Source organism: Escherichia sp. KTE159, from assembly GCF_000408805.1.
GTDB classification, from domain to species: domain Bacteria; phylum Pseudomonadota; class Gammaproteobacteria; order Enterobacterales; family Enterobacteriaceae; genus Escherichia; species Escherichia marmotae.
Map to the genome: position 1 here is coordinate 2329634 of NZ_KE137292.1, position 57671 is coordinate 2387304.

The 57671-nt window shown below is 51.5% G+C and carries 48 protein-coding genes and 1 pseudogene (1 of these 49 cut by a window edge); 19 read left to right on the forward strand and 30 right to left on the reverse strand.

The window, feature by feature from the left end; genetic code table 11:
• The 11 genes from eutG to maeB all read right to left on the reverse strand — a co-directional run.
• Positions 1-1177: ethanolamine utilization ethanol dehydrogenase EutG (gene eutG, locus A31E_RS10495; protein WP_016249050.1), on the reverse strand; the 1177-nt coding region annotated here is incomplete at its 3' end.
• On the reverse strand, positions 1167-2003 hold the full coding sequence (eutJ, locus tag A31E_RS10490) for an ethanolamine utilization protein EutJ (RefSeq protein ID WP_016249051.1): 837 nt from the start codon (positions 2001-2003) through the stop codon (positions 1167-1169). The genes eutG and eutJ, both read right to left, overlap by 11 nt.
• 10 nt (positions 2004-2013) lie before the next feature.
• Positions 2014-3417 carry an aldehyde dehydrogenase family protein gene (locus A31E_RS10485; protein WP_016249052.1) on the reverse strand — a complete coding sequence of 468 codons (1404 nt, stop codon included), beginning with the start codon at positions 3415-3417 and terminating at the stop codon, positions 2014-2016.
• Between the two features lie 11 nt (positions 3418-3428).
• On the reverse strand, positions 3429-3716 hold the full coding sequence (gene eutN, locus A31E_RS10480) for an ethanolamine utilization microcompartment protein EutN (RefSeq protein WP_000762196.1): 288 nt from the start codon (positions 3714-3716) through the stop codon (positions 3429-3431).
• A 106-nt stretch (positions 3717-3822) separates the two neighbouring features.
• Entirely contained in the window at positions 3823-4116 is a 294-nt protein-coding gene (gene eutM / locus A31E_RS10475; RefSeq protein ID WP_000387719.1) for an ethanolamine utilization microcompartment protein EutM, read from the reverse strand.
• A 38-nt stretch (positions 4117-4154) separates the two neighbouring features.
• Positions 4155-5171, reverse strand: coding sequence for a phosphate acetyltransferase (pta, locus tag A31E_RS10470; protein ID WP_000583002.1), 1017 nt, complete (start codon positions 5169-5171; stop codon positions 4155-4157).
• Positions 5168-5971, reverse strand: a complete 804-nt coding sequence (eutT, locus tag A31E_RS10465) for an ethanolamine utilization cob(I)yrinic acid a,c-diamide adenosyltransferase EutT (RefSeq protein ID WP_000651314.1) — start codon at positions 5969-5971, stop codon at positions 5168-5170. The genes pta and eutT overlap by 4 nt, the downstream gene beginning before the upstream one ends.
• Entirely contained in the window at positions 5968-6669 is a 702-nt protein-coding gene (gene eutQ, locus A31E_RS10460; protein WP_000733938.1) for an ethanolamine utilization acetate kinase EutQ, read from the reverse strand. The genes eutT and eutQ overlap by 4 nt, the downstream gene beginning before the upstream one ends.
• Positions 6644-7123 carry an ethanolamine utilization acetate kinase EutP gene (gene eutP, locus A31E_RS10455; RefSeq protein WP_016249053.1) on the reverse strand — a complete coding sequence of 160 codons (480 nt, stop codon included), beginning with the start codon at positions 7121-7123 and terminating at the stop codon, positions 6644-6646. Before eutP ends, eutQ begins: the two co-directional genes overlap by 26 nt.
• A 12-nt stretch (positions 7124-7135) precedes the next feature.
• A complete protein-coding gene (gene eutS, locus A31E_RS10450; protein WP_000356954.1) occupies positions 7136-7471 on the reverse strand; it encodes an ethanolamine utilization microcompartment protein EutS in 336 nt (111 codons plus the stop codon).
• A gap of 291 nt (positions 7472-7762) precedes the next feature.
• The gene (gene maeB, locus A31E_RS10445; RefSeq protein WP_000342663.1) at positions 7763-10042 is read right to left on the reverse strand and encodes an NADP-dependent oxaloacetate-decarboxylating malate dehydrogenase; all 2280 of its coding nucleotides are present in this window, start codon (positions 10040-10042) and stop codon (positions 7763-7765) included.
• Between the two features lie 285 nt (positions 10043-10327).
• On the opposite strand from maeB, the gene tal reads away from it, so the two are divergent.
• Both tal and tkt read left to right on the forward strand, forming a co-directional pair.
• The gene (tal, locus tag A31E_RS10440; protein WP_016249054.1) at positions 10328-11278 is read left to right on the forward strand and encodes a transaldolase; all 951 of its coding nucleotides are present in this window, start codon (positions 10328-10330) and stop codon (positions 11276-11278) included.
• A 19-nt stretch (positions 11279-11297) separates the two neighbouring features.
• Positions 11298-13301, forward strand: a complete 2004-nt coding sequence (gene tkt, locus A31E_RS10435) for a transketolase (RefSeq protein ID WP_016249055.1) — start codon at positions 11298-11300, stop codon at positions 13299-13301.
• Between the two features lie 133 nt (positions 13302-13434).
• Here tkt and A31E_RS10430 read toward each other — a convergent pair whose 3' ends face one another.
• The 3 genes from A31E_RS10430 to aegA form a co-directional block, all read right to left on the reverse strand.
• Positions 13435-14478, reverse strand: coding sequence for a DUF1176 domain-containing protein (locus A31E_RS10430; RefSeq protein WP_016249056.1), 1044 nt, complete (start codon positions 14476-14478; stop codon positions 13435-13437).
• A gap of 125 nt (positions 14479-14603) precedes the next feature.
• Positions 14604-15179: a GDP-mannose pyrophosphatase NudK gene (nudK, locus tag A31E_RS10425; protein WP_000193712.1), complete on the reverse strand. Its 576-nt coding sequence runs from the start codon at positions 15177-15179 to the stop codon at positions 14604-14606.
• Positions 15180-15246: 67 nt separating this feature from the next.
• Entirely contained in the window at positions 15247-17226 is a 1980-nt protein-coding gene (gene aegA, locus A31E_RS10420; protein WP_016249057.1) for a formate-dependent uric acid utilization protein AegA, read from the reverse strand.
• A gap of 205 nt (positions 17227-17431) precedes the next feature.
• Between aegA and narQ the strand changes: the two genes are divergently transcribed.
• Positions 17432-19132 (forward strand): nitrate/nitrite two-component system sensor histidine kinase NarQ, encoded by a 1701-nt coding sequence (gene narQ, locus A31E_RS10415; protein WP_016249058.1) that lies wholly within the window; start codon positions 17432-17434, stop codon positions 19130-19132.
• A gap of 108 nt (positions 19133-19240) precedes the next feature.
• Here the strand turns inward: narQ and A31E_RS26800 are convergent.
• Positions 19241-22717: pseudogene (locus A31E_RS26800) on the reverse strand (autotransporter outer membrane beta-barrel domain-containing protein); the annotation flags it as partial.
• A gap of 1404 nt (positions 22718-24121) precedes the next feature.
• Here A31E_RS26800 and acrD point away from each other — a divergent pair.
• A complete protein-coding gene (gene acrD, locus A31E_RS10410) occupies positions 24122-27235 on the forward strand; it encodes a multidrug efflux RND transporter permease AcrD (RefSeq protein WP_016249061.1) in 3114 nt (1037 codons plus the stop codon).
• 98 nt (positions 27236-27333) lie between these two features.
• On the opposite strand, the gene ypfM is transcribed toward acrD, so the two are convergent.
• Entirely contained in the window at positions 27334-27393 is a 60-nt protein-coding gene (gene ypfM, locus A31E_RS25370; RefSeq protein WP_001386977.1) for a protein YpfM, read from the reverse strand.
• A gap of 378 nt (positions 27394-27771) precedes the next feature.
• Between ypfM and A31E_RS10405 the strand changes: the two genes are divergently transcribed.
• The 3 genes from A31E_RS10405 to A31E_RS10395 are packed head-to-tail and all read left to right on the forward strand — an operon-like array spanning position 27772 to position 29487.
• The gene (locus tag A31E_RS10405) at positions 27772-28128 is read left to right on the forward strand and encodes an ArsC family reductase (RefSeq protein ID WP_016249062.1); all 357 of its coding nucleotides are present in this window, start codon (positions 27772-27774) and stop codon (positions 28126-28128) included.
• 3 nt (positions 28129-28131) lie between these two features.
• A complete protein-coding gene (gene dapE / locus A31E_RS10400; RefSeq protein ID WP_001277783.1) occupies positions 28132-29259 on the forward strand; it encodes a succinyl-diaminopimelate desuccinylase in 1128 nt (375 codons plus the stop codon).
• A gap of 27 nt (positions 29260-29286) precedes the next feature.
• Positions 29287-29487: a YpfN family protein gene (locus A31E_RS10395; protein ID WP_000383836.1), complete on the forward strand. Its 201-nt coding sequence runs from the start codon at positions 29287-29289 to the stop codon at positions 29485-29487.
• A 128-nt stretch (positions 29488-29615) separates the two neighbouring features.
• Here the strand turns inward: A31E_RS10395 and ypfH are convergent, their stop codons facing one another.
• From ypfH to dapA, 6 genes are all read right to left on the reverse strand, one after another.
• On the reverse strand, positions 29616-30314 hold the full coding sequence (ypfH, locus tag A31E_RS10390) for an esterase (RefSeq protein ID WP_000679835.1): 699 nt from the start codon (positions 30312-30314) through the stop codon (positions 29616-29618).
• Between the two features lie 73 nt (positions 30315-30387).
• The gene (gene tmcA, locus A31E_RS10385; RefSeq protein WP_016249063.1) at positions 30388-32403 is read right to left on the reverse strand and encodes a tRNA cytosine(34) acetyltransferase TmcA; all 2016 of its coding nucleotides are present in this window, start codon (positions 32401-32403) and stop codon (positions 30388-30390) included.
• A gap of 14 nt (positions 32404-32417) precedes the next feature.
• Positions 32418-33281, reverse strand: a complete 864-nt coding sequence (locus A31E_RS10380; RefSeq protein WP_001267513.1) for a KPN_02809 family neutral zinc metallopeptidase — start codon at positions 33279-33281, stop codon at positions 32418-32420.
• Between the two features lie 167 nt (positions 33282-33448).
• Positions 33449-34162 carry a phosphoribosylaminoimidazolesuccinocarboxamide synthase gene (purC, locus tag A31E_RS10375; RefSeq protein ID WP_016249064.1) on the reverse strand — a complete coding sequence of 238 codons (714 nt, stop codon included), beginning with the start codon at positions 34160-34162 and terminating at the stop codon, positions 33449-33451.
• A gap of 212 nt (positions 34163-34374) precedes the next feature.
• Positions 34375-35409 (reverse strand): outer membrane protein assembly factor BamC, encoded by a 1035-nt coding sequence (bamC, locus tag A31E_RS10370; RefSeq protein WP_001516862.1) that lies wholly within the window; start codon positions 35407-35409, stop codon positions 34375-34377.
• A 16-nt stretch (positions 35410-35425) separates the two neighbouring features.
• Positions 35426-36304 (reverse strand): 4-hydroxy-tetrahydrodipicolinate synthase, encoded by an 879-nt coding sequence (dapA, locus tag A31E_RS10365; protein ID WP_001516863.1) that lies wholly within the window; start codon positions 36302-36304, stop codon positions 35426-35428.
• Between the two features lie 146 nt (positions 36305-36450).
• On the opposite strand from dapA, the gene A31E_RS10360 reads away from it, so the two are divergent.
• The gene (locus tag A31E_RS10360; RefSeq protein WP_010378971.1) at positions 36451-37023 is read left to right on the forward strand and encodes a glycine cleavage system transcriptional repressor; all 573 of its coding nucleotides are present in this window, start codon (positions 36451-36453) and stop codon (positions 37021-37023) included.
• Entirely contained in the window at positions 37023-37493 is a 471-nt protein-coding gene (gene bcp / locus A31E_RS10355) for a thioredoxin-dependent thiol peroxidase (RefSeq protein ID WP_001068673.1), read from the forward strand. The genes A31E_RS10360 and bcp overlap by 1 nt, the downstream gene beginning before the upstream one ends.
• A gap of 65 nt (positions 37494-37558) precedes the next feature.
• Here bcp and A31E_RS10350 read toward each other — a convergent pair whose 3' ends face one another.
• Positions 37559-38620, reverse strand: coding sequence for an AI-2E family transporter (locus A31E_RS10350; RefSeq protein WP_000892035.1), 1062 nt, complete (start codon positions 38618-38620; stop codon positions 37559-37561).
• A 213-nt stretch (positions 38621-38833) separates the two neighbouring features.
• Between A31E_RS10350 and bepA the strand changes: the two genes are divergently transcribed.
• A complete protein-coding gene (gene bepA, locus A31E_RS10345; RefSeq protein ID WP_000489687.1) occupies positions 38834-40297 on the forward strand; it encodes a beta-barrel assembly-enhancing protease in 1464 nt (487 codons plus the stop codon).
• 20 nt (positions 40298-40317) lie between these two features.
• Positions 40318-40677 carry an arsenate reductase (glutaredoxin) gene (arsC, locus tag A31E_RS10340; RefSeq protein WP_000166463.1) on the forward strand — a complete coding sequence of 120 codons (360 nt, stop codon included), beginning with the start codon at positions 40318-40320 and terminating at the stop codon, positions 40675-40677.
• 137 nt (positions 40678-40814) lie between these two features.
• Here the strand turns inward: arsC and A31E_RS10335 are convergent, their stop codons facing one another.
• From A31E_RS10335 to upp, 3 genes are all read right to left on the reverse strand, one after another.
• Positions 40815-41516 carry a DnaA inactivator Hda gene (locus tag A31E_RS10335; protein WP_001307333.1) on the reverse strand — a complete coding sequence of 234 codons (702 nt, stop codon included), beginning with the start codon at positions 41514-41516 and terminating at the stop codon, positions 40815-40817.
• 95 nt (positions 41517-41611) lie between these two features.
• Positions 41612-42901: a uracil permease gene (gene uraA / locus A31E_RS10330; protein WP_016249065.1), complete on the reverse strand. Its 1290-nt coding sequence runs from the start codon at positions 42899-42901 to the stop codon at positions 41612-41614.
• 85 nt (positions 42902-42986) lie between these two features.
• A complete protein-coding gene (gene upp / locus A31E_RS10325) occupies positions 42987-43613 on the reverse strand; it encodes a uracil phosphoribosyltransferase (protein WP_001295473.1) in 627 nt (208 codons plus the stop codon).
• Positions 43614-43937: 324 nt separating this feature from the next.
• On the opposite strand from upp, the gene purM reads away from it, so the two are divergent.
• The 4 genes from purM to ppx all read left to right on the forward strand — a co-directional run bounded on the left by purM (position 43938) and on the right by ppx (position 49397).
• Positions 43938-44975, forward strand: coding sequence for a phosphoribosylformylglycinamidine cyclo-ligase (gene purM, locus A31E_RS10320; protein WP_001516867.1), 1038 nt, complete (start codon positions 43938-43940; stop codon positions 44973-44975).
• The gene (gene purN / locus A31E_RS10315) at positions 44975-45613 is read left to right on the forward strand and encodes a phosphoribosylglycinamide formyltransferase (RefSeq protein WP_001028606.1); all 639 of its coding nucleotides are present in this window, start codon (positions 44975-44977) and stop codon (positions 45611-45613) included. The genes purM and purN overlap by 1 nt, the downstream gene beginning before the upstream one ends.
• Before the next feature lie 171 nt (positions 45614-45784).
• Positions 45785-47851 (forward strand): polyphosphate kinase 1, encoded by a 2067-nt coding sequence (gene ppk1 / locus A31E_RS10310; protein WP_001516868.1) that lies wholly within the window; start codon positions 45785-45787, stop codon positions 47849-47851.
• A 4-nt stretch (positions 47852-47855) separates the two neighbouring features.
• On the forward strand, positions 47856-49397 hold the full coding sequence (ppx, locus tag A31E_RS10305; RefSeq protein ID WP_016249066.1) for an exopolyphosphatase: 1542 nt from the start codon (positions 47856-47858) through the stop codon (positions 49395-49397).
• Between the two features lie 44 nt (positions 49398-49441).
• Here ppx and A31E_RS10300 read toward each other — a convergent pair whose 3' ends face one another.
• Both A31E_RS10300 and A31E_RS26100 read right to left on the reverse strand, forming a co-directional pair.
• A complete protein-coding gene (locus A31E_RS10300; protein WP_016249067.1) occupies positions 49442-51685 on the reverse strand; it encodes a bifunctional diguanylate cyclase/phosphodiesterase in 2244 nt (747 codons plus the stop codon).
• Positions 51686-51865: 180 nt separating this feature from the next.
• On the reverse strand, positions 51866-52018 hold the full coding sequence (locus A31E_RS26100; protein ID WP_000019728.1) for a hypothetical protein: 153 nt from the start codon (positions 52016-52018) through the stop codon (positions 51866-51868).
• A 17-nt stretch (positions 52019-52035) separates the two neighbouring features.
• On the opposite strand from A31E_RS26100, the gene A31E_RS0122850 reads away from it, so the two are divergent.
• The 3 genes from A31E_RS0122850 (at position 52036) to A31E_RS10290 (ending at position 53614) form a co-directional block, all read left to right on the forward strand.
• The gene (locus tag A31E_RS0122850) at positions 52036-52227 is read left to right on the forward strand and encodes a YfgG family protein (protein ID WP_000076002.1); all 192 of its coding nucleotides are present in this window, start codon (positions 52036-52038) and stop codon (positions 52225-52227) included.
• Between the two features lie 310 nt (positions 52228-52537).
• Positions 52538-53056, forward strand: a complete 519-nt coding sequence (locus tag A31E_RS10295) for an outer membrane lipoprotein (RefSeq protein ID WP_010378956.1) — start codon at positions 52538-52540, stop codon at positions 53054-53056.
• A 15-nt stretch (positions 53057-53071) separates the two neighbouring features.
• A complete protein-coding gene (locus tag A31E_RS10290; protein WP_000755156.1) occupies positions 53072-53614 on the forward strand; it encodes a DUF5384 family protein in 543 nt (180 codons plus the stop codon).
• A gap of 150 nt (positions 53615-53764) precedes the next feature.
• Here A31E_RS10290 and guaA read toward each other — a convergent pair whose 3' ends face one another.
• Positions 53765-55342, reverse strand: coding sequence for a glutamine-hydrolyzing GMP synthase (guaA, locus tag A31E_RS10285; protein WP_016249068.1), 1578 nt, complete (start codon positions 55340-55342; stop codon positions 53765-53767).
• A 68-nt stretch (positions 55343-55410) separates the two neighbouring features.
• Positions 55411-56877 carry an IMP dehydrogenase gene (gene guaB, locus A31E_RS10280; protein WP_001516870.1) on the reverse strand — a complete coding sequence of 489 codons (1467 nt, stop codon included), beginning with the start codon at positions 56875-56877 and terminating at the stop codon, positions 55411-55413.
• Between the two features lie 161 nt (positions 56878-57038).
• On the opposite strand from guaB, the gene xseA reads away from it, so the two are divergent.
• Positions 57039-57671: the beginning of an exodeoxyribonuclease VII large subunit gene (gene xseA / locus A31E_RS10275; RefSeq protein WP_016249069.1), read on the forward strand. It continues 744 nt past the right edge of the window; 633 of the gene's 1377 nt are visible here — the first part of the coding sequence; the start codon lies at positions 57039-57041; its stop codon lies beyond the right edge, outside the window.

Here is a 57671-nt window from a genome sequence, read left to right on the forward strand (position 1 = left end):
CTGCGTACAGGCTGACAATCTGCTCCAGGCTGGCGGTACGCGGGTTGCTACGCAGACAAATATCTTCCTGCGCGGCCTGCGCCCATGCATCGTAATGCGCAGATGTCGCACCAACATCGCCCAGCCGTTTACCAATCCCAACTTCCACAATCAGCTCACTTACCGCGTTAATAGCGTCACGATCGTCCGATTTTTTAGTTCGCAGCGCCCGACCAACCTGGCTAAAGCGTTCACGACAAACCATTCGGTTAAACTCCATCACCGTTGGCAGCAACATGGCGTTCGCCAGACCGTGCGGAATATGCAGCGCCGCACCCGACTGATGCGCCATCGCGTGACACAACCCAAGCCCCGCGCTGGAAAACGCCATTCCGGCCATACATGAAGCCAGCAACATGCTCTCGCGCGCAGCAAGGTCATGCCCGTAGCCCACCGCTTTCGGCAACGATTTACCGATCATCGCGATTGCGCCAATCGCCAGACTGTCGGTAAACGGTGTGGAGTTCAGCGCGCTGTACGCTTCAATGGCATGAGTTAACGCGTCGATACCGGTCATCGCCGTGACATGCGACGGCACGCCTTCGGTCAGCGCGGCGTCGAGAATGGCAACATCCGGCATCAGCGAAGCATGTGCTAATACCTGCTTGCGCCCGCTCACTGCGTCGATAATCACCGTCACGTTAGTGGTTTCAGAGCCGGTTCCGGCAGTCGTTGGAATGGCAATCAGCGGCAGGCGTGATTGCAGAACGCTGTTTTCTGACATCCCGGCCAGTGTGCTATCGGGGTTCGTCACCAGCAACGCAACGGCTTTCGCCGCATCCAGCACCGACCCACCGCCAAACGCGATCACCCCATCGCAACCCGATTCACGCAGTTGCGCCACAGCCGCACAAACGTCAGTAATACACGGTTCGCCCACCGGACACGGCCAGAGCGTGATGGCAATTCCTTTGACGGCCAGACTACGCATAAGGCCAGCGGTCATCCCCGCCTGATGTAAAAAGCTGTCTGCCATTACAAACAGATGTTTCAGGCCACGGGTTTGCGCTTGTTGTCCACAACCGCTCACCGCGCCCAGACCGCTGAGCGTCACTGGCGGAACGCTAAATGTTTTTACCCGTTGCAGATTCAGGGTATCGAATGCCTGAAAGAGCGCCGTTTGCAATTCATTTTGCATAGATCCCCTCCGCTTTCTCTCGCCCGCTACTGGCTATCGCCAGCGGGGTCATAAACAAACTGTGCTGCGGTAAATGCACCTGTAATGCCGGGAATTGTTTGCGAAACAGTTCCGCCACGCCCGGTTGCATACAGGAACCACCCGCCAGCCATAAATCAGTAATGCCCTGCCCTGCGATATGTCGGGCGACAATGTCCGCCATTTTTTCGTATACCGGCTTCACCGCAGGCCAAATTTCTTTGCCGTGACCGCGCTTGTAATGCTCCGCCTCTTCCAGCGGAATGCGACGATTTCCGGCGAGGGTCAGAGAGATATGATGTCCGCCAGTCGCTTCATCTGCCGAGTAAGTCACTTTGCCCTGTTTCACAATGGCAATACCGGTGGTGCCACCGCCGATATCCACTACGCCAGCGTTGTCCAGTTGCAGCAGGTCTGCCACCGCCGTTGGCTCATCCAGCACATGACTCACTTCCAGTCCGGCAGATTCCAGCACGTTGATGGAAATACGCGCATCCGTCCCCGGGGGAAATGACGTCGCCGCATGACTAAAACGGCGACCCAATTGCTGCTCAAGGGTGTCAAGATGGCGACGAACAATGGTGACTGCGCCGAAGAAATCCCAGACGATGCCGTCGCGGACCACATCGGCCCAGTCGAGGCATACCGCCACCGGCTGACCGTCGCGGTCGACGACCATTGACACCACATCGCAGGTGCCCAGATCCACCCCCAACCACAGCGGAGATTCCGTCGCCGCTGGCGTCTGGTTACACAACGTTGCTGCTGTTTGCAGACGTGGGGTGAGCCATTGTTCGTCGTGCGCCATCTGTTACTCCTTAAACAATGCGAAACGCATCGACTAATACACAGCGGCGCAGACGAACAAACGTCCGCGCGCTGGTTACCCCTTCACCGGTTGGCGTGGTGATGGTCATCGTGGTCCAGCCTTCTCCGCCCAGCCCCAGCCCGGCAATGCACGACCCGTTCTTGACGAAAATGCTGGTATCAATGGCGTTTGCCATCTGGTTCATGTTGTCGATATTGCGCGAGTGCATTGCCGCCGTGTGGTGGCAACCACCTTCCAGTTTCACCGCCAGCGCAATGGCATCCGCCACGTTGGTGACGCGCACGACAGGCAACACCGGCATCATCAGCTCGGTAACGGCAAAGGGATGTTCTGCTGTGGTTTCCACAAACAGCAAACGCGTTTCTTGCGGGACGTTCAGGCCAATTGCTGCCGCGATTTTCGCCGCGTCACGACCTACCCAGTCACGGCTGACGGTGCCTTTTCCGCGCTCGTCGATATTTTTCAGCAACACAGATTGCAGTTGCTGTGCCTGCTCTGCGGTCAGTTTCACCGCGTGCTGGCCTTCCATCAGGCGCATCAGTTCATCGGCTACGCTATCAACGACAATCAGTACCTTTTCATCGGCACAAATGATGTTGTTATCGAAAGAAGCGCCTTTGACGATGGACTGCGCGGCACGGGCGAGGTCGGCGGTTTCATCCACCACCACCGGCGGATTACCGGCACCTGCGGCAATCAGGCGTTTATTGGTGTGTTTGCGCGCCGCTTCCACTACCGCTTCGCCACCTGTCACCACCAAAAGGCCAATGCCCGGAAACCTGAACAAGCGTTGCGCGGTTTCGATATCCGGATTTGCCACGGTAACCAGTAAATTTTCTGGTCCGCCTGCGGCGACAATCGCCTGGTTGAGTAACGTAATCGCCCGCTGAGAGACTTTTTTCGCCGCCGGATGTGGGGCGAAAATGACGCTGTTGCCCGCGGCGATCAGGCTGATGGCGTTATTAATTACAGTTGCCGCCGGATTGGTTGACGGTGTCACCGAAGCCACCACGCCCCAGGGTGCGTTTTCAATCAAGGTCAGGCCGTTATCACCGGTCAGCACCTGCGGAGAAAGGCATTCAACACCCGGCGTACCGCGCGCCTGAGCGACGTTTTTGGCAAATTTATCTTCAACGCGACCCATGCCGGTTTCACTAACGGCAAGTTCCGCTAAATCTCTGGCGTGCTTTTCGCCTGCTTCACGAATAGCAGCAATGGCTAACTGGCGCATCGCCACACTTTTTAACCCTTGCTGGGCAATTTTGGCTGCCGCAACGGCGTCATCCAGGGAAGCAAAAACGCCCATCTCATGAACGGCGGCGGGCGGTGTATCACTGCTTTGCATTTTCAGCAGCACCGCTTTCACCACCTGTTCAATATCCTGTTGATTCATGATGTTCTGCCTTATTTGTGGAAAATGACCTGACCGCCAGACACCACCTCATCGACAATGCCAATCACGCACAAGTCGACCGGCGATGTTTCGCTTTTATGCGCCTGGCGGGCGGAACTGCCACTCACCAGCAACACCCACTCTCCGGTTCCTGCGCCAATATTGTCGATAGCGACGGCACACTGCCCATCGGGATTTCCCTGTGGATCAATCATTTCCACCATCAGCAATTTGTCATGCGCCAGTCCGTGGTGGCGCACGGTGCAAACAATTTGCCCAGTGACGACAGCCAGTTTCATACCCGCCTCCGTGGCGTATTTCAGGTAAAAGCTCCCCCTACCCTCCGCAGAAGGTAAAATGAACAAGGAGAGAGCGTGACGCCCGAATCGACGTCACACAGGGTGATTACAGGTTGCTGCTGTCGCCTTTCAGGCCGATCGGGAAGACTTCTTCCAGGTCGCCGTGCGGACGCGGGATAACGTGTACGGATACCAGCTCGCCAATACGCTGTGCCGCTGCGGCACCGGCATCGGTCGCGGCTTTACAGGCAGCAACATCACCGCGAACCATTGCAGTCACCAGACCGCCACCAATCTGCTTAACACCAACCAGTTTGACGCGCGCGGCTTTCACCATCGCATCAGAAGCCTCAATCAGTGCAACCAGGCCCCGGGTTTCGATCATTCCTAATGCTTCCATTGTGTTTTCCTCTTTATAGGGGTCCAGAACGGGACCGTTCATTCAACCAGTGTGGGTAAACTGCTTTCGCGGTTCACTTTTGTCTGACGCGGTACGGCGGCCACCAGCGCCAGCTCGATAATTTCCTGCACGCTACAACCACGCGAGAGATCGTGCATCGGCGCGGCAAGTCCTTGTATCAATGGCCCGACGGCACGATATCCGCCAAGTCGTTGTGCGATTTTGTAGCCAATATTTCCCGCCTCTAGCGACGGAAAAACCATCACATTGGCGTTGCCCTGAAGCGGGCTGGCAGGCGCTTTTTGCGCTGCCACTTCCGGCACAAAGGCGGCGTCAAACTGCAACTCGCCATCCACTACCAGTTGTGGCGCGCGTTCACGGATTATTTCTGTCGCCTGCTGAACGTTAGCAACGCAGGGGTGGCGGGCGCTGCCGTTGCTGGAAAATGACAGCATCGCCACGCGCGGCTCTTCTCCGGTGATAGCCCGCCATGTTTCGGCGCTGGCAAGCGCGATATCAGCCAGTTGCGCCGCCGTTGGTTGCGGCACTACGCTGCAATCGGCAAAACCCAACGCCGGGCCGCTGTACTGCGGCAACATCAGGAAAATGGAGGAGAGCGTTTTACAGTCAGGTTGCAAACCAATAATGCGTAATCCGGCACGCAACACATTCGCCGTGGAAGAGAGATTGCCCGCGATACAGACATCCGCTTTACCGGCGCTAACCATCGCGGCGGCGAACATCAACGGGTCGGTGAGTTTTTCCAGCGCATCCGGCGGCGTTTTTTCTCCCGCACGGGTCAGCCAGCGCTGGGCAAATTCTTCCCGCATTGCGAGGTTGCCATGCGGATCAATGGCCTGTAGTCCATCCATCGCCACACCATGAGTGAACGCAAACTGGCGAAGTTCAAACGGACTGGCGACCAGAATGGGCGTCGCCAGGCCTTGCTGATGCAGATATTGCGCAGCTTTCAGCACACGCTGGTCTAACGCATCCGGAAAAACCACTCTGGCGGGCGCTCGCAACGCCAGTTCACGACAACGTTCAATAATCATTGCGTTTCCCCCAGTCGTTGTTGGATCTGTTTCACCGTTAGCGGCTGCTTCGTTACGCTCAAAATCATCATCACGTAAACCGTGCTGGAAAGGCGGTTCAGCGCCTGCAAGATGTCCGGACGCAGTACGTTAAAACTGCGGGTAATAAACACCTGCGCCGCGACGGTTTCGGTTTCCCGCACTTTGGTTCGCAGCAGGTTCAGCAACGCCGCATCGCGTCCGTGGCTGGCTTCCGGCACCAGATGATCGTGGTCGAGATAACGCAGCGGCTGGTGAGAAAGCCGATGCAGCTCTTCGTCAGAAAACCCGACAATCGCCTGATCGGCCAGCGGTTCCCCCAACGCATCGGCACGCATAATGTTGCCAAGACGCGAACGGATATCCGCCAGCCACGGCTGCCACGGTTCCGCCAGTTCAATTTGCAGCCAAACTGTCAGCGCAATGGTGCTGTCGAGGACAGCGCGAAAACCCAGGCGCGGATCGCTTTTAGCGACCATTTTTTCCGCCGACAGGTGAGTCAGCGTGTCAGGCTTTTTTGCCACCGGCTGGCGACACAGTTCGCAGCACGCTTGCGGATATTCATCGCTACTGGTCAACCCGTGAACACGCTGCGGCTGCTGCAGTTCATCGTCAACAAACAAACTCCCCTGCTCATCAATAAACTTGATGCGCAGATGGCGGCTTTCCAGCAACTCCCGGGCAGAGGGCGTCAGGCGACTGTCCGCAGGGAGATGGATCTCTGCGCCTTCGCTGAGCGTATGGTTTGCTCTTAGCCATGCTTCGGTGATGAAATCTTTCATAGGGATTGCCAGTTCGCCGGCCAGGCGACATACAGGAACTTCACGCTGGATGTCGTACCAAATTCGATGCTGGAACCTTTCGGGATAAACATCACATCGCCCGCTTTGGCGATCATGGTTTCGCCTTCGTGGCGAACATGCAGTTCCCCTTCCAGTACCATGTCGATTTCGTCGTAGTTCAGGGTCCACGGGAAGAAGGCGTTCTCCCACTGCATAAAACCGGCGGCCATGCTGCTGCCGTCGTCTCCGGTCACGAGATCAGTCAAGCCCACGCAGTGCGGTTGTGCGCCATCGAAACGACCAAATTTCACGCTGCCGCCATCAATCACTTTGATGCCGCCTTTGCCGGTCACCGATTTAAAGCTCGGCTGCATTGCGCCCTGCTCCAGCGACTGTTTTTCCTTCATCACTTTTTCCATCAGTTGCGCGACCAGGCTTTCGGTAAACTGGCCTTCCGGTAACTGGGCGATGATGGTTTCGCGGATGCGCTGGTTTTCGGTTTTATCGGCTGGCGCGCTGGCGGGAACGGATGCCGTTACCGGCGTCGATTCATCGCACTCGATGATGGTAACCCCCAGCAGGGCCGCCACTTCTCGCGCTTCCGGGGTAATAATGCTGGCACGCAGAACCACGGACATTGCCTGTTCGCCGCGTGAATGTGCTTCACGAATATCATTCGCTGTGATGAGTTTTTTCACCTGCTTCCTCCTGTTCGGTGAGAGATGCCAGATAATCCACCAGTTGCTGCACGCTTTGCGGGTCGTGGCTGTTTAGCGCGAAAATCGGTTCTTCGAAGCCCGTCTCAAGCAATAGCTGTCGCGTAGCGGCGATGTCAGCATCTGGCATGTCCGTTTTACTGATGACGGCGATTTGCCGTTTAATAACGCCAATATCCAGCAACCCGGCAGGTAATCGGCTTTCCTGGTCATTCGCGCCGTGGACATAGATCAGCATGTCCACATCCTGTAGCGTGGTAATTAAGGCGTGATACAGGCGGGGATGGCTAAAATATTCACCTGGAGTATCAATATCACCCTTATCATTAAATTCCACAGCCTGCGTTTTTCTGGCGAGAGCGTAATTCCCCTGCAAAGCATTAAAAAGCGTTGTTTTTCCTGCCCCGACGGCCCCCACAAACGCGATTCGTTTCATGAATGCCTCGTATTAACTTTTCGTCATTTCACACAGCGTATAATTTAATAAGCGCCCTAAACCGCTAACGGTTTGTAATAAAGCTTCTTCCACTGCGCCCACCGAGCCATAAATCACCAGAGCACCACTGAAGCGGTCGAGAAAACCAATGTGTACGTCGGCGGCTTTCAATGCTAAATCACCGGCAATCATCGCCGTTTCTCCGGGAGTTAGCGTCATAATGCCGATTGCACCTGCATCCGGAACACCGATTTTCTTCGCCAGTTCCTCGCCAGGGTGCGCAATGAGATGTGCCAGCGTGACCTGTTTCCCGGGCACAAATTCCTGAATGATGCGTTCTTTATCCATGAGTCGCCGCCTGTGAAAAACTTGCGGCTATCGTGACAATTTTTCGTCAGAGTAAATAACAAAATTCGGCAAGCGAGTTTGAAAGGTGAGGTAGATCACTAAGAATGGGGAGATATTTTATGTAATGCATAAATTTTCACGTGCAGCACATGAATATAATTAAATTGATATTGATTTATTTTTATATGGCGTACTTTATTATTCGAAAAACCAGTAATAATCCCTTCTGATATATTGCGGTAAATCGCTTACCCCGAATAATTCAGGGTAAGCGTGATTTAACATTAAGAATTACAGCGGTTGAGTTTGCGCTTCAACCACGGCCAGCGCCACCATGTTAACGATACGACGCACTGACGCGATTGGCGTTAATACGTGAACCGGTTTTGCCACGCCCATCAGCACCGGGCCGACCGTCACACCTTCCGAGCTGGAAACGCGCAACAAGTTGTAACTAATGCGGGCGGCTTCCATGTTCGGCATCACCAGAATATTGGCGGAACCTTTCAAAGGGCTGTCCGGCATACGGTCGTTGCGAATCGCTTCTACCAGCGCCGCGTCACCATGCATTTCACCATCAATCATCAGTTCAGGAGCACGTTCTCTCACCAGCTCCAGCGCTTTACGCATCTTGCTTGACGACGGGCAGTCAGAAGAGCCGAAGTTGGAATGCGACAGCAGAGCAACGCGCGGCTCAATACCGAAACGACGGACCGTTTCTGCCGCCATCAAGGTGATCTCCGCCAGCTCTTCTGCATCTGGCTCATTATTGACGTAAGTATCAGCAATAAAGGTGTTACCACTCGGCAGCAGCAGCGCGTTCATTGCGCCAGCGGTGTGAACACCATCGCGATAGCCAAACACATTTTTCACCACGCTGAAGTGTTCGTGATATTCGCCCACCGTACCGCAGATCATTGCATCGGCTTCGCCACGCTGAACCATGATCGCGCCGATCACAGTCGGGTTGCTGATCAGAGCACGCTGCGCCTGTTCCTGAGTTACACCACGACGCTTCATGATCTGGAAGTATTCGCTCCAGTACTCTTTAAAGCGCGGATCGGATTCGTTATTGACGATCTCAAAATCAACGCCCGCTTTGATCTGCAAACCCAGTTTCTGAATGCGCATTTCGATCACATTTGGACGACCAATAAGAATTGGTTTTGCCAGTCCCAGCGTTACCAGTTCCTGAGTCGCGTGCAGAACGCGCGCCTCTTCCCCTTCAGGCAGGACAACGCGCTTCGGCGCTTTGCGAGCCTGGGAGAAAATCGGCTTCATAAACAGGTTGGTTTTGTAAACGAACTCGGTCAACTTGTCGATGTAGGCGTCAAAGTCGGCAATCGGGCGCGTCGCCACACCGGACTCCATTGCCGCTTTTGCCACCGCTGGCGCGATCTTGACGATCAGACGTGGATCGAACGGTTTAGGAATAATGTATTCCGGGCCAAAGCTCAGATCCTGATCGCCATAGGCAGAAGCAACCACTTCGCTCTGTTCCGCATGAGCCAGTTCAGCAATTGCGCGTACCGCTGCCAGTTTCATCTCTTCGTTGATGGCCGTTGCGCCAACGTCCAGCGCGCCACGGAAGATGAACGGGAAGCAAAGCACGTTGTTGACCTGGTTCGGATAGTCGGAACGACCGGTACAGATGATGGCGTCCGGACGCACTTCTTTCGCCAGCGGCGGCAGAATTTCCGGTTCCGGGTTCGCCAGCGCCAGAATCATCGGCGCGCGAGCCATTTTCTTCACCATCTCCTGGGTCAGCACTTTCGGGCCGGAACAGCCGAGGAAAATATCCGCGCCTTCAATCACATCGTCGAGGGTACGTTTGCCGTCATCCACAACTGCATATGCCGCTTTGGTTTCCGCCATGTTCGGCTCGCGCCCCTGATAGATAACGCCTTTTGAGTCGCAAACTACGATGTTGTGTTTTTGCAGACCCAGCGCCACCAGCAGGTTCATACAGGCGATTGCCGCTGCACCTGCGCCAGAAACCACCATCCTTACGTCGGAGATATTTTTCTCCACCACGCGCAAGCCGTTGAGGATGGCGGCGGTGCTGATGATTGCCGTACCGTGCTGGTCGTCATGGAATACCGGAATGTTCATTCGCTGGCGCAGTTTCTGCTCAATGTAGAAACATTCTGGCGCTTTAATGTCTTCAAGGTTGATACCACCGAACGTCGGTTCGAGTGCGGCGACCACTTCAATAAATTTATCCGGGTCCAGCTCATCAACTTCGATGTCAAACACATCTATCCCGGCGAATTTCTTAAACAGAACGCCCTTGCCTTCCATTACCGGTTTGCCTGCCAGTGCTCCAATGTTACCGAGCCCCAGCACTGCCGTACCGTTAGAGATCACCGCCACCAGGTTACCGCGCGCTGTATATTTGTAGGCTTTTAACGGATCTTTTTCGATTTCAAGACAAGGCGCGGCGACGCCAGGCGAATAGGCCAGCGCCAGATCGCGCTGCGTTGCCAGAGGTTTGGTCGGAGAAACCTGGATTTTCCCTGGGACTGGAAATTCATGGAAATCAAGTGCACTTTGTTTTAACTGGTCATCCATTTGGTTGTTCCTTTCACGTAACGTTCACAAAAATGTGTGGGTTGCTGCCTTCGCCCACAACGTGGCGCACATTATCACCTTGCCGGAGCTTTCAGACTTTGAGCAAGTCCAAACTCTCCACATCAAAATAATGTTTCGGTAATAATCCTATAACACTGATGTTACCTGCTTAATCCAGCAATACCATGCCTGTCTGCTATGCTTTTTTGATGCGTTTCGCGAAATTTGTCAGAAGTGTGAATTAACGCACTCATCTAACACTTTACTTTTCAAGGAGTATTTCCTATGAACGAGTTAGACGGCATCAAACAGTTCACCACGGTCGTGGCAGACAGTGGCGATATTGAGTCCATTCGTCACTACCATCCTCAGGATGCCACCACCAATCCTTCGCTGTTACTCAAGGCTGCCGGATTATCACAATATGAGCATTTAATAGACGATGCTATTGCCTGGGGTAAAAAAAACGGTCAAACCCAGGAACAACAAGTCGTCGCGGCCTGTGACAAACTGGCGGTCAATTTCGGTACAGAAATTCTCCAAATCGTACCCGGTCGTGTGTCGACAGAAGTTGATGCACGCCTCTCTTTTGATAAAGAAAAGAGTATTGAGAAAGCGCGCCATCTGGTGGATTTGTACCAGCAGCAGGGCGTTGAGAAGTCACGCATTCTGATCAAGTTGGCTTCGACATGGGAAGGAATTCGCGCGGCAGAAGAGCTGGAAAAAGAAGGTATTAATTGCAATCTGACGCTGCTGTTTTCCTTTGCTCAGGCACGAGCCTGCGCAGAAGCAGGCGTTTTTCTGATTTCACCGTTTGTGGGCCGTATTTATGACTGGTATCAGGCGCGCAAACCAATGGACCCATATGTGGTAGAAGAAGATCCGGGCGTCAAATCAGTACGCAATATCTACGACTACTATAAACAGCACCGTTACGAAACCATCGTGATGGGCGCAAGTTTCCGCCGTACCGAGCAAATCCTCGCTTTAACCGGTTGTGACTGTCTGACCATCGCGCCGAACTTGCTGAAAGAGTTGCAGGAAAAAGTCTCGCCGGTGGTACGTAAATTAATCCCGCCTTCTCAGCATTTCCCGCGCCCTACCCCTATGAGCGAAGCGGAATTTCGTTGGGAACACAATCAGGATGCGATGGCGGTAGAAAAACTGTCTGAAGGCATCCGCCTGTTCGCTGTCGATCAACGCAAACTGGAAGATCTTCTTGCCGCCAAACTGTAAACCAGCCACGGAGTGTTCTATGTCCCGAAAAGACCTTGCCAATGCGATTCGCGCGCTCAGTATGGATGCGGTGCAAAAAGCCAATTCTGGTCATCCCGGCACGCCGATGGGCATGGCCGATATTGCCGAAGTGTTGTGGAACGATTTTCTTAAACATAACCCCACCGACCCGACCTGGTATGATCGCGACCGCTTTATTCTCTCTAACGGTCACGCATCGATGCTGCTCTACAGTTTGCTGCATCTGACCGGTTATGACCTGCCGCTGGAAGAGCTGAAGAACTTCCGTCAGCTACATTCAAAAACACCAGGTCACCCGGAGATTGGCTATACGCCGGGTGTGGAAACCACCACGGGGCCGCTGGGTCAGGGGCTGGCGAACGCAGTCGGACTGGCGATAGCAGAACGCACGCTGGCGGCGCAGTTTAACCAGCCGGATCATGAGATTGTCGATCACTTCACTTATGTGTTTATGGGTGATGGTTGCCTGATGGAAGGTATCTCCCATGAGGTCTGTTCACTGGCGGGAACGCTGGGACTCGGTAAGCTGATTGGTTTTTACGATCACAACGGGATTTCGATTGATGGTGAAACTGAAGGCTGGTTTACCGACGATACGGCAAAACGCTTTGAAGCCTATCACTGGCATGTTGTCCACGAAATCGACGGTCACGATCCGCAAGCGGTGAAGGAAGCTATTCTCGAAGCACAAAGCGTGAAAGATAAGCCGTCGCTGATTATCTGCCGCACGGTGATTGGCTTTGGCTCGCCTAATAAAGCGGGTAAAGAAGAGGCGCACGGCGCCCCACTGGGTGAAGAAGAAGTGGCGCTGGCACGGCAAAAACTGGGCTGGCATCATCCACCCTTTGAGATCCCCAAAGAGATTTACCACGCCTGGGATGGCCGCGAAAAAGGCGAAAAAGCGCAGCAGAGCTGGAATGAGAAGTTTGCCGCGTATAAAAAAGCCCATCCACAACTGGCAGAAGAGTTTACCCGCCGGATGAGTGGCGGTTTGCCGAAAGACTGGGAGAAAACGACTCAGAAATATATCAATGAGTTGCAGGCGAATCCGGCGAAAATCGCGACCCGCAAAGCCTCGCAAAATACGCTTAACGCTTACGGCCCAATGCTGCCGGAGCTGCTTGGCGGTTCAGCGGATCTGGCTCCCAGCAACCTCACCATCTGGAAAGGTTCTGTGTCGCTGAAGGAAGATCCGGCAGGGAATTATATTCACTACGGGGTGCGTGAATTTGGTATGACCGCTATCGCCAACGGCATCGCGCACCACGGTGGATTTGTACCGTATACCGCAACGTTCCTGATGTTTGTTGAATATGCCCGCAACGCCGCGCGTATGGCGGCACTGATGAAAGCGCGGCAGATTATGGTTTATACCCATGACTCGATTGGTCTGGGGGAAGATGGCCCGACGCACCAGGCGGTTGAGCAACTGGCCAGTTTGCGCTTAACGCCGAATTTCAGCACTTGGCGACCGTGCGATCAGGTAGAAGCGGCGGTGGGCTGGAAACTGGCGGTTGAGCGCCATAACGGACCGACGGCGCTGATCCTCTCCAGACAAAATCTGGCCCAGGTGGAACGCACTCCGGAGCAGGTGAAAGAGATTGCTCGTGGCGGTTATGTGTTGAAAGACAGCGGCGGCAAGCCGGATATTATCTTGATTGCTACCGGTTCAGAGATGGAGATTACCCTGCAAGCGGCAGAGAAACTGGCGGGCGAAGGACGCAATGTGCGCGTGGTTTCCTTACCCTCGACGGATATTTTTGACGCCCAGGATGAGGAATATCGTGAGTCGGTGCTGCCCTCAAACGTTTCTGCCCGCGTAGCGGTAGAAGCAGGTATTGCCGATTACTGGTACAAATATGTCGGTCTGAAAGGGGCGATTGTCGGAATGACGGGTTATGGCGAATCTGCTCCGGCGGATAAACTGTTCCCGTTCTTTGGCTTTACTGCCGAGAATATTGTGGCAAAAGCGCATAAGGTGCTTGGGGTAAAAGGCGTCTGATGCTGATTGCCAAATGCTAATTGCCGGATGCGACGCTGACGCGTCTTATCCGGCCTACCGCGTCTTATCCGGCCTGGCGCGTCTTATCCGGCCTGGCGCGTCTTATCAGGCTTACATGTCCCCGCCATGATGTTTAACGGGTGATCCACAACGTGGGCCAGGCGTCTGGTCCATGCCAGTTATCGCAGGTTGGCTCTGCGGCGTAACGCACCAGACGAAAGCGCTGGCCGTCAAAACGCCAGCGAGTCTGGATACCACAATCGCTTAACCCACGCCCTTTCGCTAACGTCACCAGTTCACGCGACTTTTCATCAAATGTCGCGTTCATCAACTCCAGTTCATTCGTCTCCTGACCGTTGTTGAACGGTAAGCGCAACCTTACCGGGCGCGATGCCAGCGGTTTTTTACGCGAAACGATCCACGCCAGATCAATGGTGTTATACGCGCCAGCCTCACAGCCAATCATCATTAATGCCTTGTCGTCGGTCAGCGCCGTGACGCTCACTTCACGACGCAACGGGTCAAGCGAACAACGCAGCCCCTTCATCCGCCAGTTACCGTAATCCAGCAAATCGTTACGTTCTTCAAGTGAGAGTGGCGTTGGCGTTGGATTCACTACTGCGACCTCTTTCAGTGCAGGCGCAGGCGGCACGCTAAGCGGCGGCTCATCCCCTTTCTTGATCCACGCGGTTTCACTACCAACGCGCTTTTGTTGGGCATCAATAAATATCAACGCCGCTTTTAAACCGCTCAAAGAAATGGTCTGCTCGCCGTCACGTAAGGTGATTGCCTTCCCATCCTGAACCCTCTTTAAAAACGCGGTGATGGTCGCCGTATCATCGGTCACTAATAACCACGGCGAAATTCGCCACTTATCTCCTATTAATGCCAGCGGCTTGCCATCTAATAGTAGTCGTGGCGCTATCTCCTCTTCCAACGCATCCGGTGATTTCAAACCACCACGCTCAATACGTAAAACGGCGTCGGTATGCGCCCCGGCACTGCGGCTAAGAGTCATCACCAACCCATTGTGATCGCCTGTGTTGCGCGCTACGCAGAAATTTTGATTATTACAAGTGACCTGCCAGTCGGAAAACGTCCGTTGCGCTGGTGCTGCCCACGCTAAAGACGTCGGCAACAAAGCGATAAACATGAGAAGGAAAATGCGATAGCGCATGGACGGTACGACCCCAGAAGTTCAAACAAACAGCACAAGTCGTATCTTCGTTGCGCAGATAGCGCGGCTCAATCGGATTTATCGGATTGAGCCAATAATAATCAGCGAAATATTATTGTTACTTTTCAGTCCATTAAATGTGACGCTTGCAAATAGTTAAGCAATAACACCGTCTTACCGTCACGTATCTCGCCAGTTTTGATCATCTCCAGCGCCTGGCTGAACGGCAGCTCGAGCACTTCAATATCTTCATCTTCTACGCCGCCACCCGCGTTAGCGCGCTGACTGTCACTGTATTCCGCGATAAAAAAGTGGATTAACTCGGTTACACCGCCAGGCGACATATACAGTTCAAATAATTTGCGTACTTCGCCAACTTCATAACCCGTCTCTTCAATCGCTTCTTTGCGAATACAGACTTCCGGTTCATCGTTATCCAGCAGCCCGGCGCAGGTTTCAATCAACTGCCCACTTTCATTGCCATTAACCCAGGTGGCAACGCGGAACTGACGAATCAGCACCACGGTCTTTTTCTTCGCGTTGTACAGAAGGATCGTCGCGCCATTACCGCGATCATAAACCTCACGTTTATGGCGGATCACTTCGCCATCTTTGCGCGTAAGATCATAAGTAATGTTGTGCAGGGTGAAATAGTTATCGGAGAGAATTTTGTCTTTGATGAGGGTGATTTGTTGCGTCATACCGACTCCACAGCGCGAAATGAACTGTTATCTTACGCTGTGAAGTCGGGTTTGTCTGTGTATGAAATTAGTGAGATTTGACTGATTTTACCCCCAGCCAGTCAATAATTCCCTGCGCCGCATGACGCCCTTCCGCCATTGCGGTAACCACCAGATCCGCACCACGCACGGCGTCGCCACCGGCGAAGATTTTCGGGTTCGTCGTCTGGTAACGGTACTGGCTTTCAACGTCCGCCACAATACGGCCCCATTTATCCACATTGACACCGTGCGACTCCAGCCACGGCATCCCGTGCGGGTTAAAACCAAACGCCATAATCACCGCGTCGGCTGGCATGACAAATTCACTGCCTTCAACCGGCACCGGACGTCGACGTCCTTGTGCATCCGCTTCACCAAGACGCGTGCGCAGGAAACGAATTCCGCAAACGTGACCTTGTTCATTCAGCTCAAGCGCCACCGGCTGGACGTTAAATTCGAAGTTCGCTCCCTCTTCGCGGGCGTTTTTCACCTCTTTTTTCGAGCCAGGCATGTTAGCTTCGTCACGACGATAGGCACAGGTGACGTTACTCGCGCCGTGACGCAACGCGGTGCGCACACAGTCCATTGCGGTGTCGCCACCGCCCAGTACCACGACATTTAGTCCGGCGGTATTGATAAACGGCTCTTCCGGTAATTCTTCAAGCCCCATCACCTGTTTGGTGTTAGCAATGAGGAACGGCAGAGCGTCATAAACGCCCGGCGCATCTTCATTGGGTAAGCCCGCTTTCATGGAACGGTAAGTACCTACGCCAACGAAGACCGCATCATACTGTTCCAGCAACGCATCCAAAGAGACATCTTTGCCCACTTCACAATTGAGTTCGAAGTGAATTCCCATCGCGCTGAAGATTTCCCGACGACGCGCCAGCAGAGATTTATCCAGTTTAAAAGAAGGAATGCCAAAGGTGAGCAGGCCGCCGATTTCCGGATGGCGATCGTACACCGTCACCTCAACACCGTTACGCGTCAGGACATCCGCACAAGCCAGCCCCGCCGGCCCCGCGCCGATAATCGCCACCTGCTTGTCGACTTTGGTGACGTGGCTTAAGTCAGGCCGCCAGCCTTTCGCCAGCGCCTGATCCGAAATGTAGCGTTCAATGTTGCCGATGGTTACCGCGCCATGTTCATCGCGAATGGTGCAGGCACCTTCACACAGGCGGTCTTGCGGGCAGACACGCCCGGTAATTTCTGGCAGGGTGTTGGTCTGGTGAGAAAGCTCGACCGCTGCGTCGATGTTTCCGGCTTTCACCAGTTCAATCCACTGTGGAATATGGTTATGCAGCGGGCAAGTCCATTCACAGACGCTGTGTTCACCGCACTTCAGGCAGCGCGAGGCTTCTCGCTGCGCCTGATCGGCACGAAACGGTAGATAAATCTCATCAAAGCCAGTTTTACGCGCTTCAATTGCCAGTTTATCCGGCTCGCCGCGCGCGGGCGTTGCCTGCATTTGCTCAACTTTACTCATCACCGGCATTTCTTGTGCCGTTGTACTGGCATGCCAGGGTTGATGTTCCTGACGAGCGGTGCGTAAGCGGCGGGATTTCGCCATGCCGGATAATGTGGAGTCGGTGACCAGTTGCAACGCATCCGCCGGGCAGTTTTCGACACAGGCGGGGCCGTTTTCTCGCCCTGCGCACAGGTCGCATTTATGCGCTGTAGCTTTCACTTTACCCGCAGCGACGGGGGTCAGGACGATTTGCATGGTGCCAAACGGACAGGCCACCACGCAGGATTTACAGCCAATGCACTTTTGTTGATTGACCTGAATACTGTCATCAACATGGCTGATCGCGCCATTGGGGCAGCTACGGGCACAGGGCGCATCTTCGCAGTGATGGCAGGTTACCGCACTACGCTGTTGCTGATGTTTAATAACCGTAATTCGGGGGTGAAAATGGTGTTGGCTCAAGACATGTTGTTCATCATTGTGAGCCATGACACAGGCGATTTCACAAGCATGACAACCCAGACATTGCTGACTGTTGGCCATAATAAAACGATTCATAACGACCTTCTTTTTTGGTTGTAAAAACCTTATTCTTTATATGAGTGTTGTTATTACCCGACTTACAGGGGAATCGGCAATATTCATTTGCCCAGGGCAAGTAACTATTTCGCTATAAACTGTGGCAGATCAAATAATCTCATCGCTTATTAAATTGCGTTTCAGCGACCTGAAACATTAATTATTTTATGTGGAGAAGACGCGTGTGATTGTCAAACGACCCGTCTCGGCCAGTCTGGCCCGGGCCTTTTTTTACATTGTGCTGCTGTCGATCCTTTCCACTGGTATTGCTCTGCTAACTTTGGCGAGCAGTTTGCGCGATGCCGAAGCGATCAATATTGCCGGATCGCTACGTATGCAAAGTTATCGTTTGGGTTACGATCTGCAACGCGGCAGCCCGCAGCTCAATGCGCATCGCCAACTGTTCCAGCAGGCACTGCATTCACCGGTATTAACCAATCTCAACGTCTGGTATGTGCCAGAAGCGGTAAAAACTCGCTATGCGCATTTAAATGCCAACTGGCTGGAGATGAATAACCGGCTCATTAACGGCGATTTGCCGTGGTATCAGGCTAATATCAATAGTTATGTCAATCAGATAGACCTGTTCGTGCTGGCTTTGCAGCACTACGCTGAACGCAAAATGCTGCTGGTGGTGGCGATTTCTCTGGCTGGCGGCATCGGTATTTTCACGCTGGTCTTTTTTACTCTGCGCCGCATACGCCATCAGGTGGTTGCTCCGCTGAATCATCTGGTGACCGCCAGTCAGCGTATTGAACACGGGCAGTTCGACTCACCGCCACTGGATACCAGCCTGCCGAATGAACTGGGGCTGCTTGCAAAAACCTTTAACCAGATGTCGAGCGAGCTGCATAAGTTGTACCGCTCGCTGGAGGCGTCAGTAGAAGAAAAAACCCGCGATCTCCACGAAGCGAAGCGCCGTCTGGAAGTGCTGTACCAATGCTCGCAGGCGCTAAATACCAGCCAGATTGATGTACATTGTTTCCGTCATATTTTGCAGATTGTTCGCGACAATGAAGCGGCTGATTACCTGGAGCTTAACGTTGGTGAAAACTGGCGGATTAGCGAAGGAAAGCCAAACCCTGAACTGCCGATGCAAATTTTGCCGGTGACCATGCAAGAGACAGTGTATGGCGAACTACACTGGCAAAATAGTAACGTGTCAGCGTCAGAACCGCTGCTTAACAGCGTTTCGTCGATGCTGGGCCGTGGTTTGTACTTTAATCAGGCGCAGAAGCATTTTCAGCAGTTGCTGTTGATGGAAGAACGCGCAACCATCGCCCGCGAGTTGCACGACTCGCTGGCACAGGTGCTTTCTTACTTACGTATCCAGTTGACATTACTGAAGCGTTCGATACCGGAAGATAACGCCACCGCACAAAGTATCATGGCCGATTTTTCCCAGGCGTTGAATGATGCTTATCGGCAGTTGCGCGAGCTGTTGACCACTTTCCGTCTGACACTCCAGCAGGCGGATCTCCCCTCTGCGCTGCGTGAAATGCTGGATGCGTTGCAAAACCAAACCAGTGCCAGACTGACGCTCGACTGCCGTCTGCCAACCCTGGCGCTGGATGCACAAATGCAAGTGCATTTGTTGCAAATTATTCGCGAGGCGGTGCTGAATGCGATGAAGCACGCCAACGCCAGCGAAATTGCCGTCAGTTGCGTCACCGCGCCGGACGGCAATCACACGGTCTATATCCGTGATAACGGTATCGGCATCGGTGAACCGAAAGAACCCGAAGGTCATTATGGTCTGAATATCATGCGCGAGCGTGCAGAACGGCTGGGTGGTACGCTGACTTTTTCGCAACCTTCTGGCGGTGGCACGTTAGTGAGTATTAGCTTTCGCTCTGCGGAGGGTGAGGAAAGCCAGATTATTTGACATCCATGCTCGAAATAAGCCGACTTTAAATAAGGCTCTACGACTGATATAAGCCTGATACATTTACTTACCCGGCGGCGAAACAACACCGGGTAAGCCCTCTGTATTTTACCAACTGTAACGCAGGTTCAGACTGCCATTAAGATCGTTATAGTTATGGCTTCCTGTCTCACCAACAACCTGGCCAGTAATACTCCACTGGCAGTCCTGGTTCACCTGAATCCCTACTTTCGCCTGCGCCCGGTTAGTCGGGCTATCCTGTTTCATCTCTGCGCCATCGAACGAAACTGAAACATCACCGCTAGTGTACAACCAGTTCACTTCGGCAAATGGCTGGATCATGGATGTTGCGTTCCTGTGCAATTTACCATCCACACGCAGCCCCAGACGGGTGGTCCAGCTATCACTATCCTGATCGTCAATACGAGTGCCGTTATTGTCGATAACGCTGTCAGCATCATACTTCTGCCAGGTCGCCTGCGCCTGTGGTATCAGGCTCACTGTATTCTGGTTACTCAGCGCAATATCGTGGCGGTAGCCCGTCTCCAGCGAGATGGCATGTGCCGTGGAGTCATAACCCTCAGAACCTACGTCACCGTTACTCACGCTGTTGTTGTAGAAGCCATACTGATACCAGCTATCGACATAAACCCCTTGATGGTTTTGCGCATCAGCAAACCAGGTCGCATATACTCCGAGATTGTAGCCATCAACATTACCTGTCGCGCTGAACCGACTGCCGTCCGCGCCACGATTACCCTCGCTGTCGGTGTCTGCATTGATGTAACTGGCCATCACGCCGACTTTCAGACTCTGCCTGTCGTTATCCCACGCCAGGATATCGCCGCCCAACTGAAACTGCGAATAGTTGTTGTTGATATCAACATTGCCGTCAGCCGCCTGCGACCCGGCATTACCCGCCTTGAAACGCATCCAGACACTGCCATCTTCATTATGGTACTGACTACCTTCGCGATCGTACAACGTCTGCATTTGCAGGTTACGCACCATCCACTGGTTACCGAGGTAAGCGCCGATATCAGGGCGATATTGTGGCGTTACCGGAACATCGCCACTATCATCCGGTTCCGGTGGAACGGTGGATTGTGAGCGTAAATACCAGTCGCCTTCATCTTCATACAGACGGTATTCATACAGCCCAATCTGCACCTGGTTACCCTGGGTAAAGGCACCTTCTGACTGGCCGCCGACATCGATCACTTCAATACCATTTTTCGTCTGTGCGCCTTTACCATTGACGTTAGCAACATAGACCGTCGTGTTACCCGAAGTATCACCGGAGATGACCAGTTTATCGGTTGGTGAACTGTCGTCGCCCAGTTGCGTGTTGAAATACAGATTACCGTTGTCGCCAGTGTAGTTACCGTTGATGGTTAGTGTGTTGCCCGTTTCGCCTTCATGGCTCATAGCAATCTTGCCACTGTTGTAGACATCGCCGTTCACTACGCTGCTGCCGCCGAAAGTGGCACCAGAGTCAACATTTACAGCCCCCAGGCCAGACACATCCGGCACGCCAATTACTCCGGTATCCGTCAGCCACAATGTGCCTTCGGTGACGCGAGTTTCACCGCTGTAAGTGTTGGCAGTGTTCAGGATCAACGTGCCGTCACCCGCTTTGGTCAGCGTTTTGCCATCCCAGCCAGTCACGCTGTTCGGGTCGACATCCGCCAGCACCGTATTCAGCGTAAAGCTGCCATCGGGATCGCTGAGGGTAAAGATGCCGTGCGCATCCGTCGCCGCATTATTTTCATCCGCATACCAGGAGAGTGACGCCGTCAGTTCGTATTGCGAGTTATCGGCGGGTACTACACGGCTGTCAACCGTCAGGAAATCCGTTTCTTTGGCTTCGATTCCGGCGACGGTCAGGTCGTCAAAGTCCCCACTAATAGCGCTGTCGGCATCGATCAGCGTGAAGGCGTAAGGGGCATGGGTAAGCGGATCCTAAATATTGCCAATCCCGGTGATATTCAGCGTGCCGTTCAGGCTGACGCTGTCGGCGGTAATGATTGGGCTACTGGCATCCGCGCCTAAATCAATGCTCAGCACGCTGCCCTCCTGCTGGTCAAGCACGGTCGTATTGAGCGTTGCGCTCGCCGCCAGCGAGGTGGTGCCGCCGCTAAACGTCGTCAGGTTCGCCAGTACATATTCTCCCGCCGCATTCAGATTCAGCATGGCGTAGTTATCTACGTCGCCCATCCCCAGCGCACCAACGTCACTGGCATTCAGCGTGCCTTCGGCAATCAGCGTGCCGCCGCTGTAAGTGTTGGCATGCGCAATGGTGATGGCGTTAGCGCCCTGTTTCACCACTTTACCCGCGTTCATCTCGACGAGTTGCTCACCGTCGTAGTTGTAGTAGTCGCTAATCACGTTGCCGCTGTTCAGCGCCCAGTCTTCAGTGCCGCCGAGATGCAGGGTTCCGCCATCAACGACATTACCCGTGCCAAGCGCGGAAGCATCAGCCACCCGGAAACTGGCATAATTACGGAGGGTCCAGGAGCCGCTAAACCCGCTATTGTCACCGCTGAGGGTGGTATCGCCTGTGCTCCAGACATCGCCGCTGCCGCTGATGTTGTTATCCAGAGTACCGGATGCGGATTCAATGAGCAGCAGGCCATCAGCCACAATACGCCCACTGCCAAGTTCCAGGGTTTGAGCCTCCACCACGGCATACTGCTCAATGTCGATAGTCGCACTCAGTCCGCTGAGATCGCTCGTCTGCCCGATAATAAGATCGCCGTACACATCCAGCAGGCCGCCGCCGGTCACGATGCCGTTAAACCAGGAGGTCATATAGCTGTCGCCTCCCAGAGTCAATTTACCTCCGTCCAGATCCAGCGTACTCCCGACATCGCCATATACGTACTCAAGGTTCTGGCTCATGCCATCCAGGTCAAAGGTGGAGCCAGATTCCAGCTCCAGCCCCCCCTCTTCACCCAGCGAGTTATCGACTCCGGCAATCAGGGTGCCACCGTTAACGAGCGTGTTGCCGCTGTAAGCATTCGCCGCCTTCAGGATAAGCGTGCCGTCACCCGCTTTGGTCAGCGTTGAACCATCCCAGCGAGTGGCGTCGTTCGGGGCAACATCGGCCAGTATGGTGTTCAGCGTAAAGCTGCCATCGGGATCGCTCAGGGTAAAGGTTCCGTGAGCATCTGTGACCGCACTGTTTTCATCTGCGTACCAGGACAGCGAGGTGGCGAGCTCGTACTGCGAGTTATCCGTGGGGTTAATACGACCCGCGACCGTCAGGAAGTCGAGCGCTCTCGTCTTCATTCCGGCGATGGTCAGGTCGTCAAAGTCGCCGTTGATGGTGCCATCGGTGTCGATCAGCGTGAAGGTGTAGGGATCATGGCTGAGCGGCTCCTGAATATTACCCACCCCAGTAATATTCAGCGTACCGTCCAGCGAGGCTCTGTCGGCGGTGATGATTGGGCTACTGGCGTCTTCCCCAAGGTTGATATTCAGAACGCTGCAATCCTGCTGGGTGAATACGCCGGTGTTAAGCGTTGAACCCGCCGCCAGCGTGGTGGTGCCACCGCTAAATGTCGTCAGGTTCGCCAGCACGTATTATTCCTTTTTAATTAAAGTTCAATAAAGCGCCTTATTTTGAGGAAAGAAACAAACTCTCCGATTATGATTTTCATAACAGAGAACTTTTTATCCCAATGCTCTGGTAATAAACACATATTGCGCGCAATATAATTTAATAAAATTTGGCGCAATATCCCCCTTACCCATAACAAGTATTGAAAAACATCCAAAAACATTCATCAGAGTAAAGTTTTTTATTTTTGGCGCTAACACGCCACCGTTGCTGATATTTAACCAACAACGTAAAATCATTATTATCGACAAGTTAGTGATTAATCACTTCCATATTACATCTTCATCTACCGTTCACTAGTTAATAGTGGACTACTGTTAGCCTGCCTGAAACAAGGTGCCCAAACAGTCTTTAAAACGTTTCGCATCAATAAAAAACACCAATAAAATCAATTAATTATACCAAATAAACATAAACACATGTAATACAAAAGTTAATAAAAAACCATTGCAAACCATGCCAATATATTTTATTGGCAATAGTTCACCCGGAGCGACACCCCCTCCATGAAATAGATATTAAAAATAGTGACAGTTTATTTAAATAAAGTCATATAGTTTTTATAGATCGATAAATAAAAATCGATCTATAAAACAGATCGATCCATATGAAGAATAGTTCACGGTGAACCTACCAAGATGATTAAAATACTTTCTCAGAAAGCTAAGAATATTTACCACATCACTTAGCATATGATTTTCAACCAAAAAAATGGTCTTCTCATTTTAAGAACCATAGAGGAAAAAGATACCCGACGTTAATTAATAAGATAGAGAGCAAGTCATATTCGTATAAAACAATAGATATCAAAAATAATTCCACACAAACAAAATACAAGAATCATACATGACATCGATTTAATATCTCTATATATTCATATGATTATTAGCAGAAGTCATAAAATAGTGTTTAGTATGTTGATGAGCGTCAGCAAAAACGAGCAGTTTCCTCGCTTATTGATATGGAACCAGACAAACGAAATATCCGCTTTTTGCAAGCTCTCCGGGAAAAACGATGCCGGGCAACGATTCCGTTAAGAAGAAATTTTGTTAACATCCTGCTGCGGCTTTACATTTGTAAAGGTGAGTTTTCGCTGACAGGGTTCGAATGATGCTCTTCCTTGCGATATCAAAATAAAAAATCGCTGTATTTTTTATTAAAAATTCAACAAATTAGAAAAACATTCCGTTCATGCACCGCAATGGAAAGAGATAGCTGCCGTTACTTTACGCTTATGCAAACTTTGCTACCGAGTGCTGATAATTTACATTATCTCCTTTTTTTCTCCACGATTGGCTCGTACCTTGCCGCTACAGTGAAGCAAGGTATGCCCATAACGATACGCAGAAACACGAGGTCCTCTTTTAATGGCGAATTTCTTTATTGATCGCCCCATTTTTGCCTGGGTACTGGCAATCCTGTTGTGTCTGACAGGAACCCTGGCGATTTTTTCATTGCCTGTTGAACAATACCCGGATCTCGCCCCCCCTAATGTGCGAGTAACGGCTAACTATCCTGGCGCGTCGGCCCAGACGCTGGAAAACACCGTGACCCAGGTTATTGAGCAGAATATGACTGGCCTCGATAACCTGATGTATATGTCGTCACAAAGCAGCGGCACCGGCCAGGCGTCGGTGACGCTCAGTTTTAAAGCAGGCACAGACCCGGACGAAGCAGTGCAACAGGTGCAAAACCAGTTGCAATCAGCCATGCGTAAACTCCCCCAGGCGGTGCAAAATCAGGGCGTAACGGTACGTAAAACCGGCGATACCAACATTCTGACCATTGCCTTCGTCTCTACTGATGGTTCAATGGATAAACAGGATATTGCCGATTATGTTGCCAGTAATATTCAGGATCCGTTAAGCCGTGTTAATGGCGTTGGTGATATTGACGCTTACGGTTCGCAGTATTCGATGCGTATCTGGCTTGATCCGGCAAAACTGAACAGTTTCCAGATGACCGCCAAAGATGTCACTGATGCCATTGAGTCGCAGAATGCGCAGATTGCGGTTGGGCAACTTGGCGGAACACCTTCTGTTGATAAACAGGCGCTAAATGCCACCATTAACGCTCAGTCGCTGTTGCAAACGCCTGAACAGTTCCGTGATATCACCTTGCGGGTGAATCAGGACGGTTCAGAAGTAAGGCTGGGCGATGTCGCCACCGTCGAAATGGGAGCGGAGAAATATGATTATCTTAGCCGCTTTAATGGTAAGCCAGCCTCGGGTCTGGGAGTAAAACTGGCCTCCGGCGCGAACGAAATGGCAACGGCGGAGCTGGTGCTCAACCGTCTGGATGAACTGGCGCAGTATTTCCCCCCCGGACTGGAGTACAAGGTGGCATATGAAACCACCTCGTTTGTTAAGGCCTCCATTGAAGACGTGGTGAAAACTCTGCTGGAAGCTATCGCACTGGTTTTCCTCGTCATGTACCTGTTCCTGCAAAACTTCCGTGCCACGCTGATTCCGACTATCGCCGTACCGGTAGTGTTGATGGGAACCTTCTCCGTGCTTTACGCCTTCGGTTACAGCGTCAACACCTTAACCATGTTCGCGATGGTGCTGGCGATCGGCCTGCTGGTGGATGACGCCATCGTGGTGGTGGAAAACGTCGAACGTATTATGAGCGAAGACGGACTTTCGCCCCGCGAGGCGACACGGAAATCGATGAGTCAGATCCAGGGCGCGCTGGTCGGGATTGCGATGGTGCTTTCGGCTGTTTTTGTGCCAATGGCCTTCTTCGGCGGCACCACCGGGGCTATCTATCGCCAGTTCTCCATCACTATTGTTGCGGCGATGGTGCTGTCGGTACTGGTGGCGATGATTCTCACTCCGGCACTATGCGCCACGCTACTTAAGCCACTGAAAAAAGGTGAGCATCACGGGCAGAAAGGCTTTTTTGCCTGGTTTAACCAGATGTTCAACCGCAACGCCGAACGCTACGAAAAAGGGGTGGCGAAAATTCTCCACCGCAGCCTGCGCTGGATTGTGATTTATGTCCTGCTACTTGGCGGCATGGTGTTTCTGTTCCTGCGTCTGCCAACGTCGTTCCTGCCACTGGAAGACCGTGGCATGTTCACCACCTCGGTGCAGTTGCCCAGCGGCTCGACCCAGCAACAAACCCTGAAAGTGGTGGAACAGATCGAGAAGTATTACTTCACTCATGAGAAAGACAACATCACGTCGGTGTTTGCAACGGTCGGTTCTGGCCCTGGCGGCAACGGGCAAAACGTGGCGCGGATGTTTATCCGCCTGAAAGACTGGAGCGAACGCGACAGTAAAACCGGCACCTCGTTTGCCATTATCGAACGTGCAACGAAAGAATTTAATAAGATTAAAGAAGCCCGAGTTATTGCCAGCAGCCCGCCAGCAATTAGCGGTCTTGGCAGTTCTGCGGGTTTTGATATGGAGTTGCAGGACCACGCCGGAGCGGGTCACGATGCGCTAATGGCAGCACGTAACCAGTTACTGGCGCTGGCGGCAGAAAACCCGGAATTAACCCGTGTGCGCCATAATGGTCTTGATGACAGTCCGCAGTTGCAGATTGATATCGACCAACGTAAAGCCCAGGCGCTGGGCGTTGCCATTGACGATATTAACGACACGCTGCAAACCGCGTGGGGTTCGAGCTATGTAAATGACTTTATGGATCGCGGTCGCGTGAAGAAAGTCTATGTGCAGGCTGCCGCGCCGTATCGCATGCTGCCAGATGACATCAATCTGTGGTATGTGCGTAACAAAGACGGCAGCATGGTGCCTTTCTCTACCTTCGCGACCTCCCGCTGGGAAACAGGTTCGCCGCGTCTGGAACGCTATAACGGTTATTCCGCGGTAGAGATTGTCGGGGAAGCTGCGCCGGGCGTCAGTACCGGTACTGCAATGGATATTATGGAATCGTTAGTTCAGCAATTGCCGAACGGCTTCGGTCTGGAGTGGACGGCAATGTCGTATCAGGAACGGCTTTCCGGCGCGCAGGCTCCGGCGCTGTATGCGATTTCATTGCTGGTCGTGTTCCTGTGTCTGGCAGCACTGTACGAAAGCTGGTCGGTGCCGTTCTCGGTGATGCTGGTCGTGCCATTGGGGGTTATCGGCGCGCTGCTGGCAACCTGGATGCGTGGGCTGGAAAACGATGTTTATTTCCAGGTGGGACTGTTAACGGTCATTGGTTTATCAGCGAAAAACGCCATTCTGATTGTCGAGTTCGCTAACGAGATGAATCAAAAAGGCCACGACCTTTTTGAAGCAACGCTTTATGCCTGCCGCCAGCGTTTACGCCCGATTTTAATGACCTCGCTGGCGTTTGTCTTCGGCGTACTGCCGATGGCAGTCAGCAGCGGTGCTGGCTCCGGCGGACAACATGCGGTTGGTACTGGCGTAATGGGGGGGATGATTTCCGCTACCATTCTGGCAATTTACTTCGTACCGCTATTCTTTGTGCTGGTACGTCGCCGCTTCCCGCTGAAACCCCGGCCGGAATAAACAATAAAAAAGGCGACATGCCAACGTGTCGCCTTTTTCAACTTTCTGATAAAGAACCTGTTCATCAGGTTCTTTCATTTTACCTTTTGTCCTGGTAATTACTTACGAAGCATAACTTCGATAAAGTCTTTCCAGTTCCCCAGTTCACGTTCAATCATAACAACCTCTCTTATAATTATGGGTATTCTACGGAAACAATATACCGTGGTGAAGCTAATTTATTCGATTGCTGTGATTACTACCTCCGGGGCAAAACCTATGTAAATACTATGGCCCTGAGACAGGGATTTTTATGTGATGCAAAGCAACATTTCAACATATTCATACGGATTCTAATACTGAATCAATTCTGCTTGAAATACAGACAGATACCTAGGGGAATATTCTTAATAATTGCGTTCAAACTGCTCACAATTATTTAATAGTTGTTAAGTGAAATACCTTAATAATGTTATATTCTCTGACAATCATTTGCAGGGGAAATGTATTGCCCGTTAAATGATTATTTATTCTTAATAATCGCAAAAGGATTCATTATGGTTACCCTTTACGGCATCAAAAACTGTGACACCATTAAAAAAGCCCGCCGTTGGCTGGAAACCAATAGCATTGACTTTCGCTTTCACGATTACCGTGTTGATGGTCTGGACAGTGAATTGCTGAACTCATTTATCAACGAATTAGGCTGGGAAGCGTTACTCAACACCCGTGGCACCACCTGGCGTAAACTGGACGAAATCACTCGCAATAAAATCACCGATGCGGCGTCTGCTGTGGCATTAATGACTGAAATGCCTGCAATTATCAAACGCCCATTGCTCTGCGCGCCCGGGAAGCCTATGCTGCTGGGTTTCAGTGAATCCAGTTATCAGCAATTTTTCCATGAGGTGTAGTCTATGTCGTGTCCGGTTATTGAGCTGACACAGCAGCTTATTCGCCGCCCATCCTTAAGTCCTGATGACGCAGGGTGTCAGGCAATTATGATCGAACGTTTACAGGCGATCGGTTTTACCGTCGAACGCATGGACTTTGCGGATACGCAGAATTTCTGGGCGTGGCGTGGACAGGGAGAAACGTTAGCCTTTGCCGGACATACCGACGTTGTACCGCCTGGCGATGCCGACCGTTGGATCAACCCACCATTTGAACCGACCATTCGTGATGGTATGTTATTCGGGCGCGGCGCGGCAGATATGAAAGGGTCGTTGGCGGCGATGGTCGTGGCGGCAGAACGCTTTGTCGCGCAACATCCCAACCATAAAGGTCGACTGGCGTTTCTGATCACCTCAGACGAAGAGGCCAGCGCCCACAACGGCACGGTCAAAGTAGTTGAAACCTTAATGGCGCGTCGTGAACGGCTGGATTACTGCCTGGTTGGCGAACCGTCGAGTATCGAAGTTGTCGGTGATGTAGTGAAAAATGGCCGTCGCGGCTCGTTGACCTGTAACCTTACTATTCATGGCGTGCAGGGACACGTAGCCTACCCACACCTTGCAGATAACCCCGTGCATCGCGCAGCACCTTTCCTCAATGAGTTAGTGGCTATCGAGTGGGATAAGGGTAATGAATTTTTCCCGGCAACCAGTATGCAGGTAGCCAATATTCAGGCGGGTACTGGTAGTAATAACGTCATTCCGGGTGAGCTGTTTATACAGTTTAACTTTCGTTTCAGTACTGAACTGACAGACGAAATGATCAAAGCGCAGGTTCATGCGTTACTGGAAAAATATCAGCTACGCTACACCGTTGACTGGTGGCTTTCCGGACAGCCATTTTTGACCGCGCGCGGTAAACTGGTCGATGCGGTAGTCAACGCTGTTGAGCACTATAATGAAATTAAACCGCAGCTACTGACCACAGGCGGAACGTCCGATGGGCGCTTTATTGCCCGCATGGGGGCGCAGGTGGTGGAACTCGGGCCGGTCAATGCCACCATTCATAAAATTAATGAATGCGTCAATGCTGCCGACCTGCAGCTACTTGCCCGTATGTATCAACGTATCATGGAACAGCTCGTCGCCTGATGAGTAGTTCTGCAAGAGGAAATAAGCATGGACTGGCTGGCTAAATATTGGTGGATTCTGGTGATTGTCTTTTTGGTGGGCGTTCTGCTGAATGTGATCAAAGATCTCAAGCGCGTCGACCATAAGAAATTTCTCGCCAACAAGCCGGAGCTTCCCCCGCATCGTGATTTCAACGATAAGTGGGACGATGACGACGACTGGCCGAAGAAGGATCAACCGAAGAAGTAAGCTGGAGGAGCCGGACAATGTCTGGCCTTCAACCGTAGGCCTGATAAGACGCCTCAGCGTCGCATCAGGCACCATAGCCGGATGCGGCGTAAACGCCTTATCCGGCCTACGCACCTGGCACCTGTTTTTCACATCATTTCAATCACATCATTATCACCGGGCTTACCGCCGCTTAACGCTTCGTCGAAGTAATGTTTCGGAATGGTATAACGCAAGTGATCCAGGGCAAATTGCATACTGCGATTATCGATCGCATGCCCCAAATCTTCCACGATATCCAGCGTGACATCACCACCAGCGTTAATTAACGCTTCTTGTGCCGCAACCGCATGTGCCAGATCGATAACCGGATCTTCACCACCGTGAATCAAGTGAATTGTCGTGGCAGTAGATGCGCTTTCCGGCAGGCTGGCATAACGCCCGTTAAAGGCTATTACGCGTGAGGCAAGACCCGGTTCGGCCTTAATGCTCTCCAGCGCCATAATCGCCCCTTGTGAGAAACCGATCAGCGCCGTGGCGTTAGCCCCTACTCCGCTCTGTTTCTGCCAGTAGCGTACCGTCTCAATAAACGTCGGCATGATGGCATCTACCCGCGCCTGGCGATTTTCTTCCGTTATACCCTGCACCGAAAACCATTGACGCCCTGCCGGATTACCACTCGGCTCCGCGCCGCCGACACTCACCACCAGCGCATCCGGAAACAGCGGCGCAAACCAACTGCCGATTTCCCCCATCGCCACTGGATTATCCCCAACACCGTGGAAAAGCAGTAACAACTGTTGCGCTGGTTTGTCCGGACTTTGAACAACAAAATGGTCATGTTTCATGGCGAACTCCTTAACTGATGTCAGTAATTTTACGCCGCTGACTCACAATGACCATGAGAGAAAATTGAAGGAGTCAGTGAAAAAATTGCCATTGCGTTATGCCATCGCGCAGGCGTTCAGTGCGAACATCATCAAGTGCCAATAGCGCCTGCACGGCTTCTTCGCGTTGGCGGGCCAGCAATGCCTTACGGCCTGAAAGTTTAAGTGTGGTACATAACCGCGCGTCGCTGACGCTTTTCTGCAAGCGTCCACGCAGCGCCGGTAACGCCAGTTCACTGGTTTGTAGCAGACGCGTTAAACAACCTAACGACGTTAAAAGCGGACGATGAGCGAAAGCAAAACCAGCCAGTTCAAGCCAGTCGTCGTCAGAAAGCACGGTGTCGTTTAGCCGATCAACCGGAATAGTTTCGCCATTCCACTGCGCGAGAATTTGCGCATCGCGGCGTAAACGGTCATGCTCACGCTCCGCCAGTTGTTTCCCCGCTTCGCTAACAGGTAACAGCGCTATCGCCGTATAACAGCCGCTGCTGGCTTCGCGATGGTTACCTATCCGCACCAGCACAAAACCACATCGTTGCCAGAAGCGCCATAATTCATCGGTGTAACCAAAACTCACAGAAAGATAATCGAGGTCATACGTATATTTCAGGGCGCTGACAATAAGCTGTTGTCCTATGCCTTCCCGTTGACGCGCCGGATGAACGGCTATCCGACTGACACGCCGCCCGCGTAATGTCGCCGCCAGTGGATTGCTGCCGTGCGCTGCCAGCGATTGAGCCACCAGATTTCCCCGCGGACGACGAAAACCGGCCCAGACCGCCTGACTGAGTTGTTCAGATAATCCGCCTTCATCCACCAACCATAGCGCCCCGGCGATCTCGTTTTCGCAAGTCGCCTGTAGGAAATGTTGTCCGGGTGCGTCCATCATCCGCCGTAAATCCAGTGGCGACGTCCGGTAGTGCGCACCAGACAATAATTGATAAACCTTTAACGGTGTTTCCGGCTCGCTGCGCCATAATATCTGTTCAAATGGAGAAATGGTGATCTCGCCTTGTGGTGCGTGCGTGAAATTTTCATCGTCAAAAACCAGTGCCTCGCTGACCACTTTTTCCAGTGGACACCCCAGCGCCCAACGGATCGGTTGTTGCAATTCAAAACGTTGCAGATGCGGAAAACGAGCGCAAAATTTCAGCAAAAATCCGCGCCCGGTGCCTTCATAGCCCTGCACCGTAGTGGTTAACAAAGTACGCGGAAAACGCGATACCAGTTGATGCAGTAACGGTGCGGGAATGGCTGCGGCTTCATCGACCACCAGCCAGTCGGCTTTCTCATTGCTGGCTAATAATACATCTGGTGCCACAAAGCGATACTTCTCGCCCGCAAACTGTGCCAGCACATCCGTTGCGGCTTTCGCAGGCGCAGTAACAATCGCACGACCTGCGATACGGGAAATGAGTTGCCCCGCCAGTGCCGACTTACCGCGCCCGCGCGCAGCAGTTACCGCGGCCACGCCAGGCGGCATGGTCAGAAGCTGCTGTAGTATCTGTTGCTGTTCCGGCTGTGGTGCGCCAGTAGCGGGTTGCCAGTCAGTACGGGGAACAAAGTCAGCCAACGTTAGCGGCTGGTTTTGTCGCCAGAGAATAGCATCGTTCTCCGTCGTAAGGACGCATTTGAGATGTTGGACAAAATGTGGAGTAGCAATGGGACTGGAGCAATCACTCCAGCGCAGAGAATCGGCATCGGGATGGTTTTCCCATTCTTCCCATACAGGAAGCAACAAAACCAACCAACTTCCCGCTTTCAGTGTCCCACTAAGCGCCGCAAATGCTGCAGCATCAAAACCCTGGTGGGCGTCAAATACGGCATGACAGAACTCGCGCCCCAGCAAAGTTTGTAGCGCCGATGGCGTACAGTGGTTTTCAGTAGTTGGCTGCGGCGAAACCCACAACCAGTCACCGGGTAATATGTCACGCAATTTCAGTGCATGTTCACAGCACCAGCCCTCTTCCCCGCTCAACACCAACAAGCGGCGAATCCCTTCGCGTTTCATTTGCGCTGTTAATGTGTGTAGCGCAGTCAGTTCAGCCATCCCTGCCCCGAGAGTTAAATACTTTTACCGAAAGTATTGCATTGTGCCGGATCGCCACTGTCGAAACCACGTTTAAACCAGCTATAGCGTTGTTGAGAAGTACCATGAGTAAAGCTGTCCGGCACCACCTGCCCCTGACTTTGCTGTTGTAAGCGGTCATCGCCAATAGCTTGCGCCGCATTCAGAGCCTCTTCCAGATCGCCAGTTTCCAGAACGCCTTGCTGCTGCATACTATGTCCCCAGACACCGGCAAAGCAGTCGGCTTGAAGCTCCATACGCACAGATAAGCGGTTCACTTCCGCCTGCGTCGCATTTTGTTGCAGTTGACGGACTTTCGGCTCGATACCTAACAGTTTCTGTACATGATGACCGACTTCATGGGCGATAACATACCCTTGGGCAAAATCGCCATCCGCGCCCAGCTTGTCTTTCATGTCATCATAGAAGGAGAGATCGATATAGACCGTGCCATCCGCCGGGCAATAGAACGGCCCCATAATGGACTGCCCGGCTCCGCAACCGGTGCGCGTCATCCCGCGATACATCACCAGCTTCGGTTGCTGATAAGTCTTCCCCATCTTCTCAAATTGCTGCCCCCAGGTATCTTCTGTGGTAGCCAGAATCACCGAGGTAAATTTTGCCGCTTCGTCTTCATTTGGGCTAATTGAACGCGTTGATTGCTGCTGAGAAACAGGTTGTCCAGTCATCAGCCCGGTTAAATCAACACCATAGTAGCCAGCGACCAGCACCACTACCAGTAAAATCAGCCCACCTTTACCGCTTGGCAGGCGAAAACCGGGACCGCCCATTGACGGACCACCAGAACTGTTTCGCCTGTCTTCAACATTGTCACTTTCACGACGCCCTTGCCAGCGCATAGATACCTCAACAATATATTCATTATAGTGATGATCGTAGGTGGTTCAGAGGAAGATTACCACAGGAAAACAGGAGGAAATGATGGAGGAATGAGCGTTCAATTCACGTCTTACAAAAGCGGTTGTCTTGCCGTGCCAACAGCACGGCAAGATGATGAGCGAAAAAATCAGTCCAGCTCTACACCCAGGCGGCGGGCGACGGCTTCATAGGCTTCGATCACGCCACCGAGGCTCTGGCGGAAACGGTCTTTGTCCATTTTCTCCAGCGTTTCTTTGTCCCACAGGCGGCTGCCATCCGGGGAGAACTCATCGCCCAGTACCACTTCACCTTTGAACAGACCAAACTCCAGCTTGAAATCGACCAGAATCAGACCGGCATCGTCGAACAGTTTTTTCAGCACGTCGTTCGCTTTGTAGGTCAACTCTTTCATACGCGCCAGGTTCTCTTTGCTTACCCAGCCAAAGGTTTCGCAGTAAGATTCGTTAACCATCGGGTCGTGCATTGCATCGTTTTTCAGGAACAGATCGAACAGCGGCGGGTTAAGCTCAATACCTTCTTCGATTCCAAGACGTTTCACCAGAGAGCCAGCGGCGCGGTTACGTACGACACACTCAACCGGCACCATATCCAGCTTTTTCACCAGACATTCAGTATCAGAGAGCAGACGCTCCATTTGAGTCGGGATACCCGCTTCAGCCAGTTTGCTCATAATGAAGTAGTTGAACTTGTTGTTCACCATACCTTTGCGATCAAACTGCTCAATGCGCGCGCCATCACCTGCTGACGTATCATTGCGGAATTCGAGCACCAACAGATCCGGGTTTTCCGTGCTGTATACGGTTTTCGCTTTACCACGATACAACTCAGCTTGCTTTTGCATCTTTATCACTCCTGGGTGTGAATTAACGTTTTAAAATCTTTTGCTGTCTGGTGTGCCAGATGTTTTGTCGGATGCGGTGTGAACGCCTTATCCGACCTGTGTCCGACAAACAAATTTCGTGCGAATTAACGCTAAAATTGCGTTTTTCTGTCGACGCACACGTTTGCGTATCATATCAGAAAAAAGGGCCGGATGATTCCAGCCCTGTATTTTTACTTGCTAAACGCAGCCTGGAAGACAGATACCAGTGCGTCGTTTTGGCTTTGAGTCAGCGTATGACCTTTCGGATCGATGAACTGTAAGCTGCTGCGGTTATCTAAATCACCGACCTGCAGTTTATAGTCGCCGGATGCCAGGCCTGGATCGCGAGCGCCCAGTTCCTGCCAGTCGCTGTCAGACAGCGGCTTATAGGTCACGGCCATGCTGCCCTGCGAACGGGTGCTGTCGGTCACTTTCATGCCCACTTTTTCCAGCGCCGCTGGCAGACGTTGCCAAACCACGTTGAACGGCCCGCGAACAACCAGCATTGGTAAACCGGTGTCGTCAGCAGCACTTTGTACGTCCATGGTGGTGGAAGCACGATTTTGCGCTGCATTCGCCGCGTCAGTAACGGATTTATCCAGGCCAGCGGAAATGACGTTCATCATCTCCGCGCTGTAACGCTGCATGGAAGCCGCGTCTGCAACCGGTTTGCCCGCCTGCTCCAGGTTCAGCAGTTTCACCGTTACCGCCTGCTGATAACCCTGCGGTTTAACAGAGATTTGATAACGGCCGCGATACTGCTCGTCTTCGTCCAGACGGTTCCATTGCACCCAATCGGTGGTCAGCGTCTGACCGGCATCATCGCGTTGGGTTATGGTGTAGTTTTTCGCCTGCAGCACGCTAACCACCTGCGGCCACAGAGTATTGCCACGACCATTTTCTACCAGCAGTGAAGCGGTATCGCCCGTGAACTGGGTACGTGCGCCAGATACCAGCGCCAGCGGCTGGGCTGGTGGACGAATATCCAGTGCCTTACCGACAGCACCGCTACCGTTGGTCACCGGGATTGCATAATCACCGGAGGTCACCGGCAAAATCATGCCTGCCGGGGCATGAAGCTCCGCAAGCGGTGCTGCTTCCAGGTAGGCTTCATCACCACTTACCTGACGCTTATAGCGTGAGTCAGAACTACAGGCAGCGAGTAATAAAACAAGCGAAACACCCGCAACCTTCGCCAGGCGCGACTTTTGAACAGAGTAAGCCATCAAATCTCCCTAAACTTTACAGCAAACCGGCATGCTTAAGCGCCGCTCTGACCGTCTCACGACCATTGTCGGTGATTGGCGTCATTGGCAGGCGCAGCGTATCGGTCGCCACAAGACCCAGTTCCTTACATGCCCATTTCACCGGGATTGGATTGGGTTCGACAAATAGTTTGTTGTGTAATGGCATCAGACGCTGATTAATAAGGCGTGCCTCGGCAAAATACCCTTCTGCCGCCAGTTTGCACATCTGAGCCATATCACGCGCAGCAACGTTAGCCGTAACGGAAATAACGCCATGACCACCTAATTGCATGAAGTCCAGCGCGCTCGCATCATCACCGCTCAGCAGAACAAAATCGTCTGAAACCAGCTCTTTGATCTGGTTAACACGTGTTAAGTTCCCTGTTGCCTCTTTGATTCCGATAATATTTTTTACTTTCGCCAGGCGGCCGACCGTTTCTGGTAGCAGATCGCAGCCAGTGCGGGACGGCACATTATACAGAATTTGCGGCAGGTCAGTATGTTCAGCGATGGCTTTGAAATGCTGATACAGACCTTCCTGCGATGGGCGGTTGTAATAAGGGGTTACCGTCAGGCAGCCAACGATGCCAGTGTCATTGAAACGCTGTGTCAGGTTAATGGCTTCCGCAGTAGCATTAGCGCCGGTTCCGGCAATCACCGGAATACGCCCGTCAGCCAGTTCCAGCGTCATCATCACCACATCAACATGTTCGTCATGATTCAGGGTAGCGGACTCGCCAGTGGTGCCAACAGAAACAATCGCCGAAGTACCGCTGGCGACATGATAATCAATCAGTTTTTTTAAGCTAGCCCGACAGACATTACCTTTTTCATCCATCGGAGTAACAATCGCGACAATACTTCCCGTGAACATGGGCCATCCTCTGTGCAAACAAGTGTCTCAATGGTACGTTTGGTATGGCATTAAAAGCAAGCAGACAGAACCGTTCTGATTGTTGTATGCATGTTTTTTTTATGCTTTCCTTAAGAGCTACTCTCCCCCTTGAAGGAATAACCGGTTTGACACTGTCATCGCAACATTATCTGGTGATTACTGCTCTGGGTGCCGATCGCCCCGGAATTGTGAACACTATCACCCGTCATGTCAGTAGTTGCGGCTGTAATATTGAAGACAGTCGCCTGGCGATGCTGGGAGAAGAGTTCACTTTTATCATGCTGCTTTCCGGTTCATGGAACGCAATCACCTTGATCGAATCAACGTTACCGTTGAAAGGTGCCGAGCTGGATCTGTTAATCGTGATGAAGCGAACGACGGCTCGTCCGCGTCCGCCGATGCCAGCATCTGTCTGGGTTCAGGTCGATGTAGCAGACTCACCACATTTAATTGAACGCTTTACCGCACTTTTTGACGCGCACCATATGAACATTGCGGAGCTGGTGTCTCGCACGCAACCTGCTGAAAATGAACGCGCTGCACAACTACATATTCAGATCACAGCCCACAGCCCGGCGTCTGCGGATTCAGCAAATATTGAACAAGCCTTCAAAGCACTATGTACAGAACTCAATGCGCAAGGCAGTATTAGCGTCGTCAATTATTCCCAACATGATGAACAGGATGGAGTTAAGTAATGAATCCACTGAAAGCCGGTGACATCGCACCGAAATTTAGCTTGCCGGATCAAGACGGAGAGCAAGTTAATTTGGCCGACTTCCAGGGACAGCGTGTTCTGGTTTATTTCTACCCGAAAGCCATGACCCCCGGCTGTACCGTACAGGCCTGCGGCTTACGCGATAACATGGATGAGTTGAAAAAAGCCGGTGTTGATGTGCTGGGTATCAGCACTGATAAACCCGAAAAACTCTTCCGTTTCGCGGAAAAAGAGCTGCTCAACTTTACGCTTCTGTCTGATGAGGATCACCAGGTGTGCGAACAATTCGGCGTCTGGGGAGAGAAGTCCTTCATGGGCAAAACCTACGATGGTATTCACCGCATCAGCTTCCTGATCGACGCTGACGGCAAAATCGAACATGTATTTGACGATTTCAAAACCAGCAATCACCACGACGTAGTGATTAACTGGCTGAAAGAACACGCCTGATTACTTTGCTCCATTCCGTGCTGGCTGCGCTTGCGGCCAGCACATCTCACATTCCGGAATGAAGGTTAATCTTGTGCGATTTGGCCATCGGGCCAGGCATGAATCACCGCTTTAATTAGTGTCGCCAGAGGAATGGCGAAGAATACGCCCCAGAATCCCCACAGCCCACCGAAGATCACCACCGATAAAATAATCACCAGCGGATGCAGGTTGACCGCCTCGGAGAACAACACGGGAACTAACAGGTTACCGTCCAGCGCCTGGATAATCAGATACACCGCAAAGCAACTCCAGAATTCAGTGCCTGCTCCAAACTGGAATAGCGCCACCCCCACTACGGGAATAGTCACCACAAAAGCACCGATGTACGGGATAAGCACCGAGAAGCCGACCAGTACCGCCAACAGTAGTGAATAGTTCAGCCCGAAGAGTAAAAAACCCAGCCAGGTGGCTATCCCCACCACGATCATCTCCAGCACTTTACCGCGAATGTAGTTGGTGATTTGCTGGTTCATTTCCTTCCAGACCTGACCTGCCAGCCCACGGTTACGTGGTAGCACCCGACGAACGGCATTCAGCATTTGCTCTTTGTCTTTTAGCAGAAAGAAGACCATCAGCGGCACCAGCACCAGATAGACGGCAATGGTCAGCAATCCCACCAGCGAGGCGAGAGAGATTTTCACCACCGAATCGCCCATTGTGAGCATCCGACTGCGCATGTTGTCGGCCATCGCATCAATGATGCCCGCATCCATCAACGCCGGATAACGTCGCGGCAACGTGGCGGCAAAATCGGAAAGTTTATTGAGCATCCCCGGCATATCGCGGATTAAGTAAATACCCTGCTGCCAGGCAATAGGCAGTACCACGAATGCCATCAGTAGCAGGATGCCAACAAACAGAACCAGCACAATCGACGTCGCCCAACGGCGGGAACAGCCAATAGATTGTAGGCGGACGGTCGGCCATTCCAGCAAATAGGCCAGCACAATAGCCACCAGCAACGGCGCGAGTAGGCCACTAAAGAAAAAGATAATGCCAAAACCGGCAACTAAAATAACCAGCAAGGCAATCGCTTCCGGGTCGCTAAAACGGCGGCGATACCATTGCATCAACATTTCGAGCATAAAGACCTTCCCTGAACCTCAAGAGCGGGATTGCGATCCGCAATTGTATCGAAATGTCACAAAAAAGACTTCGCTTTTTATGACGGATTAAGGAAACTGAAAAGCCATTTGAGTGGGCTAATCTTCGTCGTTACACTCAAAGGCAGTGCGGTGGGAACGATATTTCACAGTATCGGTCAAATGACTACTCTCCAGAAATACAGGACAGAGGTTATGTTCAGGCAGTTGAAAAAAAACCTGGTTGCTACCCTCATTGCTGCCATGACCATCGGTCAGGTAGCCCCGGCGTTTGCCGACAGCACAGACACCTTGCCGGATATGGGAACCTCCGCGGGAAGCACGCTTTCCATTGGTCAGGAAATGCAGATGGGCGACTATTACGTTCGCCAGCTACGCGGTAGCGCACCATTAATTAATGACCCACTGTTAACACAATATATTAATTCGTTGGGGATGCGCCTGGTTTCACATGCCAACTCAGTGAAGACGCCGTTCCATTTCTTTCTGATCAATAACGACGAAATTAACGCCTTTGCTTTCTTTGGCGGCAACGTGGTGCTGCACTCTGCCCTGTTCCGTTATTCCGATAACGAAAGCCAGTTGGCTTCGGTTATGGCGCACGAAATCTCCCACGTCACCCAACGTCACCTGGCGCGAGCAATGGAAGATCAGCAGCGTAGCGCACCACTGACCTGGGTTGGCGCGCTAGGTTCTATTTTACTGGCGATGGCCAGCCCGCAGGCGGGGATGGCGGCGCTGACCGGTACGCTGGCGGGAACACGCCAGGGGATGATCAGTTTCACTCAGCAAAACGAACAGGAAGCAGACCGTATTGGTATCCAGGTGCTGCAACGCTCGGGGTTCGATCCGCAGGCGATGCCGACTTTCCTCGAAAAATTGCTCGATCAGGCGCGCTACTCTTCGCGTCCGCCAGAAATTTTGCTGACGCACCCGTTACCGGAAAGCCGTCTGGCAGATGCCCGTAACCGTGCTAATCAGATGCGCCCGATGGTGGTGCAATCGTCAGAAGATTTCTATCTGGCGAAAGCTCGCACACTGGGGATGTACAATTCCGGGCGTAACCAGCTCACCAGCGATTTACTGGATGAATGGGCGAAAGGTAACGTTCGCCAGCAGCGCGCGGCGCAGTATGGTCGTGCTTTGCAGGCGATGGAAGCCAATAAATACGACGAGGCGCGGAAAACGCTTCAGCCATTACTGACGGCAGAACCAACGAATGCATGGTTTCTCGATCTGGCAACCGATATCGACCTTGGGCAAAACAAAGCCAATGACGCGATCAATCGGCTGAAAAATGCTCGAGATTTACGCACCAATCCGGTGTTGCAGCTCAACCTGGCGAATGCTTATTTACAAGGTGGTCAACCACAGGAAGCGGCCAATATTCTGAATCGCTACACCTTTAATAATAAAGATGACATTAATGGCTGGGATTTACTGGCACAGGCGGAGGCCGCGCTAAATAACCGCGATCAGGAACTGGCTGCGCGAGCAGAAGGTTATGCGCTCGCCGGGCGACTCGATCAGGCCATTTCCTTATTGAGTAGCGCCAGTTCGCAGGTGAAATTAGGCAGTCTGCAACAGGCCCGCTATGATGCGCGTATCGACCAGTTGCGCCAGTTGCAGGAACGCTTTAAGCCTTATACCAAGATGTAATTCGCATTAAAGGAAGAACAATGACCAAACAGGTAAAAATCTACCATAACCCGCGCTGTTCAAAGAGCCGTGAAACGCTGAACTTGCTGAAAGAAAACGGCGTAGAGCCTGAAGTAGTGCTCTACCTTGAAACCCCCGCTGATGCGGCAACGCTGCGTGATTTGCTGAACATGCTGGGGATGAACAGCGCCCGTGAATTAATGCGCCAGAAAGAGGATCTTTATAAAGAGCTGAATCTGGCTGACAGTTCGCTTAGCGAAGAGGCGCTGATTCAGGCGATGGTGGAGAATCCGAAGCTGATGGAACGCCCGATTGTGGTCGCGAATGGCAAAGCGCGCATTGGTCGTCCGCCGGAGCAGGTGCTGGAAATCGTGGGTTAAGATGTACCCCTTCGGTAGCTAAGGCATATTGCCGGATGCGACGCTTGACGAGTCTTATCCGGCCTACAAATACAATGAACTTGATTCGAGTAGGTCGGATAAGGCGCTCGCGCCGCATCCGACAATAAACGTCCCGTTTACAGCTTCAAAATCTCTTTCACAAACGGAATGGTCAACTTACGTTGCGCGGTAATAGACGCGCGATCCAACTGATCCAACGTCATAAATAGCGTGCGCATCTCTCTGTCGAGTCGCTTCAGCAAGAAACGTCCCACATCTTCCGGCAGTTCAAAACCACGCAAACGAGCACGTAACTGTAGCGCCTGCAACTTATCTTCATCAGAAAGCGGCTGCAATTTGTAGATCTGCCCCCAGTCGAGACGAGACGCGAGATCAGGTAATCCCAGATTCAACTGGCGCGGAGGGCGATCGCCGGTGATCAACAACCGCGTTTTGCCCGACTCCAGAATCCGATTGTAGAGATCGAAAATCGCCATCTCCCACAACTCATCGCCAGCAATACACTCAATATTGTCGATGCAGACCAGCGACAAATGCTCCATACCGTCGAGCACTTCCGGGACAAACCAGGTGCGTTTATCCAGCGGGACATAACCCACCGCATCGCCACGCTGCGACAATTCCGCGCAAGCCGCGTGCAGCAGATGGCTGCGCCCCGCGCCTTCGCGTGCCCAGAGATAAATGTAACCGCTATGTTCCTGACGCAGCACATTTTGCAGCGCGGCCAGTAGAGAGGAGTTATCCCCCGGCCAGAAACTTGCAAAGGTTTCGTCGTCAGGAAGATAAAGTGGCAAAGAGAGCTGTGCCGGTGTGTTCAGAGATACCTCAACCAGGGATTCCACAAAATCGCGAGAAGTTTACCACAGAATTCCATTATGTTTGAACCGGGCAGCAACACTGCCCGCTCTGTACATTATTTATCTGTTATATCCGCGTCTTCTGCGTCCAGCACCACTTCTTCAGGGCGCAGCACGCTAATCAGTTTGAAGATCAGGCTTAAGCCGATACCGACGATAGTCGCCAGCGCCATGCCTTTCAGCTCCGCCGCGCCGATGTTTACCTTCGCGCCACTGACGCCGATGATCAAAATAACAGAAGTCAGGATCAGGTTCTGAGCTTTGTTGTAATCCACTTTCGATTCAATCAGCACACGAATACCAGAAGCACCAATCACGCCGTAAAGCAGCAGTGAAACGCCGCCCATCACCGGCAGAGGGATCATCTGGATAGCGGCAGCCAGTTTACCAACGCAGGAAAGCAGGATGGCGAAAATCGCCGCGCCGCCGATTACCCATGTACTGTATACGCGGGTGATCGCCATAACACCGATGTTTTCCCCGTAGGTGGTGTTTGGTGTGGAACCAAAGAAACCGGAGATCACGGTCGACAGACCGTTAGCGAACATCGAACGATGCAGGCCCGGATCGCGCAGCAGATCTTTCTTCACAATGTTAGCCGTTACGACCAGATGCCCCACGTGTTCGGCAATCACCACCAGCGCCGCTGGCAGAATAGTCAGAATAGCAAACCACTCGAAGCGCGGTGTATAAAGGGTTGGCAGTGCAAACCAGTGAGCGTTAATAATCGGCGTGGTATCGACGATCCCCATCGCAAAGGAGAGCGCATAACCCACCAGCACGCCAATCAAAATCGGGATAATCGCCAGGAAACCACGGAACAGCACGGAACCTAAAACCGTGACTGCCAGGGTGGTAATAGAAATGATGACGGTTTTGGAATCAGGTGTTTGCCCTTCAGCCGGGAGTAAGCCAGCCATACCGGCAGCTACGCCTGCCAGCTCCAGACCGATGACGGCAACGATCGCGCCCATTGCTGCGGGCGGAAACAGGACGTCCAGCCAGCCGGTTCCCGCTTTCTTCACAATAAAAGAAACCAGACAGAACAGCACGCCGCACATAATAAAGCCGCCCAACGCGACTTCATAACCCAACGGCAACAACAATAATACCGGTGAAATAAAGGCAAAGCTGGAACCGAGATAAGCCGGGATTTTACCTTTACAGATGAAGAGATACAGTAGCGTTCCGATACCGTTAAATAACAGTACGGTCGCCGGGTTAATATGAAATAAGACGGGCACCAGGACGGTTGCACCAAACATGGCGAACAAATGTTGCAAACTAAGCGGGATTGTCTGTAAAAGTGGCGGTCTTTCACTCACCCCGATAGCACGGCGCGTCATAGTATATTCCTCTGTATTATGTGTTATAGGCGCTTTACTCAAAAAAAAGCCGACTCTTAAAGTCGGCTTTAATTATTTTTATTCTTTATTTTGTACCAAAGATTTTGTCACCGGCATCACCGAGACCCGGAATAATGTATCCGTGCTCATTCAGCCCCTGGTCAATCGATGCGGTATAAAGCTCAACGTCCGGGTGCGCTTTTTCCAGCGCAGCGATGCCTTCTGGAGCTGCCACCAGCACCAACACTTTAATGCTGCTGCAACCTGCTTTTTTCAGTAGGTCAATGGTGGCGATAACTGAACCACCGGTTGCCAGCATTGGGTCAACGATCAGCGCCATACGCTCATCGATGTTAGACACCAGTTTCTGGAAGTACGGCACCGGCTCCAGTGTTTCTTCATTACGGTACATACCGACTACGCTGATACGCGCACTTGGAACGTTTTCCAGAACGCCGTCCATCATCCCCAGACCGGCACGCAGAATCGGCACTACGGTAATTTTTTTACCTTTAATCTGGTCGATTTCCACCGGGCCGTTCCAGCCTTCGATGGTTACTTTTTCAGTTTCGAGGTCAGCGGTCGCTTCGTAAGTCAGCAGGCTACCCACTTCGGAAGCGAGTTCGCGAAAGCGCTTGGTGCTGATATCTTGCTCACGCATCAGTCCCAGCTTGTGTTTGACGAGTGGGTGTTTGACTTCCACGATCTTCATACTCTTTCTCCTTTGAGGGGCAGCCACAAAAAAAATCGACGGATTATACCGCCTTTCTTCAAGGCGGCAATATTATTTTCGTTGATTTTAGTCAAACCCATAGAAAATTTAGATAAATACATTTAACATTCAAATAGTTAAAAAAGATAATTATCCTGGCAATAAATCATTCGTTGCCTCTGCTCGCGCATTTTTTCACCTCTCGCTCAGCAAAAAGGGGGTAAAAAAGGTTGTGTAAAGCAGTCTCGCAAACGTTTGCTTTCCCTGTTAGAATTGCGCCGAATTTTATTTTTCTACCGCAAGTAACGCGTGGGGACCCAAGCAGTGACCGATAAAACCTCTCTTAGCTACAAAGATGCCGGTGTTGATATTGACGCGGGTAATGCTCTGGTTGGAAGAATCAAAGGCGTAGTGAAGAAAACGCGTCGCCCGGAAGTGATGGGCGGTCTGGGCGGCTTCGGTGCGTTGTGTGCGCTGCCGCAAAAATATCGCGAACCCGTGTTGGTTTCCGGCACTGACGGCGTAGGCACCAAGCTGCGTCTGGCGATGGACTTAAAACGTCACGACACTATCGGTATCGATCTGGTCGCCATGTGCGTTAACGACCTGGTGGTGCAAGGCGCTGAACCGCTGTTTTTCCTCGACTATTACGCAACCGGAAAACTGGATGTTGATACTGCCTCATCGGTGATCAGCGGCATCGCGGAAGGGTGTCTGCAATCGGGCTGCTCGCTAGTGGGTGGCGAAACGGCAGAGATGCCGGGGATGTATCACGGCGAAGATTATGACGTAGCTGGTTTCTGTGTTGGGGTGGTAGAAAAATCAGAAATCATCGACGGTTCGAAAGTCAGCGACGGCGATGTGCTGATTGCTCTCGGCTCCAGCGGCCCGCACTCGAACGGCTATTCGCTGGTACGCAAAATTCTTGAAGTCAGTGGCTGCGATCCGCAAACCACTGAACTCGACGGCAAACCATTAGCCGATCATCTGCTGGCCCCAACCCGTATTTATGTGAAATCGGTACTGGAGTTGATCGAAAAAGTGGATGTGCACGCCATTGCGCATCTGACCGGTGGCGGCTTTTGGGAAAATATTCCGCGCGTATTGCCGGAAAATACCCAGGCAGTGATTGATGAATCCTCCTGGCAATGGCCGGAAGTATTCAACTGGCTGCAAACGGCAGGCAATGTCAGCCGCCATGAAATGTATCGCACCTTCAACTGCGGCGTCGGGATGATTATCGCCCTGCCGGCTCCGGAAGTGGACAAAGCTCTCGCCCTGCTCAATGACAACGGTGAAAACGCGTGGAAAATCGGTATCATCAAAGCCTCTGATTCCGAACAACGCGTGGTTATCGAATAATGAATATTGTGGTGCTTATTTCCGGCAACGGAAGTAATTTGCAGGCAATTATTGACGCCTGCAAAACCAACAAAATTAAAGGCACCCTACGGGCAGTTTTCAGCAATAAGGCCGACGCGTTCGGCCTTGAACGCGCCCGCAAAGCCGGTATTGCAACACATACGCTCATCGCCAGCGCGTTTGACAGTCGTGAAGCCTATGACCGGGAGTTGATTCACGAAATCGACATGTACGCACCCGACGTGGTCGTGCTGGCCGGTTTTATGCGCATTCTCAGCCCGACGTTTGTTTCTCACTACACCGGGCGTTTGTTGAACATCCACCCTTCCCTACTACCAAAATATCCCGGTTTGCATACCCATCGCCAGGCGCTGGAAAATGGTGATGAGGAACACGGCACATCGGTGCATTTCGTCACCGATGAACTGGACGGCGGACCGGTTGTTTTACAGGCAAAAGTCCCGGTATTTGCAGGTGATACGGAAGATGAAATCATCGCCCGCGTGCAAACCCAGGAACACGCTATTTACCCACTGGTAATTAGCTGGTTTGCCGATGGGCGTCTGAAGATGCACGAAAACGCCGCGTGGCTGGATGGTCAACGCCTGCCGCCGCAGGGTTACGCCGCCGACGAGTAATGCCACCGTAGTTAAAGCGTCAGCTCTACCGTTGGCGCTTTTCAATTCCCTTGTAAATCGCAAGCTCCAGCAGTTTTTTTCCCCCTTTTCTGGCATAGTTGGACATCTGCCAATATTGCTCGCCATAATATCCAGGCAGTGTCCCGTGAATAAAACGGAGTAAAAGTGGTAATGGGTCAGGAAAAGCTATACATCGAAAAAGAGCTCAGTTGGTTATCGTTCAATGAACGCGTGCTTCAGGAAGCGGCGGACAAATCTAACCCGCTGATTGAAAGGATGCGTTTCCTTGGGATCTATTCCAATAACCTTGATGAGTTCTATAAAGTCCGCTTCGCTGAACTGAAGCGACGCATCATTATTAGCGAAGAACAAGGTTCTAACTCTCATTCCCGCCATTTACTGGGCAAAATTCAGTCCCGCGTGCTGAAAGCCGATCAGGAATTCGACGGTCTCTACAACGAACTGCTGCTGGAGATGGCGCGTAACCAGATCTTCCTGATTAATGAACGCCAGCTCTCCGTCAATCAACAAAACTGGCTGCGTCATTACTTTAAGCAGTATCTGCGTCAGCACATTACGCCGATTTTAATCAATGCTGACACTGATTTAGTGCAGTTCCTGAAAGATGATTACACCTATCTGGCAGTGGAAATTATCCGTGGCGATACCATCCGTTACGCGCTGCTGGAGATCCCATCAGATAAAGTGCCGCGCTTTGTGAATTTACCGCCGGAAGCACCGCGTCGACGCAAGCCAATGATTCTGTTGGATAACATTCTGCGTTACTGCCTTGATGATATTTTCAAAGGCTTCTTTGATTACGACGCGCTGAATGCCTATTCGATGAAGATGACCCGCGATGCCGAATACGATTTAGTGCACGAGATGGAAGCCAGCCTGATGGAGTTGATGTCTTCCAGCCTGAAGCAGCGCTTAACCGCAGAACCGGTACGTTTTGTTTATCAACGCGATATGCCCAGTGCGCTGGTTGAAGTGTTGCGTGAGAAACTGACTATCTCCCGCTACGACTCCATCGTACCCGGCGGCCGTTATCACAATTTTAAAGACTTTATTAATTTCCCCAATGTCGGCAAAGCCAATCTGGTGAACAAACCACTGCCGCGTTTACGCCATATATGGTTTGATAAAGCCCAGTTCCGCAACGGTTTTGACGCCATTCGCGAACACGATGTGCTGCTCTATTATCCTTATCACACTTTTGAGCACGTGCTGGAACTGCTACGCCAGGCCTCGTTCGACCCAAGCGTACTGGCGATTAAAATTAACATTTACCGCGTGGCGAAAGATTCGCGCATCATCGACTCGATGATCCACGCCGCGCACAACGGTAAGAAAGTCACCGTGGTGGTTGAGTTACAGGCACGTTTCGACGAAGAAGCTAACATTCATTGGGCGAAGCGGCTTACCGAAGCGGGAGTACATGTGATCTTCTCTGCCCCGGGGCTGAAGATTCATGCCAAATTATTCCTGATTTCGCGTAAAGAAAACGGCGAAGTTGTGCGTTATGCGCATATCGGAACCGGGAACTTTAACGAAAAAACGGCGCGCCTTTATACCGACTACTCGCTGCTGACTGCCGATGCGCGTATCACCAACGAAGTACGGCGAGTGTTCAATTTTATTGAAAATCCATACCGTCCCGTGACATTCGATTATTTAATGGTGTCACCGCAAAACTCTCGTCGCCTGCTGTATGAAATGGTAGACCGCGAGATCGCCAACGCTCAACAAGGGCTACCCAGCGGTATTACCCTGAAATTGAATAACCTGGTCGATAAAGGTCTGGTTGATCGTCTGTATGCGGCCTCCAGCTCCGGCGTGCCGGTGAATCTGCTGGTGCGCGGGATGTGTTCACTGATCCCTAATCTGGAAGGCATTAGCGATAACATCCGTGCTATCAGCATTGTCGATCGTTACCTGGAACATGACCGGGTTTATATTTTTGAAAATGGCGGCGATAAAAAGGTTTACCTGTCCTCCGCCGACTGGATGACACGCAATATTGATTATCGTATTGAAGTGGCAACGCCACTGCTCGACCCACGGCTGAAGCAGCGGGTACTGGACATCATCGAAATTCTGTTCAGCGATACAGTCAAAGCGCGTTATATCGATAAAGAACTCAGTAATCGCTACGTTCCCCGCGGTAACCGCCGCAAAGTACGGGCGCAGTTGGCGATTTACGACTACATCAAATCACTCGAACAATCTGAATAACCCTATGCCAATACACGACAAATCCCCTCGTCCACAGGAGTTTGCTGCGGTCGACCTTGGTTCAAACAGTTTCCACATGGTCATTGCCCGTGTGGTGGATGGCGCAATGCAGATTATTGGTCGCCTGAAACAGCGTGTGCATCTGGCGGACGGTCTGGGGCCAGATAATATGTTGAGTGAAGAAGCAATGACGCGCGGCTTAAACTGCCTGTCGCTGTTTGCCGAACGCCTGCAAGGATTTTCTCCTTCCAGCGTCTGTATTGTTGGGACCCATACGCTACGTCAGGCGCTGAATGCCACTGACTTTCTGAAGCGAGCAGAAAAGGTTATCCCCTACCCGATTGAAATTATCTCCGGTAATGAAGAAGCACGTCTGATTTTTATGGGCGTGGAGCATACCCAACCGGAAAAAGGCCGCAAGCTGGTTATTGATATTGGCGGCGGCTCAACGGAACTGGTGATTGGCGAAAATTTTGAACCCATTCTCGTGGAAAGCCGCCGAATGGGTTGCGTCAGCTTTGCCCAGCTTTATTTCCAGGGTGGCGTCATCAATAAAGAGAATTTTCAGCGCGCACGCATGGCAGCGGCGCAAAAACTGGAAACCTTAACCTGGCAATTCCGGATTCAGGGCTGGAACGTGGCAATGGGCGCTTCCGGCACCATTAAAGCCGCCCATGAAGTGTTGATGGAAATGGGCGAGAAAGACGGGATTATTACCCCGGAACGTCTCGAAAAACTGGTGAAAGAAGTTTTACGCCATCGTAATTTTGCATCGCTTAGTTTACCGGGCCTTTCCGAAGAACGGAAAACCGTATTTGTCCCTGGACTAGCAATTTTATGCGGTGTGTTTGATGCCTTAGCTATCCGTGAACTGCGGCTTTCTGACGGTGCGCTACGCGAAGGCGTACTTTATGAAATGGAAGGCCGTTTTCGCCATCAGGATGTACGTAGTCGTACCGCCAGCAGCCTCGCCAACCAGTATCACATTGACAGTGAACAGGCACGGCGGGTGCTGGAAACCACCATGCAGATGTACGAACAGTGGCGGAAACAACAACCGAAGCTGGCGCATCCGCAACTGGAAGCCTTGCTACGCTGGGCCGCCATGCTGCATGAGGTCGGGTTAAATATCAACCATAGCGGATTGCATCGCCATTCGGCCTATATCCTGCAAAACAGCGACTTACCGGGTTTTAATCAGGAACAACAATTGATGATGGCGACGCTGGTACGCTATCACCGTAAAGCGATTAAGCTCGACGATCTGCCGCGCTTTACGCTGTTTAAGAAGAAGCAGTTTCTGCCCTTAATCCAGCTATTGCGCCTTGGCGTATTGCTAAACAACCAACGTCAGGCAACCACTACCCCACCGACATTAACGCTGATTACCGATGACAGCCACTGGACTCTGCGTTTTCCGCATGACTGGTTTAGCCAGAACGCGCTGGTTCTGCTTGATCTGGAAAAAGAGCAAGAATACTGGGAAGGCGTGGCTGGCTGGCGGTTAAAAATTGAAGAAGAAAGCACGCCTGAAATCGCGGCTTAAGATGAAATGAAAACGGGCCAACATGTTATGTCGGCCCCAATAAATTACGCGCTTTCCCGGACAGGTTCTCTTTCATCCAGCATATCCACTAACAGTTGCGGTTCACCAATCAAAAAGCCTTGCAGGTAATCAATACCCAAAGAATGAACCGCCTGGCGAATCTCTTCATTTTCAACATATTCCGCAACCACTTGCATTTTCTTCATTCGCGCCAGATGACAAATTGACGCCACTATCTGGTAATCCAGACTATTCGAGACAATATTGCGTATGAAGCTGCCATCAATTTTTAATAAATTGGCATTCACATTTTTTAGCCGCGCATAACTGGCATAGCCGGTGCCAAAATCATCAATTGCAATTTGGCATCCTAACTCCTGAAGATGCTGCAACGTATTCTGTGCCTGTTTAACATTGGTCAGGATATTACTTTCTGTTACCTCAAAAATAAGCTGCCACGCTTCTATTTGATATTTAGCTAAAAAATGACTGACGTTCAAAGGAAAATGCGCCTGACAAACGGAAGTTGGCGACAGGTTAATAGCAAATCGGCGGGCAGGCATTTTTTCTCTATTTTCCGCCATAAATTGCAGTGTATGTTCGATGACCCACATGTCGATGCTGGACGATAAGCCAAATTCATGCGCAACCGGTAAGAAATTGTCAGGATTGATGAGTTCATCGTTCTCTCCTTTCATGCGCAGCAGAATTTCATGATAGACATCACCACGCACCCCAGTAATCGGCTGGGCCATCAGGCAAAACTGGTTATGCTCAAGCGCCTGCTGTAGCCGATTCATCATCGCCACTTTGTCTTTTAATTCCCGTTGTAAATACATTGCCCCACGACGTTGCATATTTTCCGGGGTATTGGTCACGATGGAAAGTTCGGCAACCGTATTTAACTCCCCGAGCAGCAGGTATATATGATTAACCGGTGAGCGGACATAGCAATAACTAACGCCAATCTGAGGTTGTAACGGCATTCCATCCCAAAAGAAACGAAACTGCTTCAGATGGTTATCCAGCGCGGTAATGCGCTCCTGGTGTGATTCTGTATTCAGTCGTAACGCAAGGTCGTTGCCGGAAAGCTGATAAACAGATTCGCCCGGCTCCAGCAATGATGTCAGCCAGTGTGAAATTTTTTGTTTATATTGAATGCGTAGCATGATGCCATAGTTCTTTACCAGCATTTCCATGCCTGGGATGCGTAAATAACATAGCACGGACCAGGGTGCATCGCGCAGCGCGCGGTTCAGGGCGCGAATATTTGGCAGATGAACAACCGGGTCCACATAGGCAAGCCGTTGAATGCGTCTGACCACCGCTCGCTGACGGGTTGCCAGTACAGCCATATAATTGACAATAAAAGAAAAAACTAAATAACTGGAGGAAGTTATGGTCAGTTGCGTGGTATATCCTGGATAAAGGGGAATGTAATTCTGATAGCAGTGAATACTGATCATCAGCACTACCGCCCAGAGCAGCGATATAAACTTATAGCCGTAGCGCATTGCTCCCCACATCATCAGCGGCAACAATAACGATAACGTATAGTTGGTGCTAAAAATTGTGCTTTTTTCATTTAACGGCATACATAACAGCAACAGCAACGTACCTAAAGCCAGTAACCAGATCGCAAATTCTTTTTTGGTCACTTTTCTGTCAACCTGCTGTTTTAACTGCGAATAATAGCTACGTAAATAAAGTGGATTTCGCACCACCCGAATGATGAAATAGCACAGCGGGACACCGATAAGATTACCGACCAGCAGGGCCTGATAATTGATTAAGGTTCCAAGGTTAAAAGGCATGACGCCTACCAGATTTTCTTTGCTCGCCAGTAATCCTACAAACGCCGCAAACTGGAAAAGCACCAGGAACAACGTTGCAGGAAAAAAAATCTGCCAAAAAATTCGCTGGGAAATTAAGCGGGTATCGCCATGTGAAACGTTGTTACGCCGGGGAGTAAAGACCCTGTAACCGCCCCAACAAATAATAATAATGATAATAAAATTAGCCGTTAACGAAAGCGTTTCGTAAAGGCCAAGCTCCGCATACTTACGAACAAAAATGCCTAATGCTATACCCGGTAATGCTGCCCAGCCAAAAAACATCATCATGCTGATCATCAGAGCCAGGGGCAGATAAAAGAGAAATACTTCACCAGAGGAAATATGCGCGAAAGTATTTATTTGTGCGAAAACAGGTAAAATTAAAGAAGGCAGGATCAGCGGAAGCCCCCACCATTTATCACGTATTTTTATATAAGTTGCATTCAGTTTCATAGATGCTCAGCAGAATCCCCCACATCCTGAAGGGGTGTATTCAGACAGGCATCCCACCTGACTTCGAAAGATGATTACTCATCGCTATAGAGGACATTGATTCTAAGTGTCATATGAAAGTTCCAATTGATATATATCAAACAAAATAACCCTGATTAATGAATTATTACGTTTATTATGTTAATTCATCATTATTACATCAGCACTGTAAATAATTAAATTAATTTCCATAACATTAAAATATGTATCCACTGACGCTTTTTTACATAACGAAGAATTGACCATTTTTTCCTGATGTGCCTTAATGTAAGTACCGTCTCCTGAGTGGGACATACTTCAAGGAACCTTTTGTGAGTCAGGCAACCAGTATGCGAAAACGACACCGATTTAACAGTCGTATGACCCGTATCGTACTACTCATTAGCTTTATCTTCTTCTTTGGCCGCTTTATCTACTCGTCCGTCAGTGCCTGGCAGCATCATCAGAGCAAAAAAGAAGCTCAACAATCCACACTCTCTATCGAATCATCGGTACAACGTTAGCGGTTACCTTCGTCATCCTTCCTGAACAAGACGGCTCAATGTTGTCAGATGCTGTTGCTCTTTGTTGTTATCAAAGCGGCAAGCATTCTTTCACCTTAAATCTCGCCTCTTTGCCCTGACTGACGATCATCTTGCCTAAGGACGGAATAAACATTAAATTAATATATATATTTCAATTATATTTTTTATTAATTTATTATTTTGGTGAATTTTAATAAATTAAATCTATTCCTTTATCCGCAATACATTTACTTTCTTCTTTTGATGATCTTAAATGTCTTATTTTTCGTAATGTGTACAACAAGGAATAGTGATGAAATTTAAAAAATGTTTTCTGCCTGTGGCAATTTTAGCGTCATTCACCCTGGCAGGATGCCAGTCAAATGCTGACGACCATGCCGCCGATGTCTATCAAACCGATCAACTGAATACAAAGCAAGAAACTAAAACCGTTAATATTATCTCCATTCTTCCCGCAAAAGTTGCCGTAGATAACTCACAAAATAAACGGAATGCGCAAGCCTTTGGCGCACTTATTGGCGCTGTCGCAGGCGGCGTTATCGGCCATAACGTTGGATCTGGTAGTAACTCCGGAACAACGGCTGGTGCAGTTGGTGGCGGAGCTGTAGGCGCGGCAGCGGGTACTATGGTGAATGATAAAACCTTAGTGGAAGGTGTCTCTTTAACTTATAAGGAAGGCACCAAAGTGTACACCTCCACCCAGGTGGGTAAAGAATGCCAGTTCACAACGGGTTTAGCCGTTGTTATTACCACCACTTATAACGAAACGCGTATTCAGCCAAATACAAAATGTCCTGAAAAGAGCTAACTATCAGGAGGACTCATGAAGAAAGTTTTTCTTTGCGCCGCCATATTAGCTGCTGTTAGTAGCCCGGCTTTCGCCTCTTCATTACAGGATCAACTCTCTGCGGTCGCAGAAGCTGAACAGCAAGGCAAAAATGAAGAACAAAGGCAGCATGACGAATGGGTTGCGGAGCGCAACAGGGAAATCCAGCAAGAGAAGCAACGGCGCGCAAACGCTCAGGCCGCAGCGAATAAAAGAGCGGCAGCAGCAGCAGCGGATAAAAAAGCTCGCCAGGATAAACGGGACGCCGAATTCACTGCGGATAAAAAGCGCGATCAAAGTTATGAAGATGAGCTGCGCAACTTAGAGATTCAGAAGCAAAAACTGGCGCTGGCAAAAGAAGAAGCGCGCGTTAAGCGTGAGAACGAATTTATCGATCAGGAACTGAAACACAAAGCAGCGCAAACCGATGTTGTACAATCTGAAGCTGACGCTAACAGGAATATGACTGAAGGTGGTCGTGATTTGATGAAAAGCGTGGGTAAAGCAGAAGAGAATAAATCAGACAGTTGGTTTAATTAATCGTCTTTCCACTACCAGGCCTGTAATTCGTGAGGATTATGGGCTTTTTAATTGCATAAAAAACCCTCCAGTGGATGAACAGAGGGTTTTGTTACCAAAATATGCTGAAGCCTCGTACGAATAGAAAACCTCAGCATTTAGTGTTCGGGTTTATTCCCACTCAATAGTAGCTGGCGGCTTACCGCTGATGTCATACACCACGCGGGAAATACCATTCACTTCATTGATAATACGGTTGGAAACGCGCCCTAAGAAATCATATGGCAGGTGCGCCCAGTGTGCGGTCATAAAGTCGATGGTTTCGACAGCACGCAGAGAGACAACCCAGTCATATTTACGACCATCGCCCATTACGCCTACGGAGCGTACTGGCAGGAAGACTGTGAATGCCTGGCTGACTTTGTCGTACAGATCAGCTTTACGCAGTTCTTCAATGAAGATGGCATCCGCACGGCGCAGCAGGTCGCAGTACTCTTTCTTCACTTCACCCAACACGCGAACGCCAAGGCCAGGCCCCGGGAACGGGTGGCGGTACAGCATGTCGTACGGCAGACCCAGCTCCAGACCAATCTTACGCACTTCGTCTTTGAACAGCTCTTTCAGCGGTTCAACCAGGCCCATCTTCATCTCTTTCGGCAGGCCGCCTACGTTGTGGTGAGATTTGATAACGTGCGCTTTACCCGTCGCAGAAGCGGCGGATTCAATAACGTCAGGGTAGATAGTCCCCTGCGCCAGCCACTTTACATCTTCCAGTTTCAGCGCTTCTTCATCGAATACTTCAACGAAGACGCGACCGATGATTTTACGTTTAGCTTCCGGATCGTTTTCACCCGCCAGCGCAGCCAGGAAACGCTCTTCTGCCGGAACGTGAATGATGTTCAGGCCGAAGCGATCACTAAACATATCCATTACCTGTTCAGCTTCATTCAGACGCAGCAGGCCGTTGTCGACGAATACGCAGGTCAGGTTTTTACCGATAGCACGGTGCAGAAGCATCGCAGTAACAGAAGAGTCCACGCCACCAGAGAGGCCAAGGATCACTTTATCATCGCCCACCTGCTCGCGAATGCGGGCTACGGCGTCATCGATAATTTTTGCTGGTGTCCACAGTGCTTCACACTGGCAGATATCGCGCACAAAACGCTCCAGCATACGCATCCCCTGACGGGTGTGAGTCACTTCCGGGTGGAACTGTACGCCATAGAAACGTTTTTCTTCGTTAGCCATTATGGCAAACGGGCAACTTTCGGTGCTGGCTACGGTAACGAAACCCTCAGGAATTGCAGTTACCTTATCGCCGTGGCTCATCCACACGTCAAGCAGCGGTTTGCCGTCTGCACTTAACGCATCTTCGATGCCACGAATGAGCGCGCTATCAGTTTGTACTTCAACCTGTGCATAACCAAACTCACGCTCGTTAGAGGCTTCAACATGGCCACCTAACTGCATCGCCATGGTCTGCATACCATAGCAAACGCCGAATACCGGTACGCCTGCTTCAAAGACATACTGCGGCGCTCGCGGGCTGTTTTCTTCGGTGGTGCTTTCCGGGCCGCCGGAAAGAATAATGCCGCTTGGGTTGAAGTCACGAATTTGTGCTTCTGTCACATCCCATGCCCACAGTTCACAGTAAACGCCCAGCTCACGCACGCGGCGCGCAACCAGTTGGGTGTACTGTGAACCGAAGTCCAGAATGAGGATGCGATGCTTATGAATGTTTTCCGTCATTGACGCTTATTCCGAGGCAAGTGAAACAGATAATATAAATCGCCCGACATGAAGTCGGGCGAAGAGAATCAGGAGCCCATACGGTAGTTCGGGGACTCTTTGGTGATGGTCACGTCATGAACGTGGCTTTCCTGAATGCCAGCACCGCTGATACGTACAAACTCCGCTTTAGTACGCAGCTCGTCGATAGTACCACAGCCGGTCAGGCCCATACAGGAGCGCAGACCGCCCATCTGCTGGTGGATGATCTCTTTCAGGCGACCTTTGTAAGCCACACGGCCTTCGATGCCTTCTGGCACCAGTTTGTCAGCGGCGTTGTCGCTCTGGAAGTAACGGTCAGAAGAACCTTTGGACATCGCGCCCAGAGAGCCCATACCACGGTAAGATTTATAAGAACGGCCCTGGTAGAGTTCGATTTCACCCGGAGATTCTTCCGTACCTGCCAGCATGGAGCCTACCATCACCGCGCTTGCGCCAGCAGCGATAGCTTTAGCGATATCGCCGGAGAAGCGAATACCACCGTCAGCGATAACTGGAATACCGGTGCCTTCCAGGGCTTCTACTGCGTCAGCAACGGCGGTGATCTGCGGAACACCTACGCCAGTGACGATACGGGTGGTACAAATAGAACCAGGGCCGATACCAACTTTAACCGCGCTACAACCGGCTTCCGCCAGCGCACGAGCGCCTGCAGCAGTGGCGACGTTACCGCCGATGATTTGCAGATCCGGGTATTTGGCTCGGGTTTCGCGAATACGTTGCAGAACACCTTCAGAGTGACCGTGAGAGGAGTCGATCAGCAGAACATCAACACCAGCGGCCACCAGCGCATCAACACGCTCTTCGTTACCTGCGCCAGCACCAACCGCCGCACCAACACGCAGACGGCCTTGCTCGTCTTTACAGGCGTTCGGTTTACGCTCCGCTTTCTGGAAATCTTTCACGGTGATCATGCCAATCAGGTGGAATTCATCATCAACCACCAGCGCTTTCTCAACGCGTTTTTCGTGCATTTTGGTCAGCACAACTTCACGGGCTTCGCCTTCACGCACGGTCACCAGACGCTCTTTCGGCGTCATGTAAACGCTAACCGGCTGATTCAGGTCGGTCACAAAACGCACGTCACGACCGGTGATGATACCAACCAGTTCGTTTTCTTCGGTTACTACCGGGTAGCCAGCAAAACCGTTACGCTCGGTCAGTTCTTTCACCTCGCGCAGAGTCGTGGTTGGCAGAACAGTCTGCGGGTCAGTCACCACGCCAGACTCGTGTTTTTTCACGCGGCGAACTTCTTCCGCCTGGCGTTCAATGGACATGTTTTTGTGGATAAAGCCAATACCGCCTTCCTGAGCCAGGGCAATAGCCAGGCGCGCTTCCGTTACGGTATCCATTGCTGCGGAAAGCATAGGGATGTTCAGACGAATAGTTTTCGTCAGTTGAGTGCTGAGGTCAGCGGTATTCGGCAGGACGGTAGAATGAGCAGGAACGAGGAGAACGTCGTCAAACGTCAGAGCTTCTTTAGCGATACGTAGCATGGGCAATATCTCGACCAGAGTGGTTAATAAATATTGCCGCGGCATTATACAGAGCGTAACCGATTGCATCTACCCCTTTTTGCAAAAAATGCTTGCTATCCCCTGCTGGCGGGTTACTATCGACTGAATAACTTGCTGATTTAGAATTTGATCTCGCTCACATGTTACCTTCTCAATCCCCTGCAATTTTTACCGTTAGTCGCCTGAATCAAACGGTTCGTCTGCTGCTTGAGCATGAGATGGGACAGGTATGGATCAGCGGAGAAATATCTAACTTCACGCAACCGGCTTCCGGTCACTGGTATTTTACGCTCAAAGACGATACCGCCCAGGTGCGCTGCGCAATGTTCCGTAACAGCAACCGCCGGGTAGCCTTTCGCCCACAGCACGGGCAACAGGTGCTGGTTCGCGCCAATATTACGCTGTATGAGCCGCGTGGTGACTATCAGATAATCGTTGAAAGTATGCAGCCCGCCGGTGAAGGCTTGTTGCAACAGAAGTATGAACAGCTAAAAGCGAAATTGCAGGCTGAAGGTTTGTTCGATCAACAGTTTAAGAAGCCACTCCCCTCCCCCGCGCACTGTGTAGGTGTCATCACCTCAAAAACCGGTGCCGCGTTGCACGATATTTTGCATGTGCTTAAACGCCGCGATCCGTCTCTACCCGTGATCATCTATCCTACCGCCGTACAGGGTGATGATGCGCCTGGGCAAATTGTTCGCGCCATTGAACTGGCGAATAAGCGCAACGAGTGCGACGTATTGATTGTCGGGCGCGGCGGCGGGTCGCTGGAA

Excerpts from the sequence above, each read along its gene's own strand:
- purC (WP_016249064.1), bottom strand. The coding sequence starts at position 34,162 with ATGCAAAAGCAAGCTGAGTTGTATCGTGGTAAAGCGAAAACCGTATAC.
- tal (WP_016249054.1), top strand. The coding sequence starts at position 10,328 with ATGAACGAGTTAGACGGCATCAAACAGTTCACCACGGTCGTGGCAGAC.
- A31E_RS10350 (WP_000892035.1), bottom strand. The coding sequence starts at position 38,620 with ATGCTCGAAATGTTGATGCAATGGTATCGCCGCCGTTTTAGCGACCCG.
- guaB (WP_001516870.1), bottom strand. The coding sequence starts at position 56,877 with ATGCTACGTATCGCTAAAGAAGCTCTGACGTTTGACGACGTTCTCCTC.
- tmcA (WP_016249063.1), bottom strand. The coding sequence starts at position 32,403 with ATGGCTGAACTGACTGCGCTACACACATTAACAGCGCAAATGAAACGC.
- A31E_RS10485 (WP_016249052.1), bottom strand. The coding sequence starts at position 3,417 with ATGAATCAACAGGATATTGAACAGGTGGTGAAAGCGGTGCTGCTGAAA.
- eutN (WP_000762196.1), bottom strand. The coding sequence starts at position 3,716 with ATGAAACTGGCTGTCGTCACTGGGCAAATTGTTTGCACCGTGCGCCAC.
- eutJ (WP_016249051.1), bottom strand. The coding sequence starts at position 2,003 with ATGGCGCACGACGAACAATGGCTCACCCCACGTCTGCAAACAGCAGCA.
- ppk1 (WP_001516868.1), top strand. The coding sequence starts at position 45,785 with ATGGGTCAGGAAAAGCTATACATCGAAAAAGAGCTCAGTTGGTTATCG.
- ppx (WP_016249066.1), top strand. The coding sequence starts at position 47,856 with ATGCCAATACACGACAAATCCCCTCGTCCACAGGAGTTTGCTGCGGTC.
- ypfH (WP_000679835.1), bottom strand. The coding sequence starts at position 30,314 with ATGAAACATGACCATTTTGTTGTTCAAAGTCCGGACAAACCAGCGCAA.
- A31E_RS10430 (WP_016249056.1), bottom strand. The coding sequence starts at position 14,478 with ATGCGCTATCGCATTTTCCTTCTCATGTTTATCGCTTTGTTGCCGACG.
- guaA (WP_016249068.1), bottom strand. The coding sequence starts at position 55,342 with ATGACGGAAAACATTCATAAGCATCGCATCCTCATTCTGGACTTCGGT.
- bamC (WP_001516862.1), bottom strand. The coding sequence starts at position 35,409 with ATGGCTTACTCTGTTCAAAAGTCGCGCCTGGCGAAGGTTGCGGGTGTT.
- eutM (WP_000387719.1), bottom strand. The coding sequence starts at position 4,116 with ATGGAAGCATTAGGAATGATCGAAACCCGGGGCCTGGTTGCACTGATT.
- aegA (WP_016249057.1), bottom strand. The coding sequence starts at position 17,226 with ATGAATCGTTTTATTATGGCCAACAGTCAGCAATGTCTGGGTTGTCAT.
- maeB (WP_000342663.1), bottom strand. The coding sequence starts at position 10,042 with ATGGATGACCAGTTAAAACAAAGTGCACTTGATTTCCATGAATTTCCA.
- eutT (WP_000651314.1), bottom strand. The coding sequence starts at position 5,971 with ATGAAAGATTTCATCACCGAAGCATGGCTAAGAGCAAACCATACGCTC.
- arsC (WP_000166463.1), top strand. The coding sequence starts at position 40,318 with ATGACCAAACAGGTAAAAATCTACCATAACCCGCGCTGTTCAAAGAGC.
- bcp (WP_001068673.1), top strand. The coding sequence starts at position 37,023 with ATGAATCCACTGAAAGCCGGTGACATCGCACCGAAATTTAGCTTGCCG.
- A31E_RS10395 (WP_000383836.1), top strand. The coding sequence starts at position 29,287 with ATGGACTGGCTGGCTAAATATTGGTGGATTCTGGTGATTGTCTTTTTG.
- A31E_RS10300 (WP_016249067.1), bottom strand. The coding sequence starts at position 51,685 with ATGAAACTGAATGCAACTTATATAAAAATACGTGATAAATGGTGGGGG.
- upp (WP_001295473.1), bottom strand. The coding sequence starts at position 43,613 with ATGAAGATCGTGGAAGTCAAACACCCACTCGTCAAACACAAGCTGGGA.
- tkt (WP_016249055.1), top strand. The coding sequence starts at position 11,298 with ATGTCCCGAAAAGACCTTGCCAATGCGATTCGCGCGCTCAGTATGGAT.
- A31E_RS10405 (WP_016249062.1), top strand. The coding sequence starts at position 27,772 with ATGGTTACCCTTTACGGCATCAAAAACTGTGACACCATTAAAAAAGCC.
- A31E_RS10380 (WP_001267513.1), bottom strand. The coding sequence starts at position 33,281 with ATGCGCTGGCAAGGGCGTCGTGAAAGTGACAATGTTGAAGACAGGCGA.
- bepA (WP_000489687.1), top strand. The coding sequence starts at position 38,834 with ATGTTCAGGCAGTTGAAAAAAAACCTGGTTGCTACCCTCATTGCTGCC.
- eutP (WP_016249053.1), bottom strand. The coding sequence starts at position 7,123 with ATGAAACGAATCGCGTTTGTGGGGGCCGTCGGGGCAGGAAAAACAACG.
- A31E_RS26100 (WP_000019728.1), bottom strand. The coding sequence starts at position 52,018 with ATGTCCCACTCAGGAGACGGTACTTACATTAAGGCACATCAGGAAAAA.
- uraA (WP_016249065.1), bottom strand. The coding sequence starts at position 42,901 with ATGACGCGCCGTGCTATCGGGGTGAGTGAAAGACCGCCACTTTTACAG.
- nudK (WP_000193712.1), bottom strand. The coding sequence starts at position 15,179 with ATGACGCAACAAATCACCCTCATCAAAGACAAAATTCTCTCCGATAAC.
- dapE (WP_001277783.1), top strand. The coding sequence starts at position 28,132 with ATGTCGTGTCCGGTTATTGAGCTGACACAGCAGCTTATTCGCCGCCCA.
- pta (WP_000583002.1), bottom strand. The coding sequence starts at position 5,171 with ATGATTATTGAACGTTGTCGTGAACTGGCGTTGCGAGCGCCCGCCAGA.
- dapA (WP_001516863.1), bottom strand. The coding sequence starts at position 36,304 with ATGTTCACGGGAAGTATTGTCGCGATTGTTACTCCGATGGATGAAAAA.
- acrD (WP_016249061.1), top strand. The coding sequence starts at position 24,122 with ATGGCGAATTTCTTTATTGATCGCCCCATTTTTGCCTGGGTACTGGCA.
- eutS (WP_000356954.1), bottom strand. The coding sequence starts at position 7,471 with ATGGATAAAGAACGCATCATTCAGGAATTTGTGCCCGGGAAACAGGTC.
- A31E_RS10290 (WP_000755156.1), top strand. The coding sequence starts at position 53,072 with ATGAAGAAAGTTTTTCTTTGCGCCGCCATATTAGCTGCTGTTAGTAGC.
- purN (WP_001028606.1), top strand. The coding sequence starts at position 44,975 with ATGAATATTGTGGTGCTTATTTCCGGCAACGGAAGTAATTTGCAGGCA.